This window comes from Gordonia sp. NPDC003429, assembly GCF_053588575.1.
In genome coordinates this window covers 1-56046 of record NZ_JBSFQF010000020.1, presented here as the reverse complement: position 1 = coordinate 56046, position 56046 = coordinate 1, and the positions used below count along the sequence as shown (strand labels likewise).

Sequence of the window (56046 nt, the reverse complement as noted above, 5' to 3'; positions counted from 1 at the left end):
ACAACAGACCTTGACCGCCGCCGACCCACTACCCGAGGACCTCCAAGCCGCGATCAACGCGGTCGCCGGTACGCACTAATTGATAAAAGTCAGGTATGCCGACGAATCGCTCGACTCCTTCGTTGAGCATCTGTGTGAGCTGCATTTATGCACTCCACGCCAGCTGTTCTCGGCGATCAATGTGTCGGAAAGCCCAAGTTCGGGAAGTCCACTCGGTCGCCGTATCACCGACGCTGCGGTGCAGGAGTTGTCACGCCTGACTGCCGTCGACGAGCAGCGCCTGTTAGATGCGACGACTGCTCGATTCGCTCGAGCAGGTCTACAACTCAAGAACGGCGTAGGTCGCGCTGGCGACGATGCCTGGAGCTTTCCCGGCCACGTCGCGTTCTGTCCAGAGTGCCTGGCGCAGAACGACCTCCGATGGAACATTTCATGGTATCTGCGTTGGACCAATGTCTGCGTTGCGCACTCCGCAATTCTCGTCGACGAGTGTCCGGCCTGCGGCAACCGCCCCCGAACCACGGCGACCTTCCATCCACGTCGACCAGGTCAACTTACTACCATGTGGCGCATTCGCAGTTGCCCAACCTCGTGCTGCTCGGAATCGCTAGCCGAAGCCACGGCAACCCACATCGACTTGACCTCCCACGCAGCCAAGCAGGAAAGCTGGCTTACAACGGTCATTGAAGAAGGCGGCGCGAGATGCGAGTACGCCGAAGGCGAGTATCTCTCGGCAACAACAATTCTACGCGATCTCACATTGCTGACCCGACACGCACTTCACGCCATGATTCCGGCGACTCAGCGCATCCCTGCCGCACTCGATCCCGAAACCCCTGTAGTTCCCACGGCGTGGATTCCCGACGAACAAGCCCACTACAGCCAGTCCTTGCGGAAGGTGCCTCGCACAACCTTCCTGGTTGCACAAACCGCGGCAATTGACACGCTCCGTACGCGATGGTCAGTCGATCAATGTGAGAGCTGGATCGCACCCGAGCGCGCGGCCACGATGTCCGGCGTAGCGCGTCGAAGAACTGCTGGCCCGGTGAGCAACGCCCTGCTCCGCGTCATTGATCTACATCGAGGTGTCAATCACTTTCACCCCAAGTTGGTCTCACACGACAGCACTGGCCGGCGTCGTACACAACATGCCTACAGGACGTTCACGCTCGGCTCCACGCGTTCCATAGATGCTCAAACCCTACCGTCCACGATCTGGCCCATTGTCACACTCAGCGCGCCACCCATGCCACCTCGAGTTCAACGCGTATTCCCCCAGTTGGCGCCGATCGCGCTTGCCCTCTTTGGACGGCGGGCCGCAATGTCGACTCTCGCGAACACGTTTCAATTCGAGATCAGCGACGACGCCCTCCGGTTTGCTCTGAGCAACCTGATAGTCCACGACCGGGGTAGCGACACCTACACCTACATCGCCACCCTGCACGAACACCTGCAGACTCACCCGGCCCCGATCGACTACCGGCGCCGGCGGCTCCTGTGGCCGCATCCAAGCGACGTCGGTCGCAACCACATGCGCGAACTCGCACGCATTTCCGATCTCTATCTCACCAACGCATTCCGATGGAAAATCAACAGGTACGTCTGGCAACTTCTCACCGGAAACGATCCATTCTTCACTCGCGGTACCCAGTTACTCCACGGCCCCGCCGCTTACAGCTACAGGGCCTTTCTCACCACAATGCCCTTCGAACTTGAACAAGCCGCAGGACAGGTAGCCCAACGACTGCTCCTGAAGGAACGAATTGGGGAACCCGTGACATACAGCCCAATTCAAGGACCTGGTGGACTCTGGGCTCCAGGAACTGGTTCCCATTTCCTCGACACCTCTCACCGCACAGACCTCAGACAGACATCCAGATCGCTTGAGCACGCCGTCGCCGCAGCCGGCGAAAGTGAGGAACTGCTGCATATCGCGAGGAATGATCAAGACCTGTGGATCTGGGAGGGCGTGCCTTCCCGCAGAATGATCCCGGTAGTCACTTGATCAAGTCAGCGTTGCAGCGCTGGCGGAAAGGCACGCCTCATGCTCACGGTAGTCAACGCCCCTGATGGTTCCAACCAGTCCAACGACGATCACCGGTCGATCCTCGATGAGATCGTGCGCGACGGGGCCCGGCAGATGCTCGCCGCAGCCCTGCAGGCCGAGGTCGCTGCCTATGTCGATCAGTTCACCGATCAGGTCGATGAGCACGGTCGCCGGCTGGTGGTGCGTAACGGCTACCACAACGAGCGGGAGGTGATGACCGCTGCTGGTGCGGTGCCGGTGCGGGCACCGCGTGACGAGGCTCATCGATTCTCCCCAGGTGTGCTCGTTAAAATTCCCCACCTGGAGGCGGTCCTACTCTAGCGTTCGTCGGGTGGGTGCGGCGGCGGTGCGTTGGTTTTGCGAGCGCGCGTGGTGGTCGCGTAGGCGGTAGGAGTCGCCGTCGAGTTTGAGGACCACGGAGCGGTGCAGAAGTCGGTCGAGCATGGCGGCGGCGACGGTGGTGTCGCCGAGGACTTGGCCCCATTCGGCTACTGATCTGTTGGTGGTGATGACGATGCTTGTTTTCAAATAGCGTTGTGTCACAACTTGAAACAGTGCTGAGGCGGCTTCGGCGGGTAGTGGTAGGTAGCCGAGTTCATCGATGACCAGCAGGGTTGGTCCGGCGAAGAACCGCATGCAGGTCGCCCAGCGTCCCTCGATGGCGGCTTTGTGGCAGCGGGCGGCCAGATCGGCGGCGGTGGTGACGTAGGTGCGGTAGCCGGCGTGGACCGCGGCGCGTGCGAGGCCGACCGCGAGGTGGGTTTTGCCGGTCCCGGGTGGTCCGATGAGCAGCACGTTGGTCGCTGATTCCAGGTAGGCGCAGGTGCCCAGTTCCCGGATGAGGTGGCGGTCGACCCCGGGTGCGGCGTCGTAGTCGAACCCGTCGAGGGTGGCCGGGGTGGGCAGGCATGCGAACCGTAATCGGCCGGCCAGGCGGCGGGCCTCGGTGGCGGAGACCTCGATCGCGAGGAGGTGTTCGAGCATCTGGGTCATCGACCATTCTTCGTCGCCGGCGGTCTGCAGCACTGAGGGCAGTGCTTCGGCGGCGGCGTCGAGCTTGAGCACGGCGAGGTGGCTGCGCAGTTTCTGATAGGTGGAGACTGCAGTCTGGCTCTGTGGCTCGGGCATGGTGGTGTTGGTGGTCATGGCAGCTGGGTCCTGTTCTGTGCGGCGCGTTCGTAGACGGTCAGATCGATGACCGGTGCAGTGGCTGCGGCCGGAGAATTGTAGAGACTGGTTTCGGTTGTGTTGTGGCACAACGCTTGTGCTGCAGCAAGGGCGTCTTTGCCGGGTGGGATGCGTTCTTTGCGGCGATGGGGTGTGCCGCCGATGGCTGAGGCGGCCAGGGCGACGTGTTCCAGAGCGACGACGTGGCCGTGGTCGCGGATCTGGGCGCCGGTTCCGGGTGCGGCGAGGCGGTGGCGCGCGATCACGATCCCCGAGGTGGTGGCGATGTCGATGTGGTCCTCGCCGAGGCGCTCGGTCACCGCTACCTCGCTCATCGCCAACTCTGGCGGCACCGAGTACTGGTTACCGCGCCACGCGACGAGCGCTTGACGTGACACGACCCTGGCCTCGCTCACCAGCGCGGGAAACGGCTTCGCCGGTGGTCGGGAGAGCGGTTCGCGTTGGGCGACGGTAGCGACGTTGTAGCGGCCGTCACGAGTGCGGCGCATCCGCACATCCGAGCGGGTACGACAGAAGGTGTCCAGGCTCGCTTGGGCCTGTTCAACGGTGATGTCATCGGCAATGGTGCGCCACCACCGTTGAGCAGCAACACGATTGGCGGACTCGACGACGCCTTTGCGGTTACCGCGTCGTGGTGGGCAGATCGCCACCGACACGCCGTAGTGTTTGGCCACCGCCGCGAACTCCGAGGTCAGTGCACCGCTGGCCGGGTGGCACACCGTGGCCATCCGGTCGAACCGCCACACCTTCGTCACCCCGCCGAGCCGGCGGGTGATGCGATCGAGGCCGGCGACCACATGTGGGCGGGTCATATTCGGCGCCAGATAGCCGCGCCAGCGCCCCGAATGCGCCAGTGATCCGACGAACAGATAGGCCGTCGATCCCCATCCCCACGCCGCCGGAGGATCGGGTAGTTCTAGCCAATCCCATTGTGTCTCCTCACCAGCCGCGTGTTCGATGACCGCGTTCGGCCGGTGCACCGCGGTGGCGCACTGCTCGCACACCGGGCGCAGATTCCGGGCTCGGATCTGGCGGGTCAGGGTTTGATACGACTGGGCGTAGCCGAGTTCTTCGAGTTCGTCGCACAGGGTGCGCGCCCACAGATGCGGGTCTTCCCTCAGGCGTGCGGTCACGTAGGGCACGAACGGCTCGAACGGATCTTCCTCGAGCTTCTTGCGTTGACCCGGTGCGCGGACCCCGTTCAGATACGCCCGGATCGTTTTGCGGTCATGGCCGGTATGGCGGGCGATCGCCGAGATCGACCACCCTCGTTTCCGTAGTGCGTGTACTTCCACATCGTCCTCCCATGTCAACATGAGAAAGCGGGCCTCCCTTGAGCTGGTGAGTGGTCAGAGACCATCAGCATCTCGGGAGGCCCGCCCTCGCTGGCGGAGCCACACGGGTGGGGAATTTAGGTGAGCATCACTGGGGAATGTCGATGAGCGCCGTCACCGCGGGTCAACGACAAGCGGGTCGACCCTGAAACTGGTGAACGTCAACGGTTCTCGTCGAAGATCATCCCGGCGTGGGCACGCAAGAGTCCGGAGGTCAGCGCGGTGTTGCCGCTGCTGTACCTGCACGGGTTGTCGTCGGGGGATTTCGGGCCGGCACTCGAGCAGTTTCTCGGCTCGGGTGCAGGGTTGTCGGCGGCCACGATCACCCGGTTGACCAGCCAGTGGCAGAAGGAAGCCGCGGCCTTCGAAGACCGCGACATCACCAGCGATTATGTCTACCTCTGGGTCGACGGAATCCACCTCAAAGTCCGGCTTGAGCAGGAGAAACTGTGCCTGTTGGTGATGATCGGTGTGCGGGCCGACGGCCGTAAAGAGCTCGTCGCCCTGGCCGATGGCTACCGCGAATCGACCGAATCGTGGGCCGATCTGTTGCGGTCGTGCCGGCGCCGCGGCATGGCGGCCCCGAACCTGGCCGTCGGGGACGGTGCCCTGGGGTTCTGGGCTGCGTTGCGCGAGGTGTTCCCGGATACCCGAGAGCAGCGGTGCTGGTTTCATAAACAAGGCAATGTGCTTGCCGCACTGCCGAAGTCGGCCCATCCGAATGCGATCAAAGCGATGCAGGAGATCTACAACGCCGAAGACATCGACCACGCCCGCACCGCGATCACGGCTTTCGCCAAGACCTACGGCGCCAAGTACCCCAAAGCGGTCGCCAAGATCGTCGACGACGCTGATGTGCTGCTGGAGTTCTACCGTTACCCGGCCGAGCACTGGATTCATCTGCGCACGACCAACCCGATCGAGTCGACCTTCGCCACGGTCCGGTTGCGCACCAAGGTGACCAAGGGCCCCGGCTCACGGGCCGCGGGACTGGCGATGGCCTACAAACTCATCGAAGCCGCACAGACGAAATGGCGGGCCGTCAACGCACCCCACCTCGTCGCTCACGTCCGGGCCGGCGCCACCTTCAAAAACGGCGAACTCGTCGAACCCGGCACCGCCTCACCCGACCAGCAGGAGGCTGCCTGAAACAACCTCATCCACAGATCTTGACAATATCTCAGCATATCGCCCTATCGGGACATGCGCTGCTCGCCCAACGATTACTCCGATTCAGCGAGACCGCCGACTTGCCATCTATCGGCGCGGCCGCATCTGCAGCCGGAACATCAAGACACCAGATGGCCAAAGAGACTTCGTTCCTCGAAATGGCGCTCGACGAGCCTCTGTTCACACGCGATAGCCCAAATACCGCAACACGAAGACTGACGAGCATCGGCACCGAACTTCGAATTCTCGTCGACTCAAACGTCGACCAACTGCGGTCCGCCTCAAATTCTGGGGGATCGGCGTTCGCGTAGCGAAGATCGCCTCGCACGGCCTGTCAAGCCAGTTGGCTGACGCTCCGCAACAGCAAGGGTCATCGCCTCCCCTACACCGATAATTCAGCAAACGTCACGTGACTAAATGGTATGGGATACAGCGCGACAGTTTGAGTTGTCTCAACACTCGCACAGGTCTGTATGATTCGTCTCAACGTCTCACGGAAACTGGCCGTTTGTCTCAACTTTTCGCGATAGCGACACCAACTACCCCCGCGCCATATCCACGAAGCGGGACAAATGCAGTTGGTGCGCAACGGTTATCGTGGCCGTCGGTCCGTTGCGGTGCTTGCCCAAAATGATGTCGGCCTCACCCGCGCGTGGGTCGTCGCGCTCGAAAGCGTCTGGGCGGTGCAACAATATAACCATATCCGCATCTTGTTCAAGCGATCCCGACTCGCGGAGATCCGACACCTGTGGCTTCTTGTCGGTGCGCTGCTCCGGCCCGCGGTTGAGCTGGCTGATCGCGACCACAGGAACCTCGAGTTCCTTTGCGAGCAGCTTCAATTGGCGGCTGAATTCCGACACCTCCTGCTGCCGGGACTCCACCTTCTTGCCCGACGTCATCAGCTGCATGTAGTCCACCACAACGAGTTTGAGGTCGTGGCGCTGTTTGAGCCGGCGCGCCTTGGCGCGGATTTCCATCATCGTGAGGTTGGGCGAGTCGTCGATGAACAGCGGCGCCTCGGAGATCTCCCCCATCCGCCGCGCCAGCCGCGTCCAGTCGTCGTCGCTCATCGAACCGCCGCGCATGTCGCCGAGTTTGATCTTGGCCTCCGCCGACAGCAGGCGCATCACGATCTCGGTCTTGCTCATCTCCAGCGAGAACATGGCCGCGGTCATCTGGTGGCCGATGGCGCACGACCGCAGGAAGTCCATGGCCAGCGTCGAATTGTGCGTGGGCACCATCGCCTCACCGGCCAGATACAGGCACTCGGGGTTGTCCACCTGCACACACCGCACCGGCACGCTGCGCACCGCGCGCACCGCCACCACGCGGCGCACCCCGGCCCGACCGCGAAGTTCCTTGTGCCGCACCGCCTTGTGATGAACGGTGAACACGTCGTCGTCGGCATCCACCCGCAGCCAGCCGGTGGCCGACCGCTTGTAGTTGTAGCCCAGACCCGCCACCAGATCGGCCACCACCTCGGTCATGTGGCGGGTGGCCGCCGGCACGATGATCCACCCGTCCTCGTCGACGCTGGCGCGCGCATCGAGCAACCCCGCGAGCAGTGCCCGACGCTGCGCGATCGAACCCCGCAGGTACTCGTAGGGAATGCGTCCACCGAGGTCGGCCATCACCGTCATCGCATCCACCGGCCCCTCGGCGTCGATGCGCATCGCGATCTCCGGATCGTCGAACGCCATCCCCGCCAACGCGGCCACCGTGTACGGACCGTAGGCAAAATGCTTGCGCGGCAACTCCAATGGCTTGGTGTTGCGCACCACCGCGCAGCCCACGTAGGTGCGCAGCTCGCGCGTGGTCAGCAGGCGCTGCTCGGCGTCCACGTCGGCCACCCATTGATGCTCCTCGTCGGCCACCAGCACCGCGCCGTCGTTGAACTCCACCTCGTAGCACGGGCGGTCGGTGAGGACGTCGGTTGCGGCGACCACCGTGGTGGGCCGACCTTGCGCATCGAGCAGCCGGTCACCCACCGACACCCGGCCCATCGTGGTCCACCCGCCGGGCGTGGGCAGCGGGGTGTCGAGGGCGAGCGCCTTCCCGACACCGGGCCGCGCGGCCACGATGATCATCTGACCGGGATGCAGTCCGTTGGTCACCTTGTCCAGATCGGCGAACCCGGTGGGCACGCCCAGCGAGATCCCGCCACGCGACGCGATCGAATCGATCTCGTCCATCGTCGGCTGCAGCAGCTCTTCGAGCGGAACGTAGTCTTCGGCGGTGCGGCGCTCGGTGACCTCGTACACCTCGGCCTGCGCACGATCGACCACCTCGGCCACGTCCTGGCCGTCGGCCCCGGAGTAGCCGAACTGCACGATGCGTGTCCCGGCCTCCACCAGCCGCCGCAGGATCGCGCGCTCGGCCACGATCTCGGCGTAGTAGCCGGCATTGGCGGCAGTGGGCACCGTGGAGATCAGGGTGTGCAGATACGGCGCCCCGCCCACCCGGCGCAGCTCCCCGGCCCGCTCGAGCTCCGCGGCGACGGTCACCGCGTCGGCGGGCTCACCGCGGCCATAGAGCTCCAGGATGGCGTCGTAGACGGCCTGGTGCGCCGGCCGGTAGAAGTCGTTGGACCGGATCTTCTCGATGACGTCGGCGATGGCGTCCTTGGACAGCATCATGCCGCCGAGCACCGACTGCTCGGCGGCCATGTCCTGCGGGGGCTGGCGACCGAACTCCTCCGCGGGAACATCGGGCAACGGCTCGGCACCACTGGTGTCGCGCGACCCGCCACGGCCGCGATCATCCACAACTGCCACGTCTCCCCGCCTCTCGATCCATCGATCGCTGACGACCGATATCCCCAACCGTCAGCACCGTCGACACGGCGTTAGTGGAGATCTCCACCCAGGCGTCGCCGGCCGGGCGACGAGGTGGTGATTCCGGTAGTACTCGCGGGCTCCGACAATCGGCTCGGTGGCTGAACCTGTTGCCACCCGGTGGCACTGCAGGACGACATTAGGAGGTGACGAACGTCCACTCAAACCCACTTGTGCGCCAACCTGTGGACGAGCTGTGGACGCGGCGCCGTCTTCGCACGAGGGCTTGTGCAGTGGATGTGGACAACGTGAGGAGTCAGCTTGTGCGTAATCGCGAATCCGCAGTTCAGGCGGTGTGAAAACTATCCACAGCTCCAAATTTTTCTGGGCTCGGCGTGTCGTCTTAAAGGTGGTCTCGGGCGTGTTGCTCAGACCGTGCAACCACTTCCCCGCAACATTGAAGTGAACGATTGGTGTGATCTGCATTACGACTGCTCGCAGGGTGTGCACTCACTTATTCCCGGCTGCTACGGAGTCGCGATCGTCCGGTTCTGCCCACGCGGCGTGCCCCCATGTGCTGAACTGGCGCAGTGTCGAACCCGGGACTCGCACGCACACTCCGCCGCGCCGGCGCCGCGGTGATCGCCGGGTCCGCTCTCGCGGCCGGCGGGATCGCGCCGACGATGTCAGCACCGGCCCAGGCGGCTCCCCCCGGATCCCCGACGCTGCCCGCCGCCTTCGACCTCGCCCGGTTCACCCCGGTGAACCCCACGCCTTACCAATCGGTGGCCTACGCCGACAACGGCCGATGGTTCTTCACCACCGGCCGCTGGATGTGCCAGCTGGGCCCGTCGGCTCGCTCCGTCGGCTGCCAGGGGCATCCGGCCACCGCGCCGCCCCGCGTCGACGGCGCGGCGATCACCGACGACGCGCAGGGGCCGTGGTGGGTGCCGTCGCAGGGGCAGATCAACGCCCCCACCTACCGGTTCGGGTCGGCCGCGGGATTCCGCCCGCCGCTGCTCGCCGTGGGCCGTCGGATCACCGTCGGAGGCGTCACCTGCACCGTGCCGTCGCCCACCCAGGTGGCGTGCCGCACCGGCGAACGCGCACTGATCTTCACTCCCGCGTGGCACAAGTTCTACTTCCCGTCCGGTGACACCGCGCACGCGGGCAACCCGGCACCGCGATACCTGCCGCCGCCCCTGCAGTACTGGAATCAACTGCCGGCCGCTCCGCCCGCGCCGTGGTGATTCGCACCCGAGAGCGCGCGTGCCGCAGGTGAGTGGGCACGCTCGACCCGGATGTGGGCACGCTCGACCCGGATGTGGGCACGCTCGACCCGGATGTGGGCACGCTCGACCCACCAAAGTGGGTCAGCTCGCGGGAGCCCCTGTGGGAACGGTGATCCGCGCGCGTCGCAATCGCAAGTCGCCGAGCCGGCGCGGCCGTGTGGTCACCAGCGAGGCCGATGCCGCTCCGGGTGCCACCTGAACGACGGGGAGATCGGTTGTCGCGCAGAGCTTTCGGGCTAGCCAGTGCGCCGAGGGCCGGCCGCCGATCACCACGGCCCCGGCGCCGAGCTGCTGCGCCTCGCGGGCGAGCACCACGTGCGTGTCGCCGCTGCGCACCACACAGTGCACGTGCACAGCGCCCGCCGCTCGTGCCGCTTCGCGTGCGCAGCGCAGCACCTCGTCGACCATTGTCCGCTCCTCGAGCAGGTACGAATCGTCGCGCAGGGCGGTGCGCAGCATGACTTCGGAGGGCGAGTACTTCGGGCGGATCGGTGTACTGCCGACCGCGCCGACGAGGTGCAGAGCCACGGTGTCGCGGGCGCACTGGGCGGCATAGACGACGGCCCACCGCGACGACTCCGAATCGGTGACACCGACGACGACCGTCGGAAGCGCCGACGGCGGCTGGGTGTCACGCATGGGAATCGCGGTGACCGGAAGGTGTTCGATGTGCTGACCGAGAAGCATCATGATACCTCCGGCCACCAGGGGGTAGCCGCATTGATTGCTCTGGCGCGCAACCGATTTCGGTTTCCACGGGCGAGCAGTCGCGAACGCTCGCCGTAGTCGAGGGAGGGCTGGCCGAACAATCCGACTGCGAGACACAGGGTTGCGGCGATGACGAGAAGGAAGATAATGAGCATGGCGTACATCTCCGGGCTGAAATGACTTGCGGTGGTACACGAATCTCTCCCCGCAGGCACCCCGATGTGACCTGCCGGATTCCGCCCCGACACAGAACAACTCGTGAGAGCAACGCTACGAACGCACATGTGACCTGTAACGCGTAGTGGACTACTCCACTACGCGTCCCGCGGGGCGCCCGTGTTGTGCGGACTACGCGATTGGTAAGTCGCCCAAAGTAAACGCGAGGACAACAAAGGCCGGACGGAACATGTCCGTCCGGCCTTTGCGACCAGTGATTGCGGTGAGCGTCAGTTCGCGACGACCGCCAGGTCGACGGTGGCGGTGACGTCGGGATGCAAGGCGACCACAACGGGGTACGTGCCTGTGGCCTTGATGTGACCCTTCGGCAGTTCGACGACACGCTTGTCGACGGCCGGGCCGCCGGCGGCCTTGATGGCGCCCGCGACGTCGGCTGCGGTGACCGAGCCGAACAGCTTGCCCGAATCGTGTGTTTTCACGGTCAGCGACACGTCGGTGAGCGCCTCGATGGCCTGCTTGACCTCGTTGGCGTGCTCGAGTCCGCGGATCTCGCGAGCCTCCTGCGAGCGGCGGATGCCCTCGACCTGCTTCTCGGCGCCTCGCGTGGCCTTGATGGCCAGGCCGCGTGGCAGCAGGTAGTTGCGGCCGTAGCCGTCCTTGACCTCGACGGTCTCGCCGGCCTCGCCGAGGTTCTCGACGGCGGCGGTGAGGATGAGCTTCATGTCAGTTCCCCTTCCGCTTATCGCGAGGTCGAGGTGAAGGGCAGCAGTGCCACCTCACGCGAGTTCTTGACGGCCACCGCGACGTCGCGCTGGTGCTGGACGCAGTTGCCGGTCACGCGACGCGACCGGATCTTGCCGCGATCGGACAGGTAACGGCGCAGCAGCGCGGTGTCCTTGTAGTCGATCTGCGACTTCTTGTCTTTGCAGAAGGAGCACGCCTTGGTCTTGGTGACCTTTTCGACGCGGACCTTCCGTCCCTTCTTGTTTGCCATATGTGTTCTCCCAGAAAATGTGCGATGACGGGGCTACCGTCGTCGCGATCAGAATGGTGGTTCGTCGTCCCCGCCGCCGAAAGAGGAGCCGCTGCTCGCCGGAGCGCTGCCCCACGGGTCGTCGGCCGCCTGCTGGCCCCCTCCGCTCCGGCTGCCGCCGGAGGAGGAGGAACCGAACCCGCCGCCGCCCCCACCGCGCGAGGCCTTGTTGACCTTGGCGGTGGCGTACCGCAGCGAGGGGCCGATCTCGTCGACCTCGAGTTCCACAACCGTGCGCTTCTCACCCTCGCGGGTTTCGTAGGACCGCTGCTTGAGGCGGCCCTGCACGATGACCCGGGCTCCCTTGGTCAGGCTCTCGGTCACGTTCTCCGCGGCGTCGCGCCAGATGTTGCAGCGCAAGAACAGCGCTTCGCCGTCCTTCCACTCGTTGGTCTGACGGTCGAAGGTGCGCGGCGTGGACGCCACCGTGAAGTTGGCCACCGCAGCTCCCGACGGCGTGAACCGGAGTTCCGGATCCGCGGTGAGATTGCCGATGACGGTGATGACCGTGTCGCCTGCCATGTGTGTCCCCTTGGTCGTGGTTGGGCACTCGTCGATCGATGTGCTCCGAGGTTGGTCGCGTGTGACCTCAACCCTAAGCGGGCCCACCGACGTGGTCGGTGTTTCTCGGCGTCGATCGGGGAATCTGTGGACTACTTCCGCAGGACCTTGGTGCGCAGCACCGACTCGTTCAGCTTCAGCTGACGGTCGAGCTCGGACACCGTCTTGGGCTCCGCGTTCAGATCGATGACCGCGTAGATGCCTTCGCTGTGCTTGGCGATCTCGTACGCGAGTCGACGTCGGCCCCAGATGTCCACACCATCAACCTTGCCGCCATCATTGCGGACAACGTTGAGAAAGGTATCGAGTGAGGGTGCGACGGTGCGCTCGTCCAGATTCGGATCGAGGATGACCATCAATTCGTAGTGACGCATAAGACCACATCACCTCCTATGGGCTCATCGGCCACGGACTGTCCGTGGCAGGAGGGTCGCCTGCGTCGGCAACCTCTCCAAGATACACGAATGCCGCTGACCAGCGAAATCGCGGTCGCTTGGGAACAGGTCGGCCGCTTGCCCGCCGATACCGGACAGAACTTGTCCGCTATCGCTCTTAGCGTCGGTGACGACGGATAGCCGATCCGCCGAGCACCCCAGGAGGACACCATGAATCTCGCCGCCACCCGCATCTTCACCGACGACGTCGATGCTCTCGTCTCGTTCTACGAAAAGCTGACCGGCGTCGTCGCCAACCGTGTGCACCCGCTCTTCGCCGAATTGAGCACCCCGACCGGCACACTCGCGATCTCCAGCACCCAGACCGTGCCGCTCCTCGGCGAGGACGCCGCGCGAGCACGCGACAATCACTCGATCACCCTCGACTTCCTCGTCGACGACGTCGATGCGCTCTATCCGACGTTGCGCGACACGGTCACCGAGTTCGTCAACGAACCGACGACGATGCCGTGGGGTAACCGGTCGCTGCTGCTGCGTGATCCCGACGGAAATCTGATCAACCTGTTCACCCCGCTCACCGATGCGGCGCGGGCACGCTTCGCGTCGTGATGCACCTTCGATGACTGCGCCGGGTACGTGGCGCGGACCACCCACCAGCCACCCCCTACCCTGTAGGCCATGCCCGCGCTGCGCTTCACTCCTGTTCTGAGCTTCGGGCAGTACTCACTCTCACGACGCGGCGACGCTGCCGTGGTGACGCTGACCTCGATGCTGCTGACGGCGGCGGCGCTGTACTGGTCGTACAAGTTCAAGATCAAGTGCGGCGGGGCGCCCTACTACCCGGACGGGCGCTCGCACCATTTCCCCGTCGGCGATCCCCACGCGCTGATCGCGTGCTACTCCGACCTGATGTACCTGTGGGTGGGTCGCGACATCAACAACCACGTGTTTCCCTACATCCACGGGGGCATGGGCGCCGACGGAAAACTCTTCGGCGGCGTCGTCGAGTACCCGGTGCTGTCGGGTCTGCTGATGTATCTCGGAGCGATCGGCGCTCACACCGACACCGAGTTCTTCCGACACTCCGCACTCCTTCTGGCGCCGTTCGCTTTCGCGATCACCATCATGCTGGCGTTGATGACCCGCTGGTGGGTGCTGCTGTGGGCGGCCACCCCGCCGCTGGTGCTCTACGCGTTTCACAACTGGGAACTGCCCGTGGTGGCCACCGCGGTGGGCGCGGTGGCGGTGATGGCGTGGGGATCGACGACCAGTCCCCGCACCGGTGAGCGCAGGTTGTCGGTGCGCACCGCGGCCGTGCTCGCCGCGATCGTCCTCGGCATCGGCTTCTGCCTCAAGCTCTATCCCGGCTTCTTCGTACTGCCGCTCGCGGCGTACGTGCTGACTCGCACCACCGATGCCCACCCGGCGACCCGTGATCTCGACTGGGTGGGCGCGCTGCGGGTGGTCGGCGCCGCCGCGGTGACGGTGATCGCCATCCAGGCGCCCTTCATGATCGCCGGGTACGACGGGTGGAAGGCGGCGCTGACGTTCCAGGGCCGCCGCAAGTCCGATCTCGACACCAACTCCATCTGGTACTGGGGTCTGCGGCATTTCACCGGCGGCCAGAACGACACCTACAACTCTCTCGTCGGCCTGCTCTCACCCGTGCTGATCATGTGCGCCTTTGCCGCGGCGCTCTATCTCGGGTGGCGTCGCTACCGCGATATCGGCACGTATCCGTGGATCGGGGTGTCGGGGTCGATGCTCGCCGGGTTCATGCTGTTCCACAAGGTGCACTCGCCGCAGTACACGTTGTGGATTCTGCCGTTCTTCGTGCTGCTCAAGGTCCGCTGGCCGGTCATCGTCGCCTACCTGGTGGCCGATTTCATCCTCGACATCAGCATCTTCCGACTGTTCGGCATCTACACCTCCGGGTCGCCGATGCAGTGGTGGGTGATGGCCGGCGTCAACATCGGGGTGTGGGCCACCGCCGCCATCCACCTCTATCTGATCGCCGCGCTCGTGCGTGCGCCGCTGCGCGAGCCGCTGGCATACATGTTGTCGCCGGGCCGACTCGACAAACCCGACATCGAGCTGGCGTGGTCGAAGTGAACGCGTGGTACACGTGAGAAATGCGTGGCTGGGGGACGACCCGCTGGTGGGAGATCGTGTCACCCTGCGACCACTCACCCCCGACGACGCGCCCGACCTCGGTGCTGTGGTGACCGATCCGTCGAGGTTCCGCTGGGTGCCCGGCGTCCCCACCGACGACGAGTCCGCCCGCGCCTGGATCACCGCCGCCCGCAACAATCCCGACCATCGGGTGGCCTTCGCGGTCATCGACAATGACGGCGGGCGTCTGGTCGGCACCACGAGCTTCTACGACATCGATCCCGCGAACCTCGCGGTCGCCATCGGCTACACCTTCTACGGCGAGGACGTGCAGGGCACCGCGGTGAATCCCACCGCCAAGTACCTGCTGCTACGGCACGCGTTCGAGGAGTGCGGGGCGGTACGGGTCGTCTGGCACACCCACGAGCTCAACACGCAATCGCGTGGGGCGATCCTCAAGCTGGGCGCCACCTTCGAGGGACTGCTGCGCAAGCACCGCCGCTTCGGCGACGGCTGGCGCACCACGGCACAGTACGCGATGACCGACGACGACTGGCCGGCCGCGAAAGCTGCACTCCTCGAACGTCTTTCGTGACTCACGCGCCTTTCGTGACTCACGCGCCTTTCGTGACTCACGTGCCATTCGCGACGAGCGCGCCGGACGTCCCGGACCTCTCGTACGACGCCGCCGCGGCGGGCACGTCACCGCGGTAGGCGCCGGGTCCGCCGTCGAGTACACCGCCCGCGGGATCGTCGAGCGGCCTGCCGATGCGATCGTGGCGGACCAGGTCGTCACGCGGATGATAGATCTGCCAGATCACCACCACGCACATCGCGATCACCATCACGCCCCGCATCGCCACCGCGAGGACGAACCAGCCCTCGGGCAGCCAGCGGCGCTCGGGGTCGAGGAACAACGACATCCGCGGGATCCACACCAGCGCATCGATCACCATCCAGGTGAGCAGCAACCGCGTGTGTGGAATGGCAAGCACCGCAAGCGGAACCAGCCACAACGAGTACTGCGGACTCCACACCTTGTTCACCAGCAGGAAGGCCGCCACCGCGAGGAAGGCGAGCTGCGCGAGCCGGGGTCGGGTGGGCGCACGCAACGCCAGGAAGGCGATGCCGGCCAGTGCCGCGACCAACAGGCCCAGCGTCAGGGTGTTGAGAACCGTGATGTTCCAACGGAATCCGGCCGCTTCGGCGATGATGTGGAACACGGTGTCGGAGTCGGCGTTGCGTTCGGCGTTGTACCGGAAGAACTCCAGCCAGCCGTTGGGGTACAGGATGGCGACCGGAAGGTTCACCACGACCCAGGTCAGTACCGCCGCCGCCGCGGCGGCGGCGAAGTCCCACATCCTGCGGCCCCGCAGGCACAGGACCAGCAATACCACCAGCAGCAACACCGGATACCACTTGGACGCCACCCCGAGTCCGATGAAAAGTCCCGCCAGCCAGGGTTTCTCGCGTGCCCACGCGAGGATGGCCAACGCGACCATGGCGACCGCGATGGCGTCGAAGTTGGTGAAGGCGTGCACCACCACCAGCGGTGAGAGTGCCACCAGCCACGCGGCCCAGATCCGCGTTCGTGCGGTCAGTGCGGTGGCCCACACGGTGACCAGCCAGAACAGCGCCAGGCCCAGTGCCACCAGGTTGAAGAACAGGACCACCGTCAATGCCGCAGGGACACCCCACTTGTCGTGGGCGCTCTGCCACGCGTCGGCGGTCTGCGCCGCGGCGTACATGTAGAGCCCGGTGAGGACCGGATACTCCATGTACCGCTTGATGGTGTTGCCGTCGGCATCCTTCTGGTACCAGTACGTCTTGTACGGGAAGGCGCCACGGTCGAGGCGTTCGGCGCCGAAGAGCGCGATCACGTCGGAGTAGCACAGATCGGTGAACTGCCGCTGGTTGTCCCAGTCGAGCCGAAGGCCCGCGCCGGTGTCGTTGGCCGCGCTGGTGGCCGGCGCCTGCTGCAGGCATCCCGCCTTGCCGAACCAGCCGAGTGCCAACGCGCACAGTGCGAATGCCAGCAGGATGCGCACCGGGGTCCAGCTGCGGCTGCGGCCGACTGCCGCGTGCGTACCCATCGGCCCGCCGATCACCCGGCTGGCCTCGCCGACCACCACGTCGGAGCGGCTCGGAATGATCCGCGCGCTGTCGCTACGCAGATCCTCGGCCAATGGTGCCGGACCGGTGGGCGTCGGAGTGTGGGGTGCCGGGGCAGCCGTCACGGAATCGTCCGGAGCCGCAGCGCCGGTGTCATCCAATGGGCGGCTCGGGCGTGTTTTGGTTACCGCCGCCGGTGCCTCCGCCGGTGTCCCCGCCACCGGTGCCACCGCCGCCACCCCCGGTACCGCCACCATTGCCGGTACCGCCGTTTCCGCCCGGCTCGGGCGCACCCGGCAGCGGAATGGTGACCCCCGGCGCCAGGGTGACCCCGCCGCCGCCACCGCCGCCATTGGGCAGATTGGGCGTGTTCGGGTTCTCCGGCGCCTGCCGCGTCCTGGTGCGGGTGTCGTAGTCGTTGTTGTACGACGTCTTGGGAGCTTCGTAGGGCACGCCCGCTTGTCCGCCCACTGCCGCAGGCTCGGGGAACTGCTCGATGGGTTGGCCGGCCAGGGCGTTGTCCATCGTGCGTCGCCAGATCTGGGCGGGCAGGCCGCTTCCATAGACCGGCGAGCCGCCGTAGTTCGTCAGCGCGGTGCCCGAATCGGTGCCCACCCAGACCGCGGTGGACAGCTGCGGGGTGTACCCGACCATCCACGCGTCCTTGTTCTGGCCGGTGTCGCCGAGCTGTGCGGTACCGGTCTTGGCGGCCGACGGGCGCGCGCCGAGCTCGTCGTCGGAAAGCGAGTTGCCGTTGGAGTAGGCCGCGATCGGCTCGAGGGCCGCGGTCACGTTGTCGGCGACCTTCGCCGGGAACACGCGCTTGCCGTCGTTCTTGGGATGCTCGTAGAGCACGTCACCGCTGGCGGTTTCGACCTTCTGTACGAAGTAGGGTTCGCGGTAGATGCCCGACGCGGCGAGTGTCGCGTAGGCCGACGCCATGTCGATGACGCGCGACGGGTACTGGCCCAGCACCACGCCGCCCTCGACGGAACCGTTCGGCTGCTGCAGGGTGTGTTCGGTGTTGCCGAACGACTCCGCGACGCCGGCGGCGTGCGCGGCGTCGGCCACCGCCTGCGCCTGCCCCTTGAGATCCATCATGAGTCGGTAGTAGACGGTGTTCAGCGACATCTTCATCGCGGTCGCGAGGTTGCACGATCCGCAGCTCTCGCCGTCGGAGTTCTCCACGGTGAGTCCGGTGGGCGATTGGTAGGGCGCCGAACTGTAGACCTTGGACAGCGGCACACCCTGCTCGAGCGCGGCGATCAGCGCGAACACCTTGAACGACGAGCCCGTCTGCAGACCGGCCTGCGCGTAGTCCCAGCCCTGACCGTCGTCGCCGCCGTAATAGCCCTGCACGCCGCCGGTCCGGGGATCGATCGACACCACCGCGGTACGCAACTTGGCCGGCTCACCGTTGAGAATCCCGTTGTCGCACGGATAGATCTTGTTCTGCCGGCAGGCCGCCTGGACGGCGGCGTTCTGCACCTGCGGATCGATCGTGGTGGTGATCTTGAGGCCTTCGGTGCGCACCTGCGCCTCGGAGATGTTCAGGTTGGCCAGCTCGGCCAGCACCTGACGCTTGATCAGGCCGTTGGGACCCGGGGTCTCGGCGGCCGCCGCGGGTTGCGGTGCCACCTTCGGGTACTGCATCTCGTCGCGCTCGGCCTTGGTGAGCGCCCCGATCTGCACCATGCCGTCGAGCACGTAGTTCCAGCGCCCGTACGCCGCGTCCTTGTCGACGGCCGGATCGTAGTAGGAGGGGGAGCGGATGGCTGCGGCCAGCACCGCCGACTCGGCGGGCGTCAGTTTGCTGACGTCCTTGCGGAAGTAGGCCTGCGAGGCCGCCGACACGCCGTAGGCACCACGCCCGAAGTAGATGGTGTTCAGGTAGGCGGACATGATGTCGTCCTTGGACCACTCGCCCGACATCTTGGTCGCGATCGCAAGCTCCTTGAACTTGCGCTGATAGCTGTGCTCGTCACCGACCAGCGCGTTCTTCACGTACTGCTGGGTGATCGTCGAACCGCCGCCCGCGTCGGCGTTGTTGGTGAACCGGCCGATCACGGCGCGGACGATACCGGTGACGGAGAATCCCTCGTTGCTGCGGAACTGCCGATCCTCGGCGGCGATTACCGCGTCCTGCAACGACTGCGGAATATCGGTGATCTTGACGTCGGTGCGATTGCCTTCGGGCGGAACGATTTTCGCGAGTGTCTTGCCACTGGAGTCGGTGATCGTCGCGACCTGGTTCTGCTTGATGTCGCCGGGCCCGGGCACCGTGGCCGTCAGATAGGTTGCGGCGAAAGCGATGATGCCCAGCAGCGCGATCGCCGGCACGATCGCCGCGAGGATGCCCAGCGTCCACGCCACCACACGGTGGCGCGAGCGGGTCTTCTCGTCGGCGGATCGGGGAGCGCTGCCCCCGGCGCGCTTGGTTGCGCTGCCCGTGTTCTTGGTCCGCTTGTTCTGGGTGCTCTCGGCGCGCCCTGGCGACGACTTCTTCTCGTCGCTCATCGATCGCCCCTTTGCCACATCGTCGCGGCCATTGCCGCGGGGGTCGCAACCGCACTGGTGCTCGGTTGACCGCTCATCACTCTAAACTTCTCCATCGCCCCAGTTCCCGTCATCACTGACCACACCACTGTGACGCACGCCCCGGGCTTGGGCAAAACCTGGCAGACCGCTACGCGCACGTCGAAGCGTCGGCGGAAACCTCCGGGGCTCCGTCGACGACGCCTACTTGGCCACCCGGCGCGAACGGGTCGAGCGGGGCGGCAAACCCGCAACGTACGACTGGACGAGATGGTTCCAGCTGCAGGTCCGGCACACCTCCACGACGTGCACGGTGAACTCCTCGGCCGACGCGGCCAGGCGGGAGATCTCGTCGGCGGTGCGGGCCGAACCCGACACCTGACCCAGCCGATCGCCGAACACCCACGACACGAGCGTGACCTGTTCTTTGCGGCAGATCGGGCACAGAGTGGGCGATTGGCGGCCGTGGAACTTGGCGGCGCGCAGCAGGTAGGGACTGGCATCGCACACCTCGGCGACGGCTGTCCGCCCCGAGTGGACGTCGGACAGCCGTGAGCGTCGCTGCAAGGCGTAGTCGACGATCTGGCGCACGTTGTTCAGGGTACGTGGTCGGGTCCGGCGCCGTCGGCAGGACGTGGTCTCGACAAGCTCGACCAGCGGGAGGAAAGCTCGACCAGCGGGAGGAAGGCCCCTACCGCCGGGAGAACGGCCCCGCCGCCGGGAGGACGTGGTCTCGACAATCTCGACCAGCGGGAGGAGAAGAGCCCCACCGCCGGGCTGAGGTGGCATGACCAGCCCGTGTCGACACGGTTATATCGGTGCGATACATTGGTGAACACATCGGATCGAGGTGTTGCGTTGTCAGCACATCCCGACATGTTGATTTAGTGTCCCGGCGAGTCCCGGCGAGGAGGTGTGCGCGGTGTTGGAGCTGGCGATTCTCGGTTTGCTGCTGGAATCCCCCATGCACGGCTACGAACTGCGCAAACGCCTCACCGGTCTGCTCGGCGCCTTTCGCGCGTTCTCCTACGGATCGCTGTATCCCACCCTGCGCCGCATGCAGGCCGACGGGCTGATCGACGAGACCAGTGCACCGTCGGGCGTCAAGGTGCGACGCGGGCGTCGGGTGTATCAGCTCACCGAGAAGGGGCGGGTGCGGTTCGCCGAACTCGTCGCCGACACCGGTCCGCAGAACTACACCGACGACGGTTTCGGCGTGCACCTGGCCTTTTTCAGCCGCACCCCGGCGGTGGCGCGTATGCGCATCCTGGAGGGCCGTCGGCGGCAGGTGGAGGAACGCCGCGAGGGACTGCGCGAACTCGTCGGGCGCGCCAGCCGCAGCTCGGACCGTTACACCCGCCAGCTACACGAACTCAGCCTGGAATCGAGCGAGCGTGAGGTGCGCTGGCTCAACGAACTCATCGCCGCGGAGGCGTCGGACACCGAGTCCGCCTCCCCCACCCCGACGCGGGGCGCCGACGCGCCCACCGTCGACACAGATCTCCCTCTCGCGGCACAGCCGAGCCGCGGCGGGATGCAGGAAACAACCGAGTCGCGAACCGACGCGCTCGGCCGTACACCGGTGCCACAGAGTTCACCGGCAATGCCCGGAGACAACCGAGGGCCGACAAAAGAAGAAGGAGAACCCGACCATGGGTGAGCCCAATAAGGTGCGCGTGGCCATTGTGGGCGTAGGAAACTGCGCTTCATCCTTGGTCCAGGGCGTGCAGTACTACAAGGACGCCGACGAGAACTCGACGGTTCCCGGCCTGATGCACGTGAAGTTCGGGCCGTACCACGTGCGTGACGTGCAGTTCGTCGCCGCCTTCGACGTCGACGCCAAGAAGGTCGGCTTCGACCTGTCCGACGCGATCTTCGCGAGCGAGAACAACACCATCAAGATCGCCGACGTGCCGCCGACCGGCGTCACCGTGCAGCGCGGCCACACCCTCGACGGCCTGGGCAAGTACTACCGCCTGACCATCACCGAGGCCGACGGCGACGGCGTCGACGTGGTGCAGGCGCTGAAGGACAACGAGGTGGACGTCCTGGTGAGCTACCTGCCGGTGGGCTCCGAGCAGGCCGACAAGTTCTACGCCCAGTGCGCCATCGACGCCGGCGTGGCGTTCGTCAACGCGCTGCCGGTGTTCATCGCGTCGGACCCCGAGTGGGCCGAGAAGTTCCGCGCGGCCGGTGTGCCGATCGTCGGCGACGACATCAAGAGCCAGGTGGGCGCCACCATCACCCACCGCGTGATGGCCAAGCTGTTCGAGGACCGCGGCGTGACCCTCGACCGCACCTACCAGCTCAATGTCGGCGGCAACATGGACTTCAAGAACATGCTCGAGCGTGAGCGCCTGGAGTCGAAGAAGGTGTCGAAGACCCAGGCCGTGACCAGCAACCTCAACGGCCCGCTGGCAGGCAAGATCGAGGACAAGAACGTTCACATCGGCCCGTCGGATCACGTGGCCTGGCTCGACGACCGCAAGTGGGCGTACGTGCGCCTCGAGGGTCGCGCCTTCGGCGACGTGCCGCTGAACCTGGAGTACAAGCTCGAGGTGTGGGACTCCCCCAACTCGGCCGGCATCATCATCGACGCCGTGCGTGCGGCGAAGATCGCCAGGGACCGTGGCATCGGTGGCCCGATCCTGCCGGCGTCGGCGTACCTGATGAAGAGCCCGCCCAAGCAGCTCGCCGACGACGTCGCGCGCGCCGAGCTCGAGGCGTTCATCGAGGGCTGAGCGTCACTTCGCCGCACATACCCGGCGGCAGTTCCACCGGAAACCGCCCCTGAGGAGCGACCCGATCGCATTGTGCGATCGCCGACCTCCTCAGGGGCGGTTTTCGTTTTCGTGGATACGCGGTTTCGTGGATACGCGGTTTCGTGGATACGCGGTTTCGTGGATACGCGGTTTCATGGATACGCAGATTTCCGTTTGCGTGGATCGGCACTCAGTCGCGGGTCAGCACGTCGGCGTGTCCGTGTCGGCGGCACCAGCTGGTGATGTAGCGCGCGTGGATTCCGCACCAGCGGAACACCGATGCCTGGGTGAGCGGGATGCGATCGTCGTGCTCGTTGCGCTCGCGGATGATGGGTCCGAGGTAGTGGCTGGTGAGTTTGTTGGTGGTGTTCGGTGACACCTTGGCGACGGCGGCGAGGGTGGTGTTGTCCGACGCGGTGCCGGCAGCGATGGCCCCGGCCAAGCGCGCCGCCGTGACGCCGCGTCGGCCGGTGAAAAGCTCGTAGAGCGGCGGTGCGCCGGACGGCGCGCTCCGCTCGGGGAGCCGCTGTCCCAGTGCGATATTGCGGAGTGCGGCGGCCAGCGGGCCGAATCCCTCGGATTTCGCGATCACCCCGAAGACGTCGGAACGTAGACGGGCCTCGTCGAGGTGGTCCGACTCCATCGAATGACCCTGTGCGGCGAGCAGCACGGGAGCGCTGCGGTCGGCCATCCGCAGCCCGTCGAGCACATCGAGGCCGTCGAAGAACGCCTCGGCCCTCGGGTTGTTCCAGATGAGGTCGGCGCACACCACGTCGTGGCGTACCCGACCGGAGATGGCACGCAGGAACTCGTCCTGGTCGCGCGCGACGGTCACTGTGACACCGTCGAGTGCCACGCGCAGCGGCTCGGCGACGACGTCTCCCAGCGGCCCCGCCAACAGAATCCGCAATTGGTCGGACATGACCGTACGTGGCCCCTTTTCATGCGTGATCTGACATCGGACCGAGCGTTTTGGCTCGATTCTCACCTGACACAGGGTACCGAGTGCGGAATGAGCCGCTGACTTTTGTCGGTATGGCCCGGCAAGATCAGTTCAGCAAGCGCCTCGGTCACGGAATTCGCAGCCGGCGCGCCTGCACCGTAACGTGTCCGTTTAGTTGCTTGTGCCCGTGTTCGAGGAGACCGATGACCGCTGACATCGACACCGAGCTCGACGTCGAGTTGTATCCGCTGACCACGGCCCCGGTCGCGGTGATCGCCGCCGAGCACGACGTCATCGATTCGGCCCTCGCCGCGCTGGCCGAGAGTCACGGCCTACGTCCGGTGATCATCGATCTGGACACCGCCACCGATACGTTGGGCGGCATCGAACCGCCGGTGATCGTCCTGGTGCGCAGCACGCTCAGGGTGGCGCAGGTCCGTGCGGTGCACGCGTTGCGGCACGCGGTGATCTGCGGGATCGGCATCGTGTTGACCGACCCGGACAGCATCGACATCACCGATTCCCCCGACGCCCTCGACACCCTGCGACGACGATTGGGCACCGGCACGATCGGCGTGCGCCGCTACCGACCGCGGGTACACCTCACCGAGCGTGAACGGGAGGTGCTCACGAGGTACGCGCTGGGCGCCACGCTGCGGGATACCGCGCGCGAATTCTTCATCGCGGAGAGCACCGCCCGCGAACACTACCGCCGGGTGCGGCAGCGCTACATCGATTCCGGTCGCCCCATCGCCAACAAGGCGGAGCTGCTGCTCGCGCTCATCTCCGACGGCTGGGTGCAGCCCGACCAGCTCTGATTCTGCTTCGCGCCCGCCATTAGGCTGAGGGTATGCGCGTGCAGCGATGGGTGGCCACCGGTCCCTCTGGACTCGACGATTTCGCGTTCATCGACGATCAGCTCCCCGCGCCGCGGTCGGGCGAGGTGGCCATCGAGGTGCTCGCCGCCGGGGTCAACCCGGCCGACCTCAAGCACGCACGGGCCGCCACCGACTTCCCGCTCCCCATCGGCTACGAGGTGGCCGGGGTGATCGCCGCGTTGGGCCCCGGCACCGAGATCGCGTCGGGTGCCGGCGCGGTGGGCGACGAGGTGCTCGCATTCCGCGTGCACGGGGGATACGCGACGGCGCTGACCGTGCCCGCCGAGAAGGTGTTCGCCAAACCCGCCGCGCTCGACTTCGCGGCGGCGTCGAACCTGCTGCTCGCCGGCACCACCGCCGCGGACATGTTTCGTGCCGCGAAGGTGGCAGACGGTGACACCGTCCTGCTGCACGCGGCGTCGGGCGCGGTTGGGGTGGCAGTGCTGCAACTCGCGCAGCTGCGCGGGATCACGGTGATCGGCACCGCGGGACCGCAGGGCCTCGAGCGGGTGCGCGAATTCGGTGGTGTGGCAATCGAATACGGCCCCGGACTGCTCGACCGGGTACGGGCCGCGGCACCGGAGGGCGTGGCCGCAGCCCTCGACGCCGCGGGCACCGACGAAGCCATCGACACCTCGCTGACCGTGGTCGAAGATCGCTCCCGGATCGTCACCATCGTCGCGCGAAAACGGGCGGAGACCGACGGATTCGTGGCCCTCGCGGGATCACAACCAGAAAGCGCCGCCTACCGCGACTCGGTGCGGGGCGATCTCATCGAATTGGCCGCCGACGGCAGGCTGGTGGTACCGATGGCCCGGACGTTCCACCTCCCGCAGGCGCGGGCGGCGCTGGAACTGGTGACCGGTGGGCACCCGGGCGGCAAGGTGGCGCTGATCCCATGACCGATCGGATGCGTCCCTGGCCGGCGTGGATACTCGCCGTGCTGGAGTTACTGGTGGCCTATCAGGCCGTCGACGGGGCGGCCGCACTGCTGGAGAACCGATGGGACATGCCCACCGAGTGGCTCTCCCGCACGCCCTTCGACACCTGGACCGGTCCCGGGTGGCTACTCCTGGCCCTGGTGGCCGTACCCCAGTTCGTCGCCGCGCTGACCATCATCGTGACCCCGCTGCCGGCGCGCATCGGCATCGGGTGTGGCGTCGGCGTGGGAGTGTGGCTGCTGGTGTGGATCGCGCTGCAACTGGTGCTGATGGGGCACTTCCTGTTTCTCCAGCCGGTGGTCGCCGCGATCGGACTCATCGAGGTGGGGCTGGCCCTGTGGTGGCGTAAAGCGCTCGCAGCCCGAGAGGGCGCGGCTGCCGATTGACCGATCGGGCACACGGCAGATCTGCGACTCTCCCCGAACATGGCACAGTGAGATCGTGTTGCTGCCTGATCTCACTGCCTCCGCGCCCGACCTGCCCGCGATCGTCACCATCGGCGACGAGGTGGCCTCCCGCGAGGACCTGGTGGGTGCGGCGACGGCGGTGGCCGAACGGATCGCGGGGGCGCGCACCCTGGCCGTGCTGGCCACCCCGAGCCTCGACACGATCCTCGGCGTGGTGGGCGGACTCATCGCCGGAGTGGCGATCGTGCCGGTGCCGCCCGATTCCGGGGCCGCCGAACTCGCGCACATCCTCACCGACTCCGGCGCCCAGGCGTGGCTGGGACCCGCCCACGCCGCATCGGCGTTGGGTGCCATTCCCATCCGCCGGTACGCGCGGTCGTGGCATACCCATCCGGAGCCGCCCGCCGACTCCACCGCGCTGATCCTCTACACATCGGGTACCACCGGCTTGCCGAAGGGCGTGCCCATCACCCGTCGCGCGATCGCCGCCGGACTCGACGCCCTCGCCGACGCGTGGGCATGGTCGTCCGAAGACGTTCTGGCGCACGGCCTTCCGCTGTTCCATGTGCACGGGCTGATCCTCGGCGTGTTGGGACCGTTGCGCCGCGGTGGCCGGCTGATCCACACCGTCCGACCGACCCCCGACACCTACGCGGCCGCCGCCGAACAGGGGGCGTCGATGTTCTTCGGCGTACCCACCGTGTGGACACGCGTGACCACACACGCTGCCGCCGCCCGCGCTCTGGCCCCGGCGCGGCTGCTGGTGTCGGGCAGCGCCCCGCTACCGGTGCCGGTGTTCGAACGGTTCCACGCGCTCACCGGGCATCAACTCGTCGAACGGTACGGCATGACCGAGACGATGATCACCGTGTCGACCAGATTCGACGGCGAGCGGCGCCCCGGGTGGGTGGGACTCCCGGTGCAGGGCGTGCAGACCCGGCTGCGTAGCCCCGACATCGATTCGGGTGCAACGGATCTGCCGCACGACGGGGAGAGCGTCGGTGATCTGCAGGTGCGCGGGCCGATGGTGGCGTCGGGGTACCTGAACCGGCCGGACGCCTCCGCCGAGAGCTGGTTGGGCGACGGCTGGTTCGACACCGGTGACGTGGCGGTGATCGGAGCGGACGGGATGCACCAGATCGTGGGTCGCGCCTCGACGGACCTGATCAAGTCGGGCGGCTTCCGCGTCGGGGCCGGCGAGATCGAGACGGTGCTGCTCGGGCACCCGTCGGTGGACGAGGTGGCGGTGATCGGGGTGCCCGACGACGATCTCGGCCAGCGCATCGTCGCATATGTGGTGGCCGACGGCGTCGACGACTCCGAACTGATCGACCTGGTGGCCACGCAGTTGTCGAATCACAAGCGGCCCCGCGAGATTCGTCGCGTCGAGAGCCTGCCGCGCAATGCCATGGGCAAGGTGCAGAAGAAGCTGCTGTCCCAGTGACTCTCCGGCCCGGTTCCGGTCGATCGCGACCACAGTGAGATGATCGTGACCGAGAAACGGTCATAACAGGCACGGTTTGCCGTCGTCATGTAATCCTGTACTGATGAAAACTCGGATGGCGGTCGCGGCGCTGGCGGGAGCGGTGCTCAGCCTGGCTGCGGTCATCGCGTTCGACGTCGGCCGGTTCGCCGTGCGAAGCGACGAACCCTCGACCATTGCGACGAATGTGCCGATGACACCCCAGACCATCGACCCCACCTGGATCCTCTCGGGCAACCCGACATTTCTGGCCGGCGAGATCAGTCGATCACCCGACGGCCGCTCGGACACGGGCCTGTGGTCGTGTCAGGGACCGACGACCTTCGTCTGGAAGTTCGGGATCGACGAGACGGTCCATCTCCTCGAGGGGGAGGTGAAGGTGAAGTACCTGGGGAAGAGCTTCACCCTGACGCCCGGCGACACCGCCCTGTTCCATGCCAAGACCGAAGCGGAGTGGACCATCGATCGCTACGCGAAGAAGGTCTACACGCACTACGACCCGGGACCGATCGGCCGTCAGGTGCGCAGGCACTTCCCCGCCGGGGGATGACCTCTCCCCGGTGAGGGCATCGCGATCCCCTGTGGATAGTTGTGCCGGGTTTGTGCGCGCCGACGGCGTCCGCGGCGGGGGCCGTCCTGCTATCGGAGGTCGCTCTACCGGAGGTCGCTCTACCGGAGGTCGCCGAGGTCGCCGGATGGCACATGAATCCAGCCCTCCCGCACCGCGACCGGTGTGTCGGCGAGGTCGGGCAGCCGGGTGTACCCGCGTTCGGCGGCACGCGCGACGAGTGCGGTGATGACGGCGTCGAAGGCATTGTCGTCGCGGGCCATCAGTTCGGCGTGCGCGCCGAGATCCAGCCACGGTGCCGCCACGCGGAGGGCGTCGCACAGCTCGGCCAGCGCGGCCCGGTTCACCGACCGCTTGTATCCGCGCGAGCGAAACCCCCATTGCGCCAACGCACCGGCCGGATAGGCCTCCACCGCCCAGCCGTTCACCCGGTCGGTGACGCCGAGATCGGCGAGCAGCCCGGCACAGCGGAACGCGACGTGGGCGATCTGGTCGGCCGACACGCTGAGCGGTCGGCCCAGCCCCTGCTCGACGAGGTACCGGTCGGTGCGACGGTAGGCCAGCGGCCGTCGGTGCTCGATGTGGTCGAGTGCCGCACCTGCCGGAGTCCGGCCACAGTGATGCGCGACAACGAAATCCACGAACGCGTCGGGCCAGCCGAACGGCGAGTCGATGCCGCAGCGTTGCGCGCCGGCGACGAGCTCACCGATCGTCGCGTCGTCGGCCGGGGTCACCAGCTCCGTGAGCGAAGCGCCGCCACCCGACCATTCGATACGCGCCACCGCGGTGTGCGTAGGCGCGGCCGCAAGATCCACCCCGGCAGTCGTCGAGAGCATCGGTCTCGCCGCCCCGTTCTGTCCAGAAACCCGCCGTTCAGAAACCCGCCGTTCAGAAGCCCCCGTCGAGGAACTCCGCGTAGGCGGGTAGATCGAGCTGACCGTGCCCGGAGAGCCCGATCACCACCACCTCGTCGCGGTCGCTGCCGGCGACGTGCGCGGCGCAGGCGGCGATCGCATGCGTGGACTCGGGCGCGGGCACGATGCCCTGCGTACGGGCGAACTGCACCCCGGCCGAGAACGCGTCGTGCTGGCTGATGGCCACTCCCTCCACCAGGCCGAGCTGCACGGTGTGGCTCAGCGCCGGCGCCATCCCGTGGTAGCGCAGGCCACCGGCGTGGATCGGGTCGGGCACGAAATCCATTCCGAGCGTGTGCATCTTGAGCAGCGGGGTGAGTCCGGCGACGTCGCCGTGATCGTAGCGGTACTCGCCGGCGGTGATCGACGGGCATGCGGCCGGTTCGGCCGCCACCACCCGCGGATCCGACCGGCCGTCCAGCTTCTCCCGCAAGAACGGGAAGGAGAGTCCGGCGAGATTGGAACCGCCACCGGCACAACCGAAGACGACGTCGGCGCCATCGGGTTCCACCGCCGCGAGCTGCTCCACGGCCTCCTGGCCGATCACGCTCTGATGCAACACCACGTGATTGAGCACGCTGCCCAACGCGTACCGGGTGTCGGGATCGCCCGCGGCAACCTCCACGGCCTCGCTGACCGCCATCCCCAGACTCCCTGTGGTGTCCGGATCCTTGGCGAGCATCGCCCGACCCGACGCGGTGAGCTCCGACGGACTCGAATGGATGGTGCCGCCGTAGGTGCGGATAAGATAGCCGCGGTAGGGCTTGGACTCGTAGGACGCACGCACCTGCCACACCTCGACGTCGATGCCGAACTGCGCGCCCGCGAACGCCAGGGCGCTGCCCCACTGGCCGGCCCCGGTTTCGGTGGTGAGCTTGCGGACGCCGTCGATGCTGTTGTAATACGCCTGCGCGACAGCCGAATTGGTCTTGTGGGAGCCCACCGGGCTGACACCCTCGTACTTGACGTAGATGCGGGCCTTGGTGTCGAGGGCCTGCTCGAAACGCCGCGCCCGGAACAGCGGGGACGGCCGCCACATCGCGTAGATCTCGCGGACCGGCTCGGGGATCTCGATGTAGGGTTCGGCCGACACCTCCTGGGCGATGAGTCCGCTGGGGAACAGCGCGGCGAGATCGTCGGGTCCCACCGGTTCCCTGGTGCCCGGATGCAGATGCGGCGGGATGGGCTCGGGCAACTCCGCGGCGAGGTTGTACCAGTGCGTCGGCACGTCCACCGTGATCAGATCCGGATTGGTCGCGTCCACATGCATCGTCATGCGACCCACTCTAGGGTCTGCGGGGACTCCGATCCGTGGGTACCGGCGAACCCCGTGCCTGTGGAGCTACGACCACGTCCAGTCGCGAACCTCGGGCATGTCCTCGAAGTGTTCCCGCACGTATTCGCGGTGCCGGGCGAGTTGCTGTGTGCAGTACTCGGCGAGCTCGCCGCCGCGCTCGGCGACGCGGCGCGCGCGCCGCAACGCCTCGAGCACCAGGTGGTAGCGACTCATCTTGTTGAGCACCACCATGTCGAACGGGGTGGTGGTGGTGCCCTGCTCGGAGAACCCGCGCACGTGGAAGCGGCCCGGTTCGGTACGGCCGTGCAGCAACTGGTGGACCGCGCGCGGATACCCGTGAAACGCGAACACCACGTCGGTGTCGGCGGTGAACAGGTGAGTGAACACGTCCTCGGCCAACCCGTGCGGGTGGTCGTTCTGCGGGAGCAAGACCATCAGATCGATCACATTGACAACCCGCACCCGCAGGTAGGGCACCCACTCGCGCAGCAACTGCGCGGCCCCGAGGATCTCCTGGGTCGGCACGTCGCCCGCGGCGGCGAGCACGATGTCGGGTTCGTCGCCCGGGGCATCCTCGGTGCCCGCCCAGTCCCAGATCGATGCGCCGGCCGCGGCCTGCTCGTCGGCCTCCTCCAGCGTGAGGTACTGCAGGTGGGGCTGTTTGTCGACGACGATCAGGTTCACGTGATCGCGGCTGCGGAAGCAGTGGTCGGCGATGGACAGCAGCGAGTTGGAATCCGGCGGAAGCCATACCCGCACCACCCCGGGCGAGAGCGGCAACACGAGGTCGATCAGCCCCGGTCCCTGGTGGGAGAACCCGTTGTGGTCGTTACGCCAGCACGTCGACGTGAGCAGGATGTTCAGCGATGCGACCGGTTCGCGCCACGCCAACTCGGCCGCGTGCTGCAGCCATTTGGTGTGTTGCACCACCATCGACGCCGACACCATCGCGAAGGCCTCGTAGGTGGCGAACAGTCCGTGCCGGCCGGACAGGGTGTAGCCCTCCAGCCAGCCCTGGCACAGGTGTTCGCTGAGCACCTCCATGACACGGCCCGACGCGGAAAGGCCGTCGTCGAGCGTGGTGGTGGGCAACTGCCAGGCGCGGTCGGTGACCTCGAAGACCGCGCCGAGCCGATTGCTGGTGGTCTCGTCGGGGCAGAACAGCCGGAAGATGCCGCCGCCGTCGGGGGTGGAGTTCTCGGTGTAGATGTCGCGCATGAACTCGCCGAGCACGCGGGTGGTCTCGTGTTGCACCACGCCGGGCAGATCGATGTCGAGGGCGTACTGGGCGATGGGCGGCAGGCGCAGCGGGGTGAGTAGTCGGCCACCGTTGGCGTACGGCGTGGCACCCATGCGGAGATCGCCGGTGGGCGCCAGTGCGGTGATCGACTCGACCACCGCGCCGGCCTCGTCGAAGAGTTCCTCGGGTCGGTAGGAGCGCATCCACTGCTCGAGCATCGCGAGGTGCTCCGGGTTGTCCTTGACCCCTGACAACGGCACCTGATGCGCCCAGTGCGTGCCCTCGATCCTGCGGCCGTCGACCTCTTTGGGGCCGGTCCAGCCCTTGGGGGTGCGCAGCACGATGGCCGGCCAGTGCGTGTCGGGCAGCGGCCCGTCGCCGTCTCCTCCCCCGGCCCGGGCCTCGGATTGGATGTCGCCGATGCGGCGGCGCGCCTCCACGATCGCCGAGCGCAGTGCGGTGAACACCTCGCGCGGATCGTCGCCCTCGACGAACGTCGGCACCCACCCCTGCCCGCTGAGGTAGTCGGTGACCTCGGCGTCGGAGCTGCGTCCGAGGACGGTCGGCCCGGCGATCTTGGCGCCGTTGAGATGCAGGATCGGCAGCACCGCACCATCACGCGCGGGATTGAGGAAGGCGGGCAACTTCCACGACGCCGAGAGAGGACCGGTCTCGGCTTCACCGTCGCCGACCACGCACGCCACCGTCAGCTCGGGATGGTCGTAGGCCGCGCCCGCCGCGTGGACCAGCGCGTATCCGAGTTCGCCGCCCTCGTGGATACTTCCCGGTGTCTGCACGCTGACGTGACTGGGGATGCCGCCGGGTGTGGAGAACTGCCGGCACAGGCGCCGCACGCCCTCAGCGTCACGCGAGATGTGCGGGTAGATCTCGGTGTAGGTGCCCTCGAGGTAGGTGTTGGCGACCAGAGCGGGTCCGCCGTGGCCCGGACCGGTGATGTAGAGCCACGGTGTCGCGGTCTCGGCGATGATGCGGTTGAGGACGGTGTAGATAGCCGACAGTCCCGGGCTGGTGCCCCAGTGACCGAGCAACCGCGGTTTGATGTGCTCGGGCTCGAGCGGCTCGCGGAGGAGCACGTTGTCTTGCAGGTAGATCTGCGCGACGGTGAGGTAGTTCGCCGCCGCCCACCACCGTAGGTCGGCGTCGAGGGCGGCCGGATCGTAGGTGCGGTGCTGGGTGGGGACCGTCATGTCGGTGGCCTTCCGGGTTCGGTGGCGACTGCGGACTACTCCTGGCGGCCTTCTCGAGGCGACGTTGCTCCTGCATTCCGTTCTACGCGGAGCCGGCCACCCTGGCCATCGCCTTCACCGAGTTGTTCCCTGCCGTCAATCCGGCAGCATCGGTGCGTCGTCGCCGTGGTGGCGGCCGATCAGTACCGCACGGGTCACGGCGTCGCGGCCGAACCGGTCGCGCAGGCTGTCCATCGCGGTGTCGAGTTCGATCGCGTGGCGGTCGTCGAACGGCAACGTGAGTTGCACGGCGTCGTGGTTGTCGAGGTTGGTCAGCGAGAGGCCGACCAGGGTGCAGCCGCGTTCGCGGATGAGCGGCATCGCATCGGTGAGGAGTCCGCGCGCCGAACCCATGATGATGTCGGTGCGGTCGGTGGGTTCGACCAGCGACCGCGACCGGGTGGCGCGCGAGAAGTCGTCGAACCGCAGCCGCAGTACGACGGTGCGGCACAGCCGTTGCGCGGCGCGCAGCCGCTTGCCGAGCCGTTCGACGATCGCGACGACGGTGGCCTCGATGTCGGCCTCGGATTTCGGGCGCCGTCCGAGCGCGCGCTGCGAGCCGATCGAACGTCGTCGCCGACCCGTCTCCACGCGACGCGGGTCGGTGGCCATCGACAGTGCGAACAGGTGCCTCCCGGCACCCGGCCCGACGATGTGACGCAGCGACCGCTCACCGAGCTGGGCGATACCGCCCACGGTGGTGACGCCCGCGGCGTGCAGCTTGGCCTCGGTGACCGGTCCGACACCCCACAGCCTGCGCACGGGTAGCGGATGCAGAAAGGCGAGTTCGGTGCCGGGCGCCACCACGAGCAGGCCGTCGGGTTTGCTCACCGCACTGGCCACCTTGGCCAGGAACTTGGTACGGGCCAGGCCGACGGAGATCGGCAACCCGACCTCGACGCGGACGCGGGAGCGCAGCCGCTCGGCGATCTGCACCGGCGTGCCCGACACCCGGCGTAGGCCACCGACGTCGAGGAAGGCCTCGTCGACCGAGATGCCCTCGACGATCGGCGTGATGTCACCGAAGATGTCGAAGACGGCCCGGCTGGCGTCGGTGTACGCGTCGAAGCGTGGCGGCACCACGATCGCCTGGGGGCACAGGGCGCGCGCCTCCCGACCCGGCATGGGCGTACGCACACCGAAGGCCTTGGCCTCGTAGCTCGCGGCGAGCACCACCCCGCCACCGACGATCACCGGTTTGCCCCGCAACGTCGGATCGTCGCGTTGCTCCACCGACGCGTAGAAGGAGTCGAGGTCGGCGTGCAGGATGGACGCCTCCTGCCGGTCCTTCCGCTCGATGCGCATAGAACACATGTTCGCACGCGGGTGCGACAACGGCCAGGGGCCGAACCGTCGGGCTCTCGCGTACCGATTTCCTTCCCGCGGCACGAATTGGATGCGCGGGAAGGAAACGGGTGCGCGGGACCGTCCGGCGGTCAGCCGATCGGCAGGCGATGCACGAGTAGCACCACGTCGTCGACGTGGTGGCCGCCACCGGCGGGGACGCCACGCGGCCGCGTCTCGTTGGTGATCACCCGCCAGCCGGGCCCGAGCAGCGGCAGGAAGTCGCCGGGCTGCACGTACTCGGCGGGGTCGATCCCGTGCGCACGCACACCTTCGAGGGCGTGGGCCACGACGAGCAGGTTGCCGCCCGGCCGCACCGCGTCGATCAGTTTGCGCGGCACGTCGACGTCGTCGGCCCGGATCGGGAAGTAGTGCGCGCTCACCAGCCCGAAATCGGTTCCCGGAATGTCGTCGACGGTGAGATCGGCCTGACACCACACGATCTCGGGACGTGTATCGGCGGCGCGGGCGCGGTCGACGGCCACCTGCGAGATGTCGACGGCGGTCACCTGCCAACCGTGGTCGGCGAGCCAGCGCGCATCTGCTCCCTCGCCGCTGCCCACGTCGAGAGCGGTGGTCGCCGGGAGGTCGCTCATCTCGGTAACCAGCGCCGGATTGACATCCGACGTCCACAGCCGGTCGGCGCTGCGGTAGCGGTCGTCCCACTCTGCGGCCGAATGCGGGTGGGTGCCCTTGTGGTCGGGATCCTTGTGGTCGGTGTCCCGGTGGTCAGGCTCGTGCTGGTCAGGCTCGTGCTGGTCAGGCTCGTGCTGGTCTGGGTCCTGGCGGTCTGGGTCGTGGTGGTCTTGCGGCGTGCTCATGACATCGAGCGTGTCACGGGATCCCCGGGCCGTCGACAACGCGTGCGCCGGAGACCGGACGGGCCGTCATCGATCGACCACGCGGGCGATGCGTTCGATCGCCTCGGTGAGTACGTCCGGCGAACACGCCACGTTGAGCCGCGCGAACCCGTTGCCCTGCGCGCCGAACGCCGGTCCGCGGTGCAGCGCCACGCGACCGTCGGCGAGGATCGCATCGGCCGGGTCGTCGCCGAGGCCGGTCTCGCGGAAGTCGAGCCAGGCAAGATACGACGCCTCCGGACGCCGATAGCTGACACGTGGAAGACGTTGGGCGACAAGCTGTTCAAGCAGATCGAAACTCTCGCCGATCACCTCGAGGGTGGCGTCGAGCCAGTCGTCGCCCGCGCGGTAGGCGGCTTCGGTGGCCGTGCGCCCGAGGATGCTGGTGCGAAAGGTCACCTCCTCGGGCTGGCGATCGATCAGCGCGCGCATCCGATTGGCGCCCACCACGGTGAGTGCACACTTGGCGCCCGCCAGGTTGAAGGCCTTGCTCGCCGAGTGCGCGGCCACCCCCACCTCGCGTGCCGCGTCTGACACCGACAAGAACGGGACGAACCGCCTGCCGGGATGTGCCGGTGTGTCGGGATGTGTGAGGGGCGCGTGGATCTCGTCGCTGAGCACATACGCATCGTGCGCGGCGGCCAGCTCGGCGAGGGCGGCGAGGTCGGCGGGCGGATGGACCAGCCCCAGCGGGTTGTGCGGATGGCACAGCAGGATCGCGCGGGCACCGGCCGCAAAGGCCGCGCCGATCCCGTCGAGGTCGAGGGCGGGGCCGTCGGTTCCGGACCGGAGCGGAACCTCGACCACCCGTCCGCCCGCCTCGGGCACCAGGTCGAAGAACGGCGGGTACACCGGTGGGGTGATGACCACGCCGTCGCCGGGTGTGATGAGCACCCGCAACGCCTCGACGATCACCGCGCTGACATCGGTGGTGAGATGCACGTCGTCGGGCGCCACCTCCCATCCCCACCGGCGTTGCGCGAAGCCGGCGAACTCGTCGCCGACACCTCCGGCGTCGCCCGCGTAGCCCAGGTCGGAGCGGGAGATCTGGTCGATCATCGCGTCGGCCACCACCGGCGCGAGCTGATAGTCCATCTCGGCGACGAAGAGCGGGAGCACGTCGTCGGGGTAGCTGCGCCATTTGGCGCTGGTGCGGGTGCGGAGTTCGTCGAGGTGCGGTGCGCTGGGTCGGTCGGCCACGTTTCCTGTTTACCCCCGGGCCATCGACGGATGGTGACCGCGGGGGCAGACTGAAGATCATGGCCTTTCCCATTCGCATCGGAGTTCAACTCCATCCCCAGCACGCCCCCGATTACTCCCTGATCCGCGACGCCGTGCTGCGTGCCGAGGACGCGGGCGTCGACATCGTCTTCAACTGGGACCACTTCTATCCGCTCTACGGCGATCCCGACGGCGCACACTTCGAGTGCTGGACGATGCTGGGCGCCTGGGCCGAACAGACCGAACGCGTCGAGATCGGTGCGCTGGTGACCTGCAACTCGTACCGCAATCCGGAGTTGCTCGCCGACATGGCCCGCACCGTCGACCACATCAGCGGCGGGCGGCTGATCCTCGGCATCGGCGCCGGATGGTTCCAGAAGGACTACGACGAATACGGCTACGACTTCGGGACCGCGGGCAGCAGGCTCGCCGACCTCGGGCAGGCGTTGCCGCGCATCGACTCTCGCCTGGCGAAGCTCAATCCGCCGCCCACCCGCAAGCTGCCGGTGCTGATCGGCGGCAGCGGTGAGAAGAAGACCCTGCGACTCGTGGCCGAGTACGGCGACATCTGGCACGGCTTCAACGACGTGGAGACCTACCGGCACAAGGCGAAGGTGCTCGGCGAGCACTGCGCGGCGGTGGGGCGCGACCCCGACACCATCGAACGGTCGGCGGGACTGCAATTCACCGGCGACGTGGACGAACTGCTGCGCACCGCCGACGCGGTGAGCGCCGAGGGTGTCTCGCTCATCACCGTCGGCACCGGGGGACCCGACTACGACCTCGCCGCGGTGGAAGCCCTCTGCCGCTGGCGGGGATAGCGCCATGTCGGTACTGGCCGTCGTCGCGATCATCGCGGCGGTCATCTCGGCGCTGTGCTGGGTCGCGTCGCTGATCACCGGCGACACGTCGTGGGTGGATCGCATCTGGTCGGTCGCGCCGGTCATCTATCTCTGGGTGTTCGCGGTGGACAGCGACTTCGATACGCGCGTCACGCTGATGGCGGTGCTGGTGTCGGCGTGGGGTGCGCGCCTGACATTCAACTTCGCCCGCCGCGGCGGCTACACCGGCACCGAGGACTATCGCTGGGCGATCCTCCGTTCCCGGATGTCGGGGTGGCAGTTCGGGCTGTTCAACCTGTTCTTCATCGTCATCTACCAGAACCTGCTGCTGGTGCTGATCACGCTGCCCGCCTACACCGTGGCACAGCATCCGGGTGGCTTCGGCGTGCTCGACGTGCTGCTGGCGATCGCCTTCTGCGTGTTTTTGGCCGGGGAGGCGCTCGCCGATCAGGAGCAGTGGGATTTCCACAAGCGCAAGGCGGTCGGCGCGGCGGGACAGAACAGATTCTGCACCGACGGGCTGTTCCGCTTCTCGCGTCATCCCAACTACTTCTTCGAGCAGGCGCAGTGGTGGGTGATCTTCCTGTTCGGTGCGGTGGCGGCCGGGTCGCTGCTGCAACCGACCGTTCTCGGGGCGCTGCTGTTGACGTTGCTGTTCGTCGGCTCGACGAAATTCACCGAGTCGATCACGCTGTCGAAGTATCCGGAGTACGCCGACTACCAGCAGGTGACGTCGGCGCAGATACCGCTGCCGCCACGACGGCAGCCGTCGGTGGCCTGAGCCACTCCGTCGGACGATACGGCTAGATTGGCTGTCATGTTCTCCGCGGGAATGCCGGGGATGTTCCGGCATGTCAACCGGCCGATACCGGCTCTGGGCGCACTGCTTGCCTCCGTCGCGCTGGTGGCGTTGGTGGTGCTGCCCGGACTGTTCGCGTCCGGGCAGGCGCGCGCCGAGGCCCCGACCATGCTGCGTGAGCAGGTCACCGATCCGGCCGGCGTGCTCAGCAGTGCGCAGCGCAACAAGGTCCAGGGCGCCGTCGACGGTCTCTACAGCGCGCATGGCGTGCAGCTGTGGGTGGTGTACGTGAAGACCTTCAACGGGCTCGGTAGCCAGAGCTGGGCCGAGCAGACCATCAAGCTCAGCGATCTCGGTGAGCACGATGTACTGCTCGCCGTGGCCACCGACGACCGTGGCTATCGCCTCGACGCACCCCGTTCCGCCGACGGTCTGGACGCGTCGACCGTCGACTCGATCGCCCGCAACGACGTGGTACCCGCACTAAAGCGCTCCGACTGGTCGGGGGCCGCGGTCGCCGCGGCCAACGGGATCGACGCGGCACTCACCCCGTCGCACACCGGACTCATCACCGCCGGGGTGGTCGGCGGCATCGCGGTGGTCGGCGGTGGCGGCGCCTACCTCTACACGCGTCGGCGCAGGCGTAACCGGGTGGAATCCGAACTCGAGGCGGTCCGCGAGCAGGAACTGACCGCCGACCAGCTCCTCGCCCAGCCGCTTGAGGTACTCGACCCCTGGTCGCGCGAGGTGCTCACCGACACCGACAACGCGATCCGCACCAGCGAGGAGGAGTTGCGGCTGGCCGTCGACGAGTTCGGGGCGGTGCAGACGGCCCCGTTCACCGCTGCTCTCGACGACGCCAAACGCGGTCTGGCCTCGTCGTTCGCGCTGCGGCAACGCCTCGATGACGACGTGCCGGAGACCGCCGACGAGCAACGGTCGATGCTGGTGCAGATCATCACCACCTGCACCGATGTGGACGCCGCGCTCGACGAGCAGGTGAGCGCGTTCGACGAGATGCGCAATCTGCTCATCAACGCCGACGACAGGTTCGGCCAGATCACCCAGCAGTTGGTGGCGCTGCGGGCCCGGCTGGCCGAGTCGGCGGGCAAGCTCACCGAGCTGACCGGGAAGCACGGCGCGACGACGGTGGCCTCGATCGCGCACAACGTCGAGTTGGCCGAGCAGGAGGTCGGTTTTGCCGAGCGCAGCGCCGACCAGGGACGGGCCGCGATTGCGCAACCGGTGGGTAAACAGGGTGCGGCGGTCGCCGCGATCCGGTCGGCCGAGGGTGCGATCGCGCAGGCCGGCAAGCTGCTCGACGCGATCGACAACGCCGACGAGAACATCAGCGCCGCGCACACGCGGATGCCTGCGCTGATCGCGGAGGTCGAGGGCGAGTTGTCGGAGGCGGCGACGCTGTCCACCGACGGCGGACCGGCGCTGGCCACCGCGGTGAGCGCGGCGACGGCGGCGCTGGCCGCGGCCAAGACCGGTTTCGCCGACGATCCGCTCGGGGTGTTCACCGCCCTCGTCGACGCCGACGCCGACCTCGATGCCGCGCTGGCCGGTGCCCGCGACGCGTCCGCCGAACGGGCGCGGCGCACCGAGATGGTGACCGCCGCGCTGGCCGCCGCGCAGGCGAAGGTATCGGCGGCGTCGGATTTCATCGCCACCCGCCGCGGCGCGATCCAGTCGGTGGCCCGCACCAGGCTGGCCGAGGCCCAGCGGCTGCTGGATGCGGCCAACGCCGCTGCGGGCACCGACCCGGGGTCGGCGACCGACTCCGCGCGACGCGCCGGTGCGCTGGCCGATCAGGCGCTGATGGCGGCACAGGGCGACGTGGTGAGCTGGCAGCAGACGCAGCAACCGCGCTCCGGTGGTGGATCGTCGGCGGGTGGCGCGGTGCTCACCGGCATCCTGGTGGACAGCTTTCTGCGCGGCGCGATGCGCGGTGGCGGATACCGCGGCGGGGGTGGCTACGGAGGCGGTTTCGGCGGTGGTGGCTACACCAGCGGGGGGCGCAGCCCCGGGTCGTTCGGCGGGTCGTCGAGTTCGGGGCGGATCGGGACCGGCGGTCGGTTCTGAGTTCGCCGACCGGGTTACCGGGCGGCGTTCTTGACGAACTCGTCCGGGGCGCCGGCGGGCGGTCGAGTGCCCGCGAAGAATCCGCCCCGCACGTGGCGGCGCGTGGTGTGGTCGTCGGTGGCCCGGGCCGCCGAATGCCAGAGGTAGGCGTCGTGCAGCAGAATGTCGCCACGTTCGAGGTACACCCCGATCTCGCCGGGCACCTTTTCGAAGCCCAGCGGCATCGGGAACGGCGGGGGCTGGTCGGTCCAGCCGCCGGCCGGGCGGGCCGTGTCGGGGACGGGCACGTTGTTGGCATTGCGGTAGGGCGCCGGGGTGGCCCACCGGTGACTGCCCGGCACCACGCGGAGGAACCCGTTGGCCGGTGACGTGGCATCGAGGTGGATGGTGAACGCCGCCGACGGCCAGATGTCCATGCTGGGGCTGGCCTGCCAGTCCGAATGCCAGCCGATCCGCGAGTAGCCCGATTCGTGGCCGGGTCGCGCATCCTGGTAGACCACGCCGAACCCGTCGCTCTCCCGCAGCCAGGCGGTGTCACCGATCACGGCGCGCACAGCGGCGAGGAGCCGTTCGTCGGCGAGCGTCGCCCGCACCGTCGCCGACAACTCGTTGACGAATTCGACGTAGTTCGCGAAGGTGTCGGCCTTGGCGGCGTCGTCGAGAAACACCGTCGAGCCGTGGCGAGCGGGTAGCTCACCGGCGATCACCCGGCGCTGTGCGTCGACGCATTCGCGTTCGATGGCGGCGGTGGTGCGGTCGGTGAGCAGGCCGCGCAGGGTGGCGAAGCCGTGGCGGCGGTAGAACTCGGCCAGTGCCCCGGTGTCGGCGGGGCCGAAGATCCCGGGTTCGGGGGGCCAATCGGTCATACGCCCCGAGCGTAGTGCCCGGTGGCGGTGTCCGCGCGAATCACTGTCGGCGGCCGAGTGCCAGATAGGCGATCGGTCCGATGAAATTCACGAAACTTGCTGCCACCCAAGCTTTCTTGGGGCCGCGGACCTGGCCGGCGGGGCGTCGCTTGAGATCCCGTAGCGCCAGGGCCTGCAGACCGAACTGGAGCACCGCACCGAAGATGATGACCGCCCGCGACCGTGCGGGCAGTTGCGAGAAGCGCTTCTTGTCGTGGGTCACGGGCACGAGCCTACTGAACGGTGCGGTGGCTCGAACTCGATCCCGGTGAGGCTCGGACTTTTATTTCGTATCTCTAAGTATTAGACTTACGAACTGTGTCTGATGAAAGTGCCGAGATCGCCCGCCGGTTACGCCCCGCGTTGACCCGGCTCTATCTCGCGCTGCGTCGGCATACACCGATCCCGGAATACAGCGCCGCGCAGGCCTCCGGACTGGCCGTGCTGCTCGACCACGGACCCATGCGAATGGGCGAGTTCGCCGAGCGCGAATCCATTCGTATGCCGACGGCCACCGCGCTCGTCGACGGTCTCCGCAAAAACGGACTCGTCGAAAGGCGCCCCGATCCCGACGACCGCCGAGCCGTGATCGTCGAGCTGACCGACCACGGGCGCGCAGTACTCACCCGGGTCCGCAACGAACGCGACGACGTGCTCGCCGCGGCCATCGCGCAACTCACCGACGCCGACCGGGACCGCCTCGCCGACGCCGCGCCCGCACTCCGGGCGCTTCACCAGCTCCTCGAAGGGGAGCCGACGGCGGCCCGTCAACGCTGACACAGCAACTCCCACACCACCACACGAGTTGGACCACAGAGGAAACACATGACCACAACCCAGGACACCGTCGCGGAGCACACCGCCCCGGCACACACCGAAGACCACTCGCTGATGGACGCGTTCCGCGGCCAGCCGCGCACCGTCTGGGTGACCGCGTTCGCCGCCGTCATCGCCTTCATGGGCATCGGCCTCGTGGACCCCATCCTCAACAGCATCGCCGAGGCCCTCAACGCGCCGCCGGAAAAACTCACCCTGCTCTTCGGCGTCTACGTCGGCGTGCAGTGTGTGGCCATGCTGATCACCGGATGGTCGGCCTACCGGTACGGCCCCAAACGCACCCTGACCGTCGGCCTGAGCCTGATCGTGGTGGCCGCCGGTGTGTCCACCCTGGCGTCGAACATCGACCAGCTCATCGCGTTGCGCGTGCTGTGGGGACTGGGCAACGCCCTGTTCATCGCGACCGCGCTGGCGTTCATCGTGAGCGCCGCCAAGGGCAGCCAGCACGGCGCCATCATGCTGTACGAGGCCGCGCTCGGTGTAGGTCTGGCCGTGGGCCCGCTGCTCGGTGCAGTACTCGGTGAGTGGACCTGGCGGGCACCCTTCGGCGGCACCGCACTGCTCATGCTGATCGGCGCCATCCTGTGCGCGGTGATGCTGCCGTCCGACGGCCCGCGCACCGACCGTCAGCCCGTCCGCATCGTCGACCCGCTCAAAGCGCTGCGCAACCGCACCCTGCTCATCACGTCGATCGGGTCGGCGTTCTACACCGGCGCCCTGTTCACGGTGATCGCCTGGGCACCGATCGCGATGGGTCTGCGTCCCATCTACGCCGGCATGGTGTTCTTCGGGTGGGGTCTGCTGACCGCGCTCGCCGGCGTGTTCCTGGCCCCCCGGCTGGCCCGGTGGATCGGTCAGCGCGGCGGTGTGATGGTGGCCATCGGTACCTACGCCGTGGTGATGGCGCTGGCCGGAGTGGGCACCGCGGAACACCAGGTGTGGCTGATCGGGCTGGCCGTGATCCTGTCGGGCATCCCGTCCGGCGTGCTCAACACGCTGTTCACCGGCGTGGCGATGTCGGCGGGCAACGCAGCCACGCCGCGATCGGTCTCCAGCGCCGGCTACAGCTTCCTGCGCTGGGCGGGAGCCGCGGTGGCCGCGGTGCTGGTGGCCCACCTGGCCGAGTGGTTCTCGTCGCACGCCGCACCCTGGTGGTTCGCCGCCGGGTACTGCGTGATCGCGGTGATCGCGGTGTCGTTCGTGCAGACCACCGCCTCGGAGTCGCATGAGGTCGACGAGGATGCCGCCCTCATCGGCGCCGAGGAGTACTGAGCCTTCGAGCGGCTCAGTCCAGCCAGTCCAGCACCGACGCCGCGGTCCAGCTCTGCTGCATGCTGCCCAGCGCCTCCCCGGTGAAGGGTTCGTAGTATTCGGCGAACGCACCGTCGGTGGCCTGCCGCAGGCCCTCCTCGCGCAGCCGCGCCGACCGTTCCGGCCACCCGCGCCGGGAGAACGCCCAGCTGAACAGCCAGGTCATCACCGGCCACACCGGACCACGCCAGTACTCGCGCGGTTTGAAGTCCATCGAGATCGGCGACGTCGACGGCGGTACCGCGTACCGCAGGTCGGGGTGCCCGCAGAACCGCGGCCCGTCGAACAGACGCAGCAGCGCGCGTTCCCGCTCGCGGGAGAGCCCGCCGCACAGCAGCGGAGCGAACACCGCGATGGTCTCGGTGTTGACCCACTGTTTGGCGCGCAGGTCGTAGTCGCGGGCGGCGCCATTGCGTTCGTTGGCTGCGGCCACCACCCCGTTGCGGAACCGGTCGGCCCAGGCCCGCAGATCCCGCACGTCCGAGCGGGGCTTGGAATAGTCCTCGCCGATGGTGGCCAGCACGTCGCAGGCCAGCGCGAAGATGGCGCTGACGAAGACATCCTCCACCTCGAAGCTCATCACCTTGGGCAGGATGTCGTCGTCGTAGTTGGCGCGTTTCATCTCCTCGACCAGCCAGATGTAGCGGTCGTATTCGAGGTCGCTGGGGCGCATCGAGTTGTCGGTGACGTGGAGGAGGTCGGCGCGGGTGTACGGCGGCAGGTCGTCGCCGGGCACCACCCGCGAGTACGGGCCGTCCCACCGGGGCGAGTTGTCCATCCCCGATTCCCAGCCGTGATAGATCGTGATGCGGCCGCGGCCGTTGGGGTCACGGGCATGCGCCAACCAGCGGTGCCACCGCATCAGTGAACTCCACCGCCGGTCGATGAACTCGTTGGCCACCGCGCGGGTGGAGCGGCCGTGGCGGCGTGAATGGTCCAGAATGCGTTGCACCGCAATGGCATGCACCGGCGGCTGGGTGATGCCGGAGGTGTCCGGATAGTCGGGCGCACAGTCGGCGAGGCGGGCGCATTCCCAGCGTCGCGGCCCGGGAAAGTAGCCGTCGCGGCCGTTGGCGAACACGATGTGCGGGATCATCCCGTTGCTCCACTGGGCGGAGAGCAAGGTGTCCATCTCGATCACCGCGCGTTCCACCGACAGCGGCGCCAACCCCACCGTCACGAACGCCGCATCCCAGCTCCACATGTGCGGGTACAGGCGCGGTGCGGCGCTGGTCATCGTGCCGAGATCGTTGCCGCGCAGCAGGTACGCGGCACGCGCCGACAACTGCGTTGGGGTGAATCCGAAGCGGGCCACCCGTCGATTCTGCACCGCGGCGCACGATGCCGCCGCGCGAGAATGCGGCGGCGGACTACCGTGGCGATCGTGCCCACCGCCTTGATCACCGGAGCCAGCCGCGGCCTCGGCGCGCAGATCGCCCGACAGCTCGCCCCCACCCACGACCTCCTGCTGGGCGGACGCCCCTCACCCGAACTGGACGCGCTGGCCGCCGAACTCGACGGCGCGACGACGTTCGCCGTCGACCTCACCGACCACGACGAGGTCGAGGCGGCCTCCGAGACGATCTCCGCGCTCGACGTGCTGGTGCACAGCGCGGGCATCGGATCGAGTCTGCTGCCCGTCGCCGACACCCCGGCCGACGAATGGCGGCGCGTTCTCGAGGTGAATCTGATCGCCGCAGCCGAACTCACCCGCCAGTTGCTCCCGGCGTTACGGGAGACCGGCGGGCACGTGGTCTTCATCAACTCCGGCGCCGGCATGCGGGCCAATCCGCGGTGGTCGGCGTACGCGGCCAGCAAGTTCGGGTTGCGTGCGCTCGCCGATTCGCTGCGCGCCGAGGAACCCGGCCTGCGCGTGACGTCGGTGTTTCCCGGCCGCATCGACACCGACATGCAGCGCGAGTTGGTGGCCATCGAGGGCGGCGACTACGACCCGTCGGCGTTTCTGGCGCCGTCGACCGTGGCGGGCGCGGTGGTCAACGCGATCCACACGCCGGCCGACGCGCACCCGACGGAGATCGTGTTGCGCCCGACTGGTCGCGGCTAGAGCTGCTCGCGGTCAGAGCTGCTTGAGGTCAGAGCTGCTTGAGATCGGCCGGTTCCCACACCGCCCGCATCGAGGCCACCTTGCCGTCGGCGTCGAACACCATGATGTCGACCGGGGTGATCTCGAAGCGCATCCCCGCAGTACCGGTGACCAGGGTGAACTCGAAGACCGCGGTGTCGCCGGCGATCTTGACCCACTTCAGTGTCGCGGTGCGCTCGTCCATCCCGGTGATCACGCCGTAGAACTCGACGAGCTGCTCACGGGTGTCGCGGATCTCGGCGCCGATGGGGTCTTCCACGGTCGCCGACTCGGCGAACAGGTCGGCGAGTTCGTCGGCGGTGCCGCCGGTGAGCAGTTCGACGTAGCGGTGCACCACCGCGTCGATCCGCTGCGACATCTGCACCTGCTGGTCGTCGACGGTCATCGCACATCTCCCCTGATCCGGAATTAGAACACGTTCTATTTCCGGTCACAGTATCAGTCGAGACGCTCGTAGATCGTCGCGTTGGAGATTCCGCCCGCCTCGCACATCGTCTGCAGGGCGTATCGCCCGCCGCGCTGTTCGAGGGCGTTGAGCGCCGTGGTGGCCAGTCGTGCGCCGCTCGCACCGAGCGGATGTCCCAGCGCGATCGCACCGCCGTGCACGTTGACCCGATCGAGATCGACCTCGAGTTCCCTCCCCCAGGCCAGGACCACAGAGGCGAAGGCCTCGTTCACCTCGAACAGGTCGATGTCTCCCAGCGACAGACCGGCCCGCGCGAGCACCTTGCGGGTCGCGGGGATGATGGCGGTGAGCATCAGCAACGGATCGTCGCCGGCCACCGCGAACGAGTGGACACGTGCCCGCGGCGTGAGCCCCAACTCACGCGCCTTCGTTTCGCTCATCACCAGCACCGCCGCCGATCCGTCGCTGATCTGACTGGCGTTGGCCGCGGTGACGTTCCACCCGATCTCGGGGAACCGACGGGCGATGGCGTTGTCGTGGTAGGCCGATCGCAGCGCAGCGAGTGCCTGGTGCGAGGAGCCCACACGGATGCCTTCGTCGGCGCCGAGTCCGGCCAGCGGGGCGAGTTCACGGTCGAAGAGTCCGTTCTTGGTGGCGGTGGCTGCGAGCTCATGCGAACGTAGCGCGAAGTCGTCCATCTCGGTGCGCGATATACCCCACCGCGCGGCGATGAGCTCGGCCGAAATACCTTGTCCCACAAGTCCGTCCGGGTATCGTGCGGTGAACGCGGAACCGTTGGGGTCGGTGGTGCCCGCCGCGGCCGAGCCCATCGGCACCCGCGACATCGACTCCACTCCGGCGGCCACCACCACGTCGTAGGCCCCGGCGATCACCCCCTGGGCGGCGAACGCGATTGCTTGTTGCCCGCTGCCGCACTGCCGGTCCACCGACACCCCGGGCACCGACTCGGGATAGCCCGCGGCCAGCAGGGCGCGGCGTGCGATGTTGAGGCTCTGTTCGCCGGATTGGGTCACGACGCCGGTGATCACGTCGTCGATTTGCGTCGCGTCGATTCCGGTGCGCTCGACGATCTCGCGCAGGCTGTGGGCGAGGAGATCCACCGGGTGCACACCGTGCAGGGCGCCGGTTTCCTTACCTTTCCCGATGGGCGTGCGTACCGCGTCGACGATGACTGCTTGGGACATGACTGCTCCTTCAGGTGGTGGACAGGTCCGGCGCCGGCTGCGACGGATCCGGAGAGTTCGGGTTGGCGGCGATCGGATCGGGGAGTGTTGTGCGGCGCAACGGGCCGAGCGCCACCAGCGCGGCGGCGCCCGACACCGCGGCGACGATCCACCAGCTCGCGGTGCCCAGACCGGCGGCGAGAACCGCGACGAGGGCACTCGTACCGATCGTGATGCCCATCTGTCGGGCCATCGTCACCACGGCGCTGCCACGACCGGCCATCGTCGCCGACAATCCCGCGGTCACGTTGGCCAGCAGCCCGGGCATCACCAGGCCCACGCCGACACCGCCGAGCAACCAGCCGGGCAGGAAACCTGCGGCGTAGGACGGACCGCGGGCACCGGCGGCGGTGAGTCCGATCAAAGCCATCCCGAGCGCCCATAATGCCGCGCCGGCGGCCGCCAGAATCCAGGGTGAGATCCGCCGCGACAGCCCGGCAGTCGCGGTGGTGGTGAGCGGCACCATCAGCGGTCCGGGAGCCACCGCCAATCCGCTGAGCAGCACCGAGTATCCCCACGCCTGCTGCAGCAGGAGGATCGCGTTGAGCAGGCCGGCGGCGAACGCCGCGCTGAACAACAGCATCGATGCCGAGCCCAGGGTGAATCCCCGGTCGGCGAAGAGGGCCGGCGGGATCAGCGGGTCGGCGCTGTGACGGTCGACGACCACGAACACCGAGCCGAGCACGACGGCCGCGATCAGCGCGCTCAGCGACGCCGGTGACGCCCAGCCCCACCGGTCGCCCTGCACCAGGTAGAGCACTGCCAGCGCACCGGCACTCGCGAGGAGACCCGCGCCGAGCACGGCGTCCACCGTGCCACGACGGCCAGGGCGGGCGCCTGTGCTCGCCTTGCCCGTGGCTGCTGCGCTGCCTGGTGCTGAGCGTCCGCGGAACAATCGCAGCGCCGCCACCACGAATCCGATGCCGATCGGCACGTTGATCAGAAACGCTGCCCGCCAGGAGAACTCGACGAGGACGCCACCGATCACGGGTCCCAGCGCCGCGGCCATGCCCGATGTGGCCGCCCAGATACGGATGGCGCCTGCCCGCCGCTCCGGCGGCATCGAGGTCACCAACAGCGCAAGGCTGGCCGGGGTGAGAGCGGCGGCGCCCACGGCCTGCAGGACTCGGGAGGCGATCAGCACACCGAGTGTCGGCGCCGCCGCTGCCAACGCACTTCCGACGGTGAACACCGCCACGCCCGTCACGAATCCCCTGCGGTTGCCGACTCTGTCGCTCCATCCGCCCAGCGGAATCAGCAACGCCGCGAACGTGATCGCGTATGCCGAGAGCGTCCAGCTGACCGCCGTCAACTCCGCTCCCCCGAAATCGGCGGCGATCGTGTCGAAGGCGACGTTCACCACGAACATGTCCAGCGCCACCAGGAACGGGGCACCGCAGGCGACGAACAGGATGGCGCCCGTGCCCCGTCCCGCACTCTGACTATTGCTTTGCATAGTTAGAGCAGTACCCCCTGACTATGTATTCGTCAAGTCAGAAGTAGTAGACTCTCCGCCATGGAACTTCGCGGTGTGCTCGCCGACCGGGACGCCTGGTCGGCCGACAGGTGCTCGATCGACAAGTCACTCGGTGTGATCGGGACCCGCTCGGCGATGCTGATCCTGCGCGAGGCGTTCTACGGCGCCACCCGATTCGACGAATTCGCCCGCCGCGTCGGCATCACCGACGCCGTCGCGGCGGCGCGGCTGCGGGAACTCACCGAGTCGGGAGTCTTCGAGAAGGTGCCCTACCGGGAACCCGGCCAGCGGCAGCGGTACGAGTACCGGTTGACCGCGACGGGACGTGACTTGCTGCCGGTGGTGATCGGACTGATGCAGTGGGGTGACCGCCACCTCCAGCCCGACGGTGCGCCGCTCGACCTCACCGCCATCTCCGACGGCGAGCCCATCCGCGTCGCGGTGGTCGACGCCGACGGCACCGAACTCGGGCCCGACGACATCGCGGTCCGAGCCGCCAGACGGCGGCGGCGCGACCGAGCGTGATTGCCGGCCGGGCGCCATCGTCACAACCAGCGCCGCGATGACGCCGGTCAGCGTCCAGATGGGCACGGGTCCGGACCGTCATCGAGGTCGCGGTCCTCACCGCGGTGGCAGTGCTGATCCTGGCCATCGGGACGCTCCTGATTAGCGCTGTTGCCGGCCTGACCTGACACCGGGGTGCGGTGCGCCGGCGCGATCGACGACGATCGGCGTTCATCCGCGCGGTGGACGGCGACGGGGTGTTTGCTGCCCGATTTGATAGGTTCGCCGACAACAGACGCGTGCCGACGACTCGTCGCGCGGGTCATTTCAGCGTTGCCGTCGGGGAGGGCGCAGATGAACGAGGGGCAGCCCGAGGACCCGTCGCACTGGTCGGCCGTGCCGCCGCCACCCGAATACAGCGGGCCGCCGGGATACGGGGTGCCACCGGGTTACGGGGTGCCACCGGGATACGGGGTGCCACCGGGTTACGGGGTGCCACCGGGATACGCCGAACCGCAGCCCCAGTGGGGATCCGGGGTCGGAGACCCGCCCGGCCAGGCCTGGTATCCGCTGCCACCCGCCCCCTACCCGGAGGGCAGGCAGTTTGCGCCCGAGTACCGGCCCGCCCCACCCGGGTACGGCGCCGATGGCTGGCCCCCGCCCCAGATCTCCGCGCACCGTCCGGGCAGCATCCCGCTGCGACCCCTCGGCGTCGGCGACATCGTGCAAGCGGTGTTCGCGGTGATCTTCCGCAATCCCCGAACCACCGTGGGCCTGAGTGCCGCGGTGTTCGCGGTGGTGGGCACGGTGGCGGTGGTCCTGACCATCGGAGTGCAACTTCTCTCCTCGACCGTCACGTTCACGCCCGCCCACTACGCCTCCGACTTCGGGGTCCGAACCTTCGCCGGCGCGTTGATCGCCGCCGCGCTGGCCGGGCCGATGGCCTACCTGGTGAATCAGGATGCGATCGGCGCGCGGCCGGGCATCACCGAATGCTGGCGGGCCATCCGTCCGGTGCTCCTCCGGCTGATCGGCACCTACCTCCTGCTGGCCGCCATCGAGATCCTGCTGTTCCTGCCCGGTCTCGCCCTTGCGGTGGCGACCTTCGCCACCATCGGATTCGAAACGGCCGCAATCCTTCCGCTGCTGATCGCGGTTCCAATCGTGATCATGGTGCCGCTGCTCTGGTTCTCGGTGCGCGCGGCGGCGGCATTGCCCAGCGTGGTCATCGAAGGCCTGGGTCCGCTCGACGCGCTGCGCCGGTCGTACGCGCTCACCCGCGGATCGTTCTGGCGCTACCTGGCCGTCACGATGCTGATAGGAATCATCGTCAGCATCGTCACCCAGGTGATATCGGGCGGATTCGGCCTTGTCGGGTCGGCGTTCAGTGGTGACCTCGCTCTCGTCGGCAGCGTGGTGTCCGTCGGCGGAACTGTGCTCGCGTTGGCGGTGGTGCAACCGTTCTCCGCCACCTGTTCCGCGGTGATCCACCTCGACGCGCGAGTCCGGCAGGAAGGCTACGACCTGGTGTTGTTCGAGGCCGCGCAACGCCGGACCCCGTGGCAGAACTCCGGTCCGCAGCCACGATGATCCGGTCAGTCCTCGCCCTCGACCCGGACAACGACACCGCCCGCCGCTGGAGTCAGGACGAATTGTCGCGGGCCGAATACCAGCCACCCGACCAGCGATCGGGTGGAGTTCTCGACACCATCCGCGACTGGTTGTCCGACAGATTCGCCGACATCTTCGGTGTCGCCAAGCCGGTGCCGGTGATCATCGCCATCGTCGTCGGCGTTCTCGTGGTGCTTCTCGTCATCTACGGGCTGCGGTTCGTGCGTCGCGTCCCGAAGCATGAACGGTCGGACCGCCGGCGGGTGCTCGACGAGACACCCCACTCGGCGAGGCAATTGCGCGCCCGAGCCGAAGAGTTGCTGGCCGCGGGCGACGCGGACGGCTGCGTGCGGGAGGCGATGCGGGCACTCACCCGCCGCGCCGCCGAGCGCGGCCTGCTCACCGACGCCCCGTCGCTCACCGCACACGAGGTGGCCGCGGAGTTGTCGCGGCACTTTCCCGATGATCGTTCCCGCCTCACCGAGGCGGGGAACCTGTTCGACGCCGTGCGCTACGGCGGCAGGCACGCCACCGCCGATCAGGCGAGGTCGCTGCTCGACCTGGAATCCGTTCTGGCCGAACGCTCACCGCACACCGGACCCATCGATCCGGCCGACGCCGGATTCGCGGTGCCGCGGTGAGCGCCCCGGTCGCACCACCGCCGAGCGCGCCGGGCGGCGCCCGGTGGGCGGCGCCACGGGTGGGTCCTCCATCTCGTCGGCGCTGGGTGCGGTGGGTGGTGGGCGTGCTCGCCGCGCTCGTCGTCGTGGCACTGCTGGGCATCCTGCTCGTGTTCGCCGCACCCACCGGTTCGCACCGACCGATGAACGCCGTCCCCTACGATCCGGCCAACGCCGGTCCGGCCGGCACCCGGGCATTGGCCCGGGTGATCGACCAGCACGGCGCGCAGGTGAACGTGGCGCGGGGTCTGGACGCGCTGCGGGAGCAACCGGAACCCACCGCCGACACCACCGTCGTCGTGACCAGACCCAACGACCTCTCCGACGACACCGCGCGCGACCTCCTCGACCGTGTCCGCGATGCGCACCGACTGGTGCTGATCAACCCCTCGGCATTCGTACTGGCGAGGTTGGACCTTCCGGTGACCGAGGCGCGCGGATCGACGGCGTCGTCGGCGAGGGCCGGCTGCCGTACGGACGGCATCGCACCCACCGACGTCATCTCCAACGACGTGAACGGTTACGTCGCCCTCGACTCGGTCTCCACCAGTTGTTTTCTCACGACCGGCTACCCCGACGAGCCGCCCGGGGCGAACGTGGTGTTCAGCCCGCGCACCGCCGAACGCCCCGAGGTGGTGGTGATGACCGGCGCATCGGTGCTCAACCAGAATCTCGCACGCTACGACAATGCCGGGGTCGCGATCCGTGTGATCGCCGAAACCCCTGCGGTCCTCTGGTATCAACCCCAGATCCGCGATCAGGTGCCGGCGCGGAAGAAGCCCGGTCCGCCGTCGGACGTGCCCAACTGGATCGGTCCCCTGGTGCTGCTGTCCTTCTTCGCGTTGCTGGCCCTGATGTTCTGGCGCGGAAGGCGTTTCGGGCCGGTGGTGGGCGAACCGCTACCCGTGGTGGTCAAGGCGATCGAAACCACAGAATCCCGTGGCCGGATGTATCACCGGGCCGGTGCCGACGCGCGAGCGGCATCCATCCTGCGTATCCGCACCCTCAGCCGCCTCGCCCGCTACTTCGGCCTCCCCTACGATCCGGGGCGTGCGCTCGACGCCCTCGACGTCTCCGACGACGACACCGCGGGGCTTCCCGACGACGCCGATCCGGCACTGCGCGCGATCATCTCGGCGACCGCCGCCGCAGCGCATCGCGATCCTCGCGAGGTCCACGCACTGCTCGCCGGGCCGCTTCCGAGTGGCGACGCCGACCTCTTGGCCTTCTCCGACGAACTGTCCGCCCTCGACCAGAAAGTGCGTCGCACCCCATGACCACGCCGTTCCCGCCCCAGCCCGTTCCCCCGCAACCCGTTCCCCCGCAACCCTTTACCTCCCAGCCGCTGCCCGCGCAGGGATTCGGACCGCACACCCCGCCCGCACCACAGGGCGCTGCCGCGGTCGCCGCACCCGGGCGCGGCGCGCTCAACGCCGTGCGGGTGGAGGTGGCCAAAGCCGTGGTGGGCCAGGACGCGGCCGTGGCCGGAATCCTCATCGCACTGCTGTGCCGCGGTCACATCCTGCTCGAAGGTGTTCCCGGCGTTGCCAAGACGCTGCTGGTCCGGGCCACCGCAGGCGCCCTGCACGTGGAGACCACGCGCGTGCAGTTCACCCCGGACCTGATGCCCGGTGACGTCACCGGGTCGCTGATCTTCGACAGCGCCACATCGGAATTCACGTTCCGCGAGGGCCCGGTGTTCACCAATCTGCTCCTCGCCGACGAGATCAACCGGACCCCGCCGAAGACGCAGGCGGCGCTGCTGGAGGCGATGGAGGAACGCCAGGTCACCGTGGACGGTCGGCCGCGGCCGTTGCCGGATCCGTTCCTGGTGGCCGCCACCCAGAACCCGGTGGAGTACGAGGGCACCTATCCGCTGCCCGAGGCCCAGCTCGACCGCTTCCTGCTGAAGGTCACCCTGCCGATCCCGCCGCGCGACGACGAGATCACCGTATTGTCCAGGCACGCCGCTGGTTTCGACCCGCACGACCTGGCCGGGGCCGGGCTGCGGCCGGTGGCCTCGGCGGCCGACATCCGCGCGGGCGCCGGCCAGGTCCGGCAGGTGTCGGTGGCGCCGCAGGTCAGTGCCTACATCGTCGACATCGCGCGCGCCACCCGGGTCTCTCCGTCGTTGTCGCTCGGCGTCAGCCCACGCGGCGCCACCGCGCTGCTGTCCACCAGCCGGGCGTGGGCGTGGCTCAACGGCCGTGACTTCGTCACCCCCGACGATGTCAAAGCGCTCGCGCAATCCACTCTGGCGCATCGTCTCTCGCTGCGTCCCGAGGCAGAACTCGAGGGTGTGTCGGTGGCGGCGGTGCTCGACGCCGCGATCGGCTCCGTCCCGGTTCCCCGCTGATGGTGATCACCGGTCGCTTCTTCGCGCTCGTGGCGGCGGGCGCGGTGGTCACGGTGGCGTTCCCGCACTACTGGGTGGTGCTGCTCTGGGTGCTGGGCTGTGTGCTGCTGGCGGTGATCGACGTGGCCGCCGCAGGCCGGGTGCTGTCGCCGATACGTCTGAGCCGGGTGCCCACAGCACCTGTGCTGCTGGGTGATTCCACCACCTCGGCGCTGGTGATCACCAACATCTCACCGCGCCGGTACACCGCTACGGTGCGCGACGCGTGGCAGCCGTCGGCGGGCGCCGGGCGGGAGCTGCACCCGGTGAGCATCGAACCCGGCGAGCACAGCACCGTCGTCACCACCCTCACCCCGGTGCGGCGCGGCGACCGGCTGGCGGTGCGGGTCACCATCCGGCGCCTCGGACCGATGGGGCTGGCCGGTCGCCAGCGCAGCATGCCCGTCCCCGGTTTCGTGCGGGCACTGCCTCCTTTCAACTCACGTAGGCATCTGCCGTCGCGCCTGGCGCAGCTGCGTCAGCTCGACGGACGCTCGGCCGTGCGAATCCGGGGGCAGGGCACCGAATTCGACTCGCTGCGCGACTACGTGGAGGGTGACGACGTCCGCAGCATCGACTGGCGCGCCACCGCGCGCCGCCGGTCGGTGGTGGTGCGCACATGGCAGCCGGAGAAGGATCGCCATGTGGTGATCGTGCTGGACACCTCGCGCACCTCGGCGGGGCGCGTGGGCGACGCTCCCCGGCTCGACGCCGCGATGGACGCCGCGCTGCTGCTGGCATCCCTGGCAACGCATGCCGGCGACCGCGTCGATCTCGTCGCCGGCGACCGGCGGGTACACCGACGGGTGGTCGGCGCGCCGCGCACCACGCTGCTAAGTGACTTCGTGACGGCGATGGCGCCGCTGGAACCGGCTCTGCTGGAGGCGGATTGGTCGATGCTCAGTGCCGAGGTCAGCAAGATCTCCCGGCAGCGCGCGCTGGTGGTGCTGCTCACCCCGCTGGAACCGGCCGCCGTGGAGGAGTCCCTGTTGCCACCGCTGGCGGTGCTCGCGGGACGGTATCGCGTGGTGGTCGGGTCGGTGGCCGACCCGGAGTTGACCGCCATGGCGCAACGCGGTGGTGACGCCCGGCAGGTGTACGACGCGGCGGCCGCGGCCCGGACCCTCACGCTGCGGTCGCGCACCTCCACCGCGCTGGGCAGACTCGGCGTCGACGTCGTCGACGCCGACCCGGATCGCCTGCCCGCCGCCCTCGCCGACCACTATCTGCTGCTGAAATCGCGCGGGATGCTCTGAGCCGGGGCGTTCGCACGGCATCGCCGCGCAGTGACGCTCAGGCGACCGGGATGGCGTATCCCCGTTCGGATTCGCTGAGATCACCGGTCTCACCGTCGTCATGTGCCCGGCGGCCGAGCACGAAGACATAACCGAGGAATCCCAGCCACACCACCACGCCGATCGCGATCCGCGCCCACGTCGGCAAACCCGACGGGGTCACGAAGGCCTCGATGAGCCCACTGATGAGCAGCAGGCCCACCAGGCCGAGCGCCACCGCGATCGCCTCGCGGCCGCGGCGGGCCAACGACTCCGTGCGCGTCTGCTCGCCGGGCGACACCCAGGCCCAGAACACACGCAGACCCACCCCCGCGGCCACGAACAGACAGGTCAGTTCGAGCAGGCCGTGCGGTGCGATGAGCCCGAAGAACAGGTCGCCGCGGCCGTGCCGGATCATGATCGACGCCACGATCGAGACATTGAGGATGTTGCTGTACAACATCCAGATCACCGGCAGACAGAACACCCCCAGCGCGATGCACAGCACCGCGAGCCGGAAGTTGTTCGTCCAGACCTGAAACGCGAACGCCGATGCGGCATGTTCGCTGTAGTAGTTCTCGAAGTCGTTGTCGACCAACTCGTTGATCTCGGCCGGCGAACCGAGACTGCGTTCGACGTCGGGGTGCGCCAGCAACCACCAGGTGACCGCGACCGCGAACCCCACCGACACGGCCATCACCGACACCCACCACCACCGCATCGCGTAGAGGGCCGCGGGAAACGTGCGAGTCAGGTACCGGCCCACCTGCGACCAGGTGGACGCGGTGGTGCCCGCCGACCGTGAGCGGGCCCGGGCCAGCAGCGCCGACAGGTACCCCACCAGGGCGGCGTCGGGTGCGGTGGACCGGATCACCGACAGGTGGGTCGCGGTGCGCTGGTAGATGTCGAGGATCTCGTCGGCCTCCGCACCGGTGAGACGACGGCGACGCGAGAGTTCGTCGAGCCGATTCCAGGTGGGCGACTTGGCGCGTACGTAGGCGTCGAGATCCACCCGCCCAGACTAGCGGCGTCGCCGCGCGGAAGGGATCGCTCCCGCCCGAACGTCATTCGTGTGGAGCAGCATCCGCCGCCGGCAGATGGAGTGACCACCTTGCCCCCAACCCGTGAGATGGTCCGCGCGCCGTCGCCTCCGATGGTCGGCCCCGCGACGACGGGGTCCGCACCTGAGGTGATCGCTGTCGGCGACGCAAACGTCCGGAGTGTGATACTGTAGAACATACGTTCGATACGACGGGTTGGGGGTGAGGTTCATGTCGGCGGCACCGGAGGTTTCGGCGGCACCGGAGGTCATTGCGCGGTTGCATGCGGTGCTTGATGAGATCGCGGCCGCCGATGTGTCGTCGTGGAGTGATGACGAACTCGTCGCCGCGGCCACCGAACTCGAACGTGCCCATCATCGGGTGCCGGCCGTGGGCAACCGGGCGTTGGTGGAGATCTCTGATCGTGATATTCCCCGCCGACGCGGATTTCGCAGTGTGATCGCGTTCTTTTCCCACGCGCTGCGGATCACCGAACCGGTTCGCCGTAAACGGCTCCTCGAACACACCGCCCGATTTCATTCGGCCACCGGGCAACTGTTGGCACCGTCGTGTCCGACGTTGGCCGACAAGTGCGCCGACGGCAGCGCCGGGATGGCACACGCACTGGTGGTGCTCGACGTCCTCGACAAGATCCCCGCCGCCACACCCCACGATGTGCGGGTGGCCGCCGAGCAGACGATGAGCCACTACGCGGGCACTTTGAGCCCACCCGAACTCGGGCAGGTCGGGGCACGATTGTTGGCCCATCTCGATCCCGACGGTCACCTCACCGACGACAACGACCGAGCCCGCCGCCGCAACCTGTGGCTCAACCGTCAAGACACCCAGCTGATGTCGAAACTCAACGGTCACCTCGACCCGCAGACCCGCGCCATGTTCGACGTGGTCCTCGACGCGTGGGGCAAACCCGGACTGAACAATCCCGACGACGACGCATCGCCACGAGGACCCGTCGGGGATGCCGA

The 56046-nt window shown here is 67.8% G+C and carries 50 protein-coding genes and 2 pseudogenes; 27 read left to right on the top strand and 25 right to left on the bottom strand.

Annotation, left to right across the window (positions count from 1 at the left end; translation table 11 throughout):
• Positions 1 to 79 precede the first annotated feature (79 nt).
• Both ACWDSI_RS18465 and ACWDSI_RS18460 read left to right on the top strand, forming a co-directional pair.
• On the top strand, positions 80 to 2005 hold the full coding sequence (locus ACWDSI_RS18465; protein ID WP_449757397.1) for a TniQ family protein: 1926 nt from the start codon (positions 80 to 82) through the stop codon (positions 2003 to 2005).
• Between the two features lie 39 nt (positions 2006 to 2044).
• Positions 2045 to 2362: pseudogene (locus tag ACWDSI_RS18460) on the top strand (transposase); the annotation flags it as partial.
• On the opposite strand, the gene istB reads toward ACWDSI_RS18460, so the two are convergent.
• Positions 2360 to 3193, bottom strand: coding sequence for an IS21-like element helper ATPase IstB (gene istB, locus ACWDSI_RS18455; RefSeq protein ID WP_449757396.1), 834 nt, complete (start codon positions 3191 to 3193; stop codon positions 2360 to 2362). The pseudogene ACWDSI_RS18460 and the gene istB sit on opposite strands and share 3 nt — an antisense overlap.
• On the bottom strand, positions 3190 to 4551 hold the full coding sequence (locus ACWDSI_RS18450) for an IS21/IS408/IS1162 family transposase (protein ID WP_449757395.1): 1362 nt from the start codon (positions 4549 to 4551) through the stop codon (positions 3190 to 3192). The genes istB and ACWDSI_RS18450 overlap by 4 nt, the downstream gene beginning before the upstream one ends.
• A 132-nt stretch (positions 4552 to 4683) precedes the next feature.
• Between ACWDSI_RS18450 and ACWDSI_RS18445 the strand changes: the two are divergent.
• Positions 4684 to 5718: pseudogene (locus ACWDSI_RS18445) on the top strand (IS256 family transposase); the annotation flags it as partial.
• A gap of 560 nt (positions 5719 to 6278) precedes the next feature.
• Here the strand turns inward: ACWDSI_RS18445 and dnaB are convergent.
• Positions 6279 to 8513 carry a replicative DNA helicase gene (gene dnaB / locus ACWDSI_RS18440; protein WP_449748826.1) on the bottom strand — a complete coding sequence of 745 codons (2235 nt, stop codon included), beginning with the start codon at positions 8511 to 8513 and terminating at the stop codon, positions 6279 to 6281.
• Between the two features lie 683 nt (positions 8514 to 9196).
• Between dnaB and ACWDSI_RS18435 the strand changes: the two genes are divergently transcribed.
• Complete coding sequence (locus tag ACWDSI_RS18435; RefSeq protein WP_449748829.1) at positions 9197 to 9763, top strand: hypothetical protein; 567 nt, start codon at positions 9197 to 9199, stop codon at positions 9761 to 9763.
• Positions 9764 to 9886: 123 nt separating this feature from the next.
• Here the strand turns inward: ACWDSI_RS18435 and ACWDSI_RS18430 are convergent, their stop codons facing one another.
• The 5 genes from ACWDSI_RS18430 to rpsF all read right to left on the bottom strand — a co-directional run bounded on the left by ACWDSI_RS18430 (position 9887) and on the right by rpsF (position 12658).
• The gene (locus ACWDSI_RS18430; protein WP_449757394.1) at positions 9887 to 10495 is read right to left on the bottom strand and encodes a universal stress protein; all 609 of its coding nucleotides are present in this window, start codon (positions 10493 to 10495) and stop codon (positions 9887 to 9889) included.
• A 464-nt stretch (positions 10496 to 10959) separates the two neighbouring features.
• A complete protein-coding gene (gene rplI, locus ACWDSI_RS18425) occupies positions 10960 to 11412 on the bottom strand; it encodes a 50S ribosomal protein L9 (RefSeq protein WP_449757393.1) in 453 nt (150 codons plus the stop codon).
• Between the two features lie 17 nt (positions 11413 to 11429).
• Positions 11430 to 11684: a 30S ribosomal protein S18 gene (gene rpsR, locus ACWDSI_RS18420; protein WP_449748822.1), complete on the bottom strand. Its 255-nt coding sequence runs from the start codon at positions 11682 to 11684 to the stop codon at positions 11430 to 11432.
• Positions 11685 to 11732: 48 nt separating this feature from the next.
• Complete coding sequence (locus ACWDSI_RS18415; protein ID WP_449757392.1) at positions 11733 to 12245, bottom strand: single-stranded DNA-binding protein; 513 nt, start codon at positions 12243 to 12245, stop codon at positions 11733 to 11735.
• Positions 12246 to 12376: 131 nt separating this feature from the next.
• Positions 12377 to 12658: a 30S ribosomal protein S6 gene (gene rpsF, locus ACWDSI_RS18410; RefSeq protein WP_449748820.1), complete on the bottom strand. Its 282-nt coding sequence runs from the start codon at positions 12656 to 12658 to the stop codon at positions 12377 to 12379.
• A gap of 231 nt (positions 12659 to 12889) precedes the next feature.
• On the opposite strand from rpsF, the gene ACWDSI_RS18405 reads away from it, so the two are divergent.
• From ACWDSI_RS18405 to ACWDSI_RS18395, 3 genes are all read left to right on the top strand, one after another.
• Positions 12890 to 13288 (top strand): VOC family protein, encoded by a 399-nt coding sequence (locus ACWDSI_RS18405; RefSeq protein ID WP_449757391.1) that lies wholly within the window; start codon positions 12890 to 12892, stop codon positions 13286 to 13288.
• 69 nt (positions 13289 to 13357) lie between these two features.
• The gene (locus ACWDSI_RS18400; RefSeq protein WP_449757390.1) at positions 13358 to 14791 is read left to right on the top strand and encodes a hypothetical protein; all 1434 of its coding nucleotides are present in this window, start codon (positions 13358 to 13360) and stop codon (positions 14789 to 14791) included.
• 4 nt (positions 14792 to 14795) lie between these two features.
• Complete coding sequence (locus ACWDSI_RS18395) at positions 14796 to 15386, top strand: GNAT family N-acetyltransferase (protein WP_449757389.1); 591 nt, start codon at positions 14796 to 14798, stop codon at positions 15384 to 15386.
• Positions 15387 to 15423: 37 nt separating this feature from the next.
• Here ACWDSI_RS18395 and ACWDSI_RS18390 read toward each other — a convergent pair whose 3' ends face one another.
• The 3 genes from ACWDSI_RS18390 to ACWDSI_RS18380 all read right to left on the bottom strand — a co-directional run bounded on the left by ACWDSI_RS18390 (position 15424) and on the right by ACWDSI_RS18380 (position 20029).
• Complete coding sequence (locus ACWDSI_RS18390) at positions 15424 to 17160, bottom strand: glycosyltransferase family 87 protein (protein WP_449757388.1); 1737 nt, start codon at positions 17158 to 17160, stop codon at positions 15424 to 15426.
• Complete coding sequence (locus ACWDSI_RS18385; protein ID WP_449757387.1) at positions 17057 to 19420, bottom strand: transglycosylase domain-containing protein; 2364 nt, start codon at positions 19418 to 19420, stop codon at positions 17057 to 17059. Before ACWDSI_RS18385 ends, ACWDSI_RS18390 begins: the two co-directional genes overlap by 104 nt.
• 222 nt (positions 19421 to 19642) lie before the next feature.
• Positions 19643 to 20029: a DUF5318 family protein gene (locus ACWDSI_RS18380; protein ID WP_449748814.1), complete on the bottom strand. Its 387-nt coding sequence runs from the start codon at positions 20027 to 20029 to the stop codon at positions 19643 to 19645.
• 331 nt (positions 20030 to 20360) lie between these two features.
• On the opposite strand from ACWDSI_RS18380, the gene ACWDSI_RS18375 reads away from it, so the two are divergent.
• A complete protein-coding gene (locus ACWDSI_RS18375) occupies positions 20361 to 21098 on the top strand; it encodes a PadR family transcriptional regulator (protein ID WP_449748813.1) in 738 nt (245 codons plus the stop codon).
• Positions 21091 to 22179, top strand: a complete 1089-nt coding sequence (locus tag ACWDSI_RS18370) for an inositol-3-phosphate synthase (protein ID WP_449757386.1) — start codon at positions 21091 to 21093, stop codon at positions 22177 to 22179. Before ACWDSI_RS18375 ends, ACWDSI_RS18370 begins: the two co-directional genes overlap by 8 nt.
• Positions 22180 to 22390: 211 nt before the next feature.
• Here ACWDSI_RS18370 and ACWDSI_RS18365 read toward each other — a convergent pair whose 3' ends face one another.
• Entirely contained in the window at positions 22391 to 23122 is a 732-nt protein-coding gene (locus tag ACWDSI_RS18365) for an MSMEG_1198 family transcriptional regulator (protein ID WP_449748811.1), read from the bottom strand.
• A gap of 224 nt (positions 23123 to 23346) precedes the next feature.
• Here ACWDSI_RS18365 and ACWDSI_RS18360 point away from each other — a divergent pair, with 224 nt between their 5' ends.
• The 5 genes from ACWDSI_RS18360 to ACWDSI_RS18340 all read left to right on the top strand — a co-directional run bounded on the left by ACWDSI_RS18360 (position 23347) and on the right by ACWDSI_RS18340 (position 27402).
• On the top strand, positions 23347 to 23961 hold the full coding sequence (locus ACWDSI_RS18360) for a LuxR C-terminal-related transcriptional regulator (RefSeq protein ID WP_449748810.1): 615 nt from the start codon (positions 23347 to 23349) through the stop codon (positions 23959 to 23961).
• Between the two features lie 32 nt (positions 23962 to 23993).
• Positions 23994 to 24923: a quinone oxidoreductase family protein gene (locus ACWDSI_RS18355; protein ID WP_449757385.1), complete on the top strand. Its 930-nt coding sequence runs from the start codon at positions 23994 to 23996 to the stop codon at positions 24921 to 24923.
• A complete protein-coding gene (locus tag ACWDSI_RS18350) occupies positions 24920 to 25348 on the top strand; it encodes a hypothetical protein (protein ID WP_449748808.1) in 429 nt (142 codons plus the stop codon). Before ACWDSI_RS18355 ends, ACWDSI_RS18350 begins: the two co-directional genes overlap by 4 nt.
• A gap of 55 nt (positions 25349 to 25403) precedes the next feature.
• The gene (locus ACWDSI_RS18345) at positions 25404 to 26813 is read left to right on the top strand and encodes an acyl-CoA synthetase (RefSeq protein WP_449748807.1); all 1410 of its coding nucleotides are present in this window, start codon (positions 25404 to 25406) and stop codon (positions 26811 to 26813) included.
• Positions 26814 to 26916: 103 nt separating this feature from the next.
• Positions 26917 to 27402, top strand: coding sequence for a cupin domain-containing protein (locus tag ACWDSI_RS18340; RefSeq protein WP_449748806.1), 486 nt, complete (start codon positions 26917 to 26919; stop codon positions 27400 to 27402).
• A gap of 119 nt (positions 27403 to 27521) precedes the next feature.
• Here ACWDSI_RS18340 and ACWDSI_RS18335 read toward each other — a convergent pair whose 3' ends face one another.
• From ACWDSI_RS18335 to ACWDSI_RS18310, 6 genes are all read right to left on the bottom strand, one after another.
• On the bottom strand, positions 27522 to 28256 hold the full coding sequence (locus ACWDSI_RS18335; RefSeq protein ID WP_449748805.1) for a DUF429 domain-containing protein: 735 nt from the start codon (positions 28254 to 28256) through the stop codon (positions 27522 to 27524).
• A 52-nt stretch (positions 28257 to 28308) separates the two neighbouring features.
• A complete protein-coding gene (locus tag ACWDSI_RS18330; RefSeq protein WP_449748804.1) occupies positions 28309 to 29610 on the bottom strand; it encodes a TrpB-like pyridoxal phosphate-dependent enzyme in 1302 nt (433 codons plus the stop codon).
• A gap of 66 nt (positions 29611 to 29676) precedes the next feature.
• A complete protein-coding gene (locus ACWDSI_RS18325) occupies positions 29677 to 32079 on the bottom strand; it encodes a phosphoketolase family protein (RefSeq protein ID WP_449757384.1) in 2403 nt (800 codons plus the stop codon).
• A gap of 135 nt (positions 32080 to 32214) precedes the next feature.
• Complete coding sequence (gene dinB / locus ACWDSI_RS18320) at positions 32215 to 33423, bottom strand: DNA polymerase IV (protein WP_449757383.1); 1209 nt, start codon at positions 33421 to 33423, stop codon at positions 32215 to 32217.
• Positions 33424 to 33554: 131 nt separating this feature from the next.
• Entirely contained in the window at positions 33555 to 34283 is a 729-nt protein-coding gene (locus ACWDSI_RS18315) for a class I SAM-dependent methyltransferase (RefSeq protein ID WP_449757382.1), read from the bottom strand.
• A gap of 66 nt (positions 34284 to 34349) precedes the next feature.
• Complete coding sequence (locus ACWDSI_RS18310) at positions 34350 to 35522, bottom strand: MalY/PatB family protein (RefSeq protein ID WP_449757381.1); 1173 nt, start codon at positions 35520 to 35522, stop codon at positions 34350 to 34352.
• 59 nt (positions 35523 to 35581) lie between these two features.
• Between ACWDSI_RS18310 and ACWDSI_RS18305 the strand changes: the two genes are divergently transcribed.
• From ACWDSI_RS18305 to ACWDSI_RS18295, 3 genes are read left to right on the top strand one after another with little or no spacing between them, the layout of a single operon-like run.
• Entirely contained in the window at positions 35582 to 36364 is a 783-nt protein-coding gene (locus ACWDSI_RS18305) for an LLM class F420-dependent oxidoreductase (protein WP_449757380.1), read from the top strand.
• A 4-nt stretch (positions 36365 to 36368) separates the two neighbouring features.
• On the top strand, positions 36369 to 37166 hold the full coding sequence (locus tag ACWDSI_RS18300) for a DUF1295 domain-containing protein (protein WP_449757379.1): 798 nt from the start codon (positions 36369 to 36371) through the stop codon (positions 37164 to 37166).
• A 36-nt stretch (positions 37167 to 37202) separates the two neighbouring features.
• Entirely contained in the window at positions 37203 to 39272 is a 2070-nt protein-coding gene (locus tag ACWDSI_RS18295; RefSeq protein WP_449757378.1) for a TPM domain-containing protein, read from the top strand.
• Positions 39273 to 39286: 14 nt separating this feature from the next.
• On the opposite strand, the gene ACWDSI_RS18290 is transcribed toward ACWDSI_RS18295, so the two are convergent.
• Both ACWDSI_RS18290 and ACWDSI_RS18285 read right to left on the bottom strand, forming a co-directional pair.
• On the bottom strand, positions 39287 to 40138 hold the full coding sequence (locus tag ACWDSI_RS18290; protein WP_449757377.1) for a phytanoyl-CoA dioxygenase family protein: 852 nt from the start codon (positions 40136 to 40138) through the stop codon (positions 39287 to 39289).
• A gap of 40 nt (positions 40139 to 40178) precedes the next feature.
• The gene (locus ACWDSI_RS18285) at positions 40179 to 40400 is read right to left on the bottom strand and encodes a PLDc N-terminal domain-containing protein (protein WP_449748794.1); all 222 of its coding nucleotides are present in this window, start codon (positions 40398 to 40400) and stop codon (positions 40179 to 40181) included.
• Between the two features lie 95 nt (positions 40401 to 40495).
• Between ACWDSI_RS18285 and ACWDSI_RS18280 the strand changes: the two genes are divergently transcribed.
• Both ACWDSI_RS18280 and ACWDSI_RS18275 read left to right on the top strand, forming a co-directional pair.
• Complete coding sequence (locus tag ACWDSI_RS18280) at positions 40496 to 40954, top strand: MarR family winged helix-turn-helix transcriptional regulator (protein ID WP_449757376.1); 459 nt, start codon at positions 40496 to 40498, stop codon at positions 40952 to 40954.
• 48 nt (positions 40955 to 41002) lie between these two features.
• A complete protein-coding gene (locus tag ACWDSI_RS18275; protein ID WP_449757375.1) occupies positions 41003 to 42286 on the top strand; it encodes an MFS transporter in 1284 nt (427 codons plus the stop codon).
• 13 nt (positions 42287 to 42299) lie between these two features.
• Here the strand turns inward: ACWDSI_RS18275 and ggh are convergent, their stop codons facing one another.
• Entirely contained in the window at positions 42300 to 43640 is a 1341-nt protein-coding gene (ggh, locus tag ACWDSI_RS18270) for a glucosylglycerate hydrolase (RefSeq protein WP_449757374.1), read from the bottom strand.
• Positions 43641 to 43709: 69 nt separating this feature from the next.
• On the opposite strand from ggh, the gene ACWDSI_RS18265 reads away from it, so the two are divergent.
• On the top strand, positions 43710 to 44390 hold the full coding sequence (locus tag ACWDSI_RS18265; protein ID WP_449757373.1) for an SDR family oxidoreductase: 681 nt from the start codon (positions 43710 to 43712) through the stop codon (positions 44388 to 44390).
• 28 nt (positions 44391 to 44418) lie between these two features.
• Here ACWDSI_RS18265 and ACWDSI_RS18260 read toward each other — a convergent pair whose 3' ends face one another.
• Genes ACWDSI_RS18260 through ACWDSI_RS18250 form a run of 3 tightly spaced genes read right to left on the bottom strand, consistent with a single transcriptional unit; the run spans position 44419 to position 47535 of the window.
• Positions 44419 to 44814 (bottom strand): nuclear transport factor 2 family protein, encoded by a 396-nt coding sequence (locus tag ACWDSI_RS18260; RefSeq protein WP_449748789.1) that lies wholly within the window; start codon positions 44812 to 44814, stop codon positions 44419 to 44421.
• Positions 44815 to 44867: 53 nt separating this feature from the next.
• The gene (locus tag ACWDSI_RS18255) at positions 44868 to 46040 is read right to left on the bottom strand and encodes a thiolase family protein (RefSeq protein WP_449757372.1); all 1173 of its coding nucleotides are present in this window, start codon (positions 46038 to 46040) and stop codon (positions 44868 to 44870) included.
• Between the two features lie 10 nt (positions 46041 to 46050).
• Positions 46051 to 47535 carry an MFS transporter gene (locus ACWDSI_RS18250; RefSeq protein WP_449757371.1) on the bottom strand — a complete coding sequence of 495 codons (1485 nt, stop codon included), beginning with the start codon at positions 47533 to 47535 and terminating at the stop codon, positions 46051 to 46053.
• 60 nt (positions 47536 to 47595) lie between these two features.
• Between ACWDSI_RS18250 and ACWDSI_RS18245 the strand changes: the two genes are divergently transcribed.
• The 6 genes from ACWDSI_RS18245 to ACWDSI_RS18220 all read left to right on the top strand — a co-directional run bounded on the left by ACWDSI_RS18245 (position 47596) and on the right by ACWDSI_RS18220 (position 54002).
• Positions 47596 to 48081: a winged helix-turn-helix transcriptional regulator gene (locus ACWDSI_RS18245; RefSeq protein WP_449757370.1), complete on the top strand. Its 486-nt coding sequence runs from the start codon at positions 47596 to 47598 to the stop codon at positions 48079 to 48081.
• A gap of 333 nt (positions 48082 to 48414) precedes the next feature.
• Positions 48415 to 49650, top strand: coding sequence for a glycerophosphoryl diester phosphodiesterase membrane domain-containing protein (locus ACWDSI_RS18240; RefSeq protein WP_449757369.1), 1236 nt, complete (start codon positions 48415 to 48417; stop codon positions 49648 to 49650).
• Positions 49647 to 50312, top strand: coding sequence for a DUF4129 domain-containing protein (locus ACWDSI_RS18235; protein WP_449757368.1), 666 nt, complete (start codon positions 49647 to 49649; stop codon positions 50310 to 50312). Before ACWDSI_RS18240 ends, ACWDSI_RS18235 begins: the two co-directional genes overlap by 4 nt.
• Positions 50309 to 51628, top strand: coding sequence for a DUF4350 domain-containing protein (locus tag ACWDSI_RS18230; protein WP_449757367.1), 1320 nt, complete (start codon positions 50309 to 50311; stop codon positions 51626 to 51628). Before ACWDSI_RS18235 ends, ACWDSI_RS18230 begins: the two co-directional genes overlap by 4 nt.
• Positions 51625 to 52707, top strand: a complete 1083-nt coding sequence (locus ACWDSI_RS18225) for an AAA family ATPase (protein WP_449757366.1) — start codon at positions 51625 to 51627, stop codon at positions 52705 to 52707. Before ACWDSI_RS18230 ends, ACWDSI_RS18225 begins: the two co-directional genes overlap by 4 nt.
• On the top strand, positions 52707 to 54002 hold the full coding sequence (locus ACWDSI_RS18220) for a DUF58 domain-containing protein (protein WP_449748784.1): 1296 nt from the start codon (positions 52707 to 52709) through the stop codon (positions 54000 to 54002). Before ACWDSI_RS18225 ends, ACWDSI_RS18220 begins: the two co-directional genes overlap by 1 nt.
• Positions 54003 to 54039: 37 nt before the next feature.
• Here ACWDSI_RS18220 and ACWDSI_RS18215 read toward each other — a convergent pair whose 3' ends face one another.
• Complete coding sequence (locus ACWDSI_RS18215; protein WP_449757365.1) at positions 54040 to 55032, bottom strand: stage II sporulation protein M; 993 nt, start codon at positions 55030 to 55032, stop codon at positions 54040 to 54042.
• Positions 55033 to 55291: 259 nt separating this feature from the next.
• Between ACWDSI_RS18215 and ACWDSI_RS18210 the strand changes: the two genes are divergently transcribed.
• A partial coding sequence (locus ACWDSI_RS18210) for a DUF222 domain-containing protein (RefSeq protein WP_449757364.1) occupies positions 55292 to 56046 on the top strand: 755 nt, incomplete at its 3' end.

Excerpts from the sequence above, each read along its gene's own strand:
- istB (WP_449757396.1), bottom strand. The coding sequence starts at position 3,193 with ATGACCACCAACACCACCATGCCCGAGCCACAGAGCCAGACTGCAGTC.
- ACWDSI_RS18450 (WP_449757395.1), bottom strand. The coding sequence starts at position 4,551 with ATGTTGACATGGGAGGACGATGTGGAAGTACACGCACTACGGAAACGA.
- ACWDSI_RS18435 (WP_449748829.1), top strand. The coding sequence starts at position 9,197 with ATGTCAGCACCGGCCCAGGCGGCTCCCCCCGGATCCCCGACGCTGCCC.
- ACWDSI_RS18430 (WP_449757394.1), bottom strand. The coding sequence starts at position 10,495 with ATGATGCTTCTCGGTCAGCACATCGAACACCTTCCGGTCACCGCGATT.
- rplI (WP_449757393.1), bottom strand. The coding sequence starts at position 11,412 with ATGAAGCTCATCCTCACCGCCGCCGTCGAGAACCTCGGCGAGGCCGGC.
- rpsR (WP_449748822.1), bottom strand. The coding sequence starts at position 11,684 with ATGGCAAACAAGAAGGGACGGAAGGTCCGCGTCGAAAAGGTCACCAAG.
- ACWDSI_RS18415 (WP_449757392.1), bottom strand. The coding sequence starts at position 12,245 with ATGGCAGGCGACACGGTCATCACCGTCATCGGCAATCTCACCGCGGAT.
- rpsF (WP_449748820.1), bottom strand. The coding sequence starts at position 12,658 with ATGCGTCACTACGAATTGATGGTCATCCTCGATCCGAATCTGGACGAG.
- ACWDSI_RS18405 (WP_449757391.1), top strand. The coding sequence starts at position 12,890 with ATGAATCTCGCCGCCACCCGCATCTTCACCGACGACGTCGATGCTCTC.
- ACWDSI_RS18400 (WP_449757390.1), top strand. The coding sequence starts at position 13,358 with ATGCCCGCGCTGCGCTTCACTCCTGTTCTGAGCTTCGGGCAGTACTCA.
- ACWDSI_RS18390 (WP_449757388.1), bottom strand. The coding sequence starts at position 17,160 with ATGGTGGCGGTACCGGGGGTGGCGGCGGTGGCACCGGTGGCGGGGACA.
- ACWDSI_RS18385 (WP_449757387.1), bottom strand. The coding sequence starts at position 19,420 with ATGAGCGACGAGAAGAAGTCGTCGCCAGGGCGCGCCGAGAGCACCCAG.
- ACWDSI_RS18370 (WP_449757386.1), top strand. The coding sequence starts at position 21,091 with ATGGGTGAGCCCAATAAGGTGCGCGTGGCCATTGTGGGCGTAGGAAAC.
- ACWDSI_RS18365 (WP_449748811.1), bottom strand. The coding sequence starts at position 23,122 with ATGTCCGACCAATTGCGGATTCTGTTGGCGGGGCCGCTGGGAGACGTC.
- ACWDSI_RS18360 (WP_449748810.1), top strand. The coding sequence starts at position 23,347 with ATGACCGCTGACATCGACACCGAGCTCGACGTCGAGTTGTATCCGCTG.
- ACWDSI_RS18355 (WP_449757385.1), top strand. The coding sequence starts at position 23,994 with ATGCGCGTGCAGCGATGGGTGGCCACCGGTCCCTCTGGACTCGACGAT.
- ACWDSI_RS18350 (WP_449748808.1), top strand. The coding sequence starts at position 24,920 with ATGACCGATCGGATGCGTCCCTGGCCGGCGTGGATACTCGCCGTGCTG.
- ACWDSI_RS18340 (WP_449748806.1), top strand. The coding sequence starts at position 26,917 with ATGAAAACTCGGATGGCGGTCGCGGCGCTGGCGGGAGCGGTGCTCAGC.
- ACWDSI_RS18335 (WP_449748805.1), bottom strand. The coding sequence starts at position 28,256 with ATGCTCTCGACGACTGCCGGGGTGGATCTTGCGGCCGCGCCTACGCAC.
- ACWDSI_RS18330 (WP_449748804.1), bottom strand. The coding sequence starts at position 29,610 with ATGACGATGCATGTGGACGCGACCAATCCGGATCTGATCACGGTGGAC.
- ACWDSI_RS18325 (WP_449757384.1), bottom strand. The coding sequence starts at position 32,079 with ATGACGGTCCCCACCCAGCACCGCACCTACGATCCGGCCGCCCTCGAC.
- dinB (WP_449757383.1), bottom strand. The coding sequence starts at position 33,423 with ATGCGCATCGAGCGGAAGGACCGGCAGGAGGCGTCCATCCTGCACGCC.
- ACWDSI_RS18315 (WP_449757382.1), bottom strand. The coding sequence starts at position 34,283 with ATGAGCACGCCGCAAGACCACCACGACCCAGACCGCCAGGACCCAGAC.
- ACWDSI_RS18305 (WP_449757380.1), top strand. The coding sequence starts at position 35,582 with ATGGCCTTTCCCATTCGCATCGGAGTTCAACTCCATCCCCAGCACGCC.
- ACWDSI_RS18300 (WP_449757379.1), top strand. The coding sequence starts at position 36,369 with ATGTCGGTACTGGCCGTCGTCGCGATCATCGCGGCGGTCATCTCGGCG.
- ACWDSI_RS18295 (WP_449757378.1), top strand. The coding sequence starts at position 37,203 with ATGTTCTCCGCGGGAATGCCGGGGATGTTCCGGCATGTCAACCGGCCG.
- ACWDSI_RS18290 (WP_449757377.1), bottom strand. The coding sequence starts at position 40,138 with ATGACCGATTGGCCCCCCGAACCCGGGATCTTCGGCCCCGCCGACACC.
- ACWDSI_RS18275 (WP_449757375.1), top strand. The coding sequence starts at position 41,003 with ATGACCACAACCCAGGACACCGTCGCGGAGCACACCGCCCCGGCACAC.
- ACWDSI_RS18260 (WP_449748789.1), bottom strand. The coding sequence starts at position 44,814 with ATGACCGTCGACGACCAGCAGGTGCAGATGTCGCAGCGGATCGACGCG.
- ACWDSI_RS18255 (WP_449757372.1), bottom strand. The coding sequence starts at position 46,040 with ATGTCCCAAGCAGTCATCGTCGACGCGGTACGCACGCCCATCGGGAAA.
- ACWDSI_RS18250 (WP_449757371.1), bottom strand. The coding sequence starts at position 47,535 with ATGCAAAGCAATAGTCAGAGTGCGGGACGGGGCACGGGCGCCATCCTG.
- ACWDSI_RS18245 (WP_449757370.1), top strand. The coding sequence starts at position 47,596 with ATGGAACTTCGCGGTGTGCTCGCCGACCGGGACGCCTGGTCGGCCGAC.
- ACWDSI_RS18240 (WP_449757369.1), top strand. The coding sequence starts at position 48,415 with ATGAACGAGGGGCAGCCCGAGGACCCGTCGCACTGGTCGGCCGTGCCG.
- ACWDSI_RS18235 (WP_449757368.1), top strand. The coding sequence starts at position 49,647 with ATGATCCGGTCAGTCCTCGCCCTCGACCCGGACAACGACACCGCCCGC.
- ACWDSI_RS18225 (WP_449757366.1), top strand. The coding sequence starts at position 51,625 with ATGACCACGCCGTTCCCGCCCCAGCCCGTTCCCCCGCAACCCGTTCCC.
- ACWDSI_RS18220 (WP_449748784.1), top strand. The coding sequence starts at position 52,707 with ATGGTGATCACCGGTCGCTTCTTCGCGCTCGTGGCGGCGGGCGCGGTG.